Source organism: Amycolatopsis thailandensis, assembly GCF_002234405.1.
Taxonomy (GTDB): domain Bacteria; phylum Actinomycetota; class Actinomycetes; order Mycobacteriales; family Pseudonocardiaceae; genus Amycolatopsis; species Amycolatopsis thailandensis.
Window position 1 is genome coordinate 1 of the sequence record NZ_NMQT01000015.1, and the last position, 56,562, is coordinate 56,562.

The 56,562-nt window shown below is 68.2% G+C and carries 54 protein-coding genes (1 of these 54 only partly in view); 25 read left to right on the plus strand and 29 right to left on the minus strand.

Going from position 1 to position 56,562, the window contains the following annotated elements; translation table 11 throughout:
- Positions 1–536: DUF2334 domain-containing protein (locus CFP71_RS03745; protein ID WP_208635876.1), on the minus strand; the 536-nt coding region annotated here is incomplete at its 3' end.
- Positions 537–599: 63 nt separating this feature from the next.
- Entirely contained in the window at positions 600–1,481 is an 882-nt protein-coding gene (locus CFP71_RS03750) for a phosphoribosylaminoimidazolesuccinocarboxamide synthase (protein WP_093932422.1), read from the minus strand.
- Between the two features lie 35 nt (positions 1,482–1,516).
- Here CFP71_RS03750 and CFP71_RS03755 point away from each other — a divergent pair, with 35 nt between their 5' ends.
- On the plus strand, positions 1,517–2,323 hold the full coding sequence (locus CFP71_RS03755) for an SAM hydrolase/SAM-dependent halogenase family protein (protein WP_093932423.1): 807 nt from the start codon (positions 1,517–1,519) through the stop codon (positions 2,321–2,323).
- Here the strand turns inward: CFP71_RS03755 and CFP71_RS03760 are convergent.
- The 10 genes from CFP71_RS03760 to CFP71_RS03805 form a co-directional block, all read right to left on the minus strand.
- Positions 2,206–3,093: an MOSC domain-containing protein gene (locus CFP71_RS03760; protein ID WP_208635877.1), complete on the minus strand. Its 888-nt coding sequence runs from the start codon at positions 3,091–3,093 to the stop codon at positions 2,206–2,208. The two genes, CFP71_RS03755 and CFP71_RS03760, sit on opposite strands and share 118 nt — an antisense overlap.
- Before the next feature lie 363 nt (positions 3,094–3,456).
- Complete coding sequence (locus CFP71_RS03765; protein WP_093932424.1) at positions 3,457–4,197, minus strand: amino acid ABC transporter ATP-binding protein; 741 nt, start codon at positions 4,195–4,197, stop codon at positions 3,457–3,459.
- Positions 4,194–4,952 (minus strand): amino acid ABC transporter permease, encoded by a 759-nt coding sequence (locus CFP71_RS03770; protein WP_093932425.1) that lies wholly within the window; start codon positions 4,950–4,952, stop codon positions 4,194–4,196. The genes CFP71_RS03765 and CFP71_RS03770 overlap by 4 nt, the downstream gene beginning before the upstream one ends.
- Complete coding sequence (locus CFP71_RS03775; protein ID WP_093932426.1) at positions 4,953–5,735, minus strand: ABC transporter substrate-binding protein; 783 nt, start codon at positions 5,733–5,735, stop codon at positions 4,953–4,955.
- Positions 5,736–5,743: 8 nt separating this feature from the next.
- Positions 5,744–6,517: an ABC transporter substrate-binding protein gene (locus tag CFP71_RS03780; RefSeq protein WP_093932427.1), complete on the minus strand. Its 774-nt coding sequence runs from the start codon at positions 6,515–6,517 to the stop codon at positions 5,744–5,746.
- Positions 6,518–6,522: 5 nt separating this feature from the next.
- Positions 6,523–7,350 carry a substrate-binding periplasmic protein gene (locus tag CFP71_RS03785; RefSeq protein WP_093932428.1) on the minus strand — a complete coding sequence of 276 codons (828 nt, stop codon included), beginning with the start codon at positions 7,348–7,350 and terminating at the stop codon, positions 6,523–6,525.
- Positions 7,351–7,512: 162 nt separating this feature from the next.
- Positions 7,513–8,943 (minus strand): adenylosuccinate lyase, encoded by a 1,431-nt coding sequence (gene purB / locus CFP71_RS03790; protein ID WP_093932429.1) that lies wholly within the window; start codon positions 8,941–8,943, stop codon positions 7,513–7,515.
- Positions 8,944–9,086: 143 nt separating this feature from the next.
- A complete protein-coding gene (locus CFP71_RS03795; RefSeq protein WP_093932430.1) occupies positions 9,087–9,680 on the minus strand; it encodes a TetR/AcrR family transcriptional regulator in 594 nt (197 codons plus the stop codon).
- A gap of 24 nt (positions 9,681–9,704) precedes the next feature.
- Positions 9,705–10,406, minus strand: coding sequence for a hypothetical protein (locus CFP71_RS03800; RefSeq protein WP_093932431.1), 702 nt, complete (start codon positions 10,404–10,406; stop codon positions 9,705–9,707).
- The gene (locus CFP71_RS03805) at positions 10,393–10,911 is read right to left on the minus strand and encodes a SigE family RNA polymerase sigma factor (RefSeq protein ID WP_093932432.1); all 519 of its coding nucleotides are present in this window, start codon (positions 10,909–10,911) and stop codon (positions 10,393–10,395) included. The genes CFP71_RS03800 and CFP71_RS03805 overlap by 14 nt, the downstream gene beginning before the upstream one ends.
- Before the next feature lie 135 nt (positions 10,912–11,046).
- Between CFP71_RS03805 and CFP71_RS03810 the strand changes: the two genes are divergently transcribed.
- The 3 genes from CFP71_RS03810 to CFP71_RS03820 all read left to right on the plus strand — a co-directional run bounded on the left by CFP71_RS03810 (position 11,047) and on the right by CFP71_RS03820 (position 13,579).
- Positions 11,047–12,075, plus strand: coding sequence for a threonine aldolase family protein (locus CFP71_RS03810; protein ID WP_093932433.1), 1,029 nt, complete (start codon positions 11,047–11,049; stop codon positions 12,073–12,075).
- Between the two features lie 3 nt (positions 12,076–12,078).
- Complete coding sequence (locus CFP71_RS03815) at positions 12,079–12,669, plus strand: HAD family hydrolase (protein WP_093932434.1); 591 nt, start codon at positions 12,079–12,081, stop codon at positions 12,667–12,669.
- 88 nt (positions 12,670–12,757) lie between these two features.
- Entirely contained in the window at positions 12,758–13,579 is an 822-nt protein-coding gene (locus CFP71_RS03820) for an SAM-dependent methyltransferase (protein ID WP_093932435.1), read from the plus strand.
- On the opposite strand, the gene CFP71_RS03825 is transcribed toward CFP71_RS03820, so the two are convergent.
- From CFP71_RS03825 to CFP71_RS03840, 4 genes are all read right to left on the minus strand, one after another.
- Entirely contained in the window at positions 13,576–13,761 is a 186-nt protein-coding gene (locus tag CFP71_RS03825; protein WP_007032516.1) for a hypothetical protein, read from the minus strand. The genes CFP71_RS03820 and CFP71_RS03825 overlap by 4 nt on opposite strands.
- A 92-nt stretch (positions 13,762–13,853) precedes the next feature.
- The gene (locus tag CFP71_RS03830; RefSeq protein ID WP_093932436.1) at positions 13,854–15,035 is read right to left on the minus strand and encodes a pyridoxal phosphate-dependent aminotransferase; all 1,182 of its coding nucleotides are present in this window, start codon (positions 15,033–15,035) and stop codon (positions 13,854–13,856) included.
- Between the two features lie 454 nt (positions 15,036–15,489).
- Positions 15,490–16,605: a transglycosylase SLT domain-containing protein gene (locus CFP71_RS03835; RefSeq protein ID WP_093932437.1), complete on the minus strand. Its 1,116-nt coding sequence runs from the start codon at positions 16,603–16,605 to the stop codon at positions 15,490–15,492.
- Between the two features lie 45 nt (positions 16,606–16,650).
- Positions 16,651–16,968, minus strand: coding sequence for a hypothetical protein (locus CFP71_RS03840; protein ID WP_167405989.1), 318 nt, complete (start codon positions 16,966–16,968; stop codon positions 16,651–16,653).
- A 200-nt stretch (positions 16,969–17,168) separates the two neighbouring features.
- Here CFP71_RS03840 and CFP71_RS03845 point away from each other — a divergent pair, with 200 nt between their 5' ends.
- The gene (locus CFP71_RS03845; RefSeq protein WP_093932439.1) at positions 17,169–19,058 is read left to right on the plus strand and encodes a serine/threonine-protein kinase; all 1,890 of its coding nucleotides are present in this window, start codon (positions 17,169–17,171) and stop codon (positions 19,056–19,058) included.
- 1 nt (position 19,059) lies between these two features.
- Here the strand turns inward: CFP71_RS03845 and CFP71_RS03850 are convergent, their stop codons facing one another.
- The 5 genes from CFP71_RS03850 to purD form a co-directional block, all read right to left on the minus strand.
- A complete protein-coding gene (locus tag CFP71_RS03850; protein ID WP_093932440.1) occupies positions 19,060–19,830 on the minus strand; it encodes an ESX secretion-associated protein EspG in 771 nt (256 codons plus the stop codon).
- 4 nt (positions 19,831–19,834) lie between these two features.
- Complete coding sequence (locus CFP71_RS03855) at positions 19,835–21,505, minus strand: PPE domain-containing protein (RefSeq protein ID WP_093932441.1); 1,671 nt, start codon at positions 21,503–21,505, stop codon at positions 19,835–19,837.
- 10 nt (positions 21,506–21,515) lie between these two features.
- Positions 21,516–22,157, minus strand: a complete 642-nt coding sequence (locus CFP71_RS03860; protein ID WP_244199546.1) for a DUF3558 domain-containing protein — start codon at positions 22,155–22,157, stop codon at positions 21,516–21,518.
- Positions 22,108–22,494, minus strand: a complete 387-nt coding sequence (locus CFP71_RS03865; protein ID WP_020632344.1) for a type VII secretion target — start codon at positions 22,492–22,494, stop codon at positions 22,108–22,110. Before CFP71_RS03865 ends, CFP71_RS03860 begins: the two co-directional genes overlap by 50 nt.
- A 125-nt stretch (positions 22,495–22,619) precedes the next feature.
- The gene (gene purD, locus CFP71_RS03870; protein WP_093932443.1) at positions 22,620–23,882 is read right to left on the minus strand and encodes a phosphoribosylamine--glycine ligase; all 1,263 of its coding nucleotides are present in this window, start codon (positions 23,880–23,882) and stop codon (positions 22,620–22,622) included.
- A gap of 176 nt (positions 23,883–24,058) precedes the next feature.
- Here purD and CFP71_RS03875 point away from each other — a divergent pair, with 176 nt between their 5' ends.
- Both CFP71_RS03875 and CFP71_RS03880 read left to right on the plus strand, forming a co-directional pair.
- Complete coding sequence (locus CFP71_RS03875; protein ID WP_093932444.1) at positions 24,059–25,177, plus strand: glycerophosphodiester phosphodiesterase; 1,119 nt, start codon at positions 24,059–24,061, stop codon at positions 25,175–25,177.
- A 370-nt stretch (positions 25,178–25,547) separates the two neighbouring features.
- Entirely contained in the window at positions 25,548–27,083 is a 1,536-nt protein-coding gene (locus tag CFP71_RS03880) for an amino acid permease (protein WP_093932445.1), read from the plus strand.
- Here CFP71_RS03880 and CFP71_RS03885 read toward each other — a convergent pair.
- The 3 genes from CFP71_RS03885 to CFP71_RS03895 all read right to left on the minus strand — a co-directional run bounded on the left by CFP71_RS03885 (position 27,067) and on the right by CFP71_RS03895 (position 30,791).
- Positions 27,067–28,284, minus strand: coding sequence for an MFS transporter (locus CFP71_RS03885; protein ID WP_093932446.1), 1,218 nt, complete (start codon positions 28,282–28,284; stop codon positions 27,067–27,069). The two genes, CFP71_RS03880 and CFP71_RS03885, sit on opposite strands and share 17 nt — an antisense overlap.
- Before the next feature lie 142 nt (positions 28,285–28,426).
- Complete coding sequence (locus tag CFP71_RS03890) at positions 28,427–29,362, minus strand: LLM class F420-dependent oxidoreductase (protein WP_093932447.1); 936 nt, start codon at positions 29,360–29,362, stop codon at positions 28,427–28,429.
- Positions 29,363–29,504: 142 nt separating this feature from the next.
- On the minus strand, positions 29,505–30,791 hold the full coding sequence (locus tag CFP71_RS03895) for an adenylosuccinate synthase (RefSeq protein WP_093932448.1): 1,287 nt from the start codon (positions 30,789–30,791) through the stop codon (positions 29,505–29,507).
- Positions 30,792–30,885: 94 nt separating this feature from the next.
- Here CFP71_RS03895 and CFP71_RS03900 point away from each other — a divergent pair, with 94 nt between their 5' ends.
- The 7 genes from CFP71_RS03900 (at position 30,886) to CFP71_RS03930 (ending at position 38,538) form a co-directional block, all read left to right on the plus strand.
- Entirely contained in the window at positions 30,886–31,527 is a 642-nt protein-coding gene (locus CFP71_RS03900) for a hypothetical protein (RefSeq protein ID WP_425266596.1), read from the plus strand.
- Between the two features lie 191 nt (positions 31,528–31,718).
- Positions 31,719–32,357, plus strand: a complete 639-nt coding sequence (locus CFP71_RS03905) for an HNH endonuclease family protein (protein WP_093932449.1) — start codon at positions 31,719–31,721, stop codon at positions 32,355–32,357.
- Positions 32,358–32,564: 207 nt separating this feature from the next.
- Complete coding sequence (locus CFP71_RS03910; protein ID WP_093932450.1) at positions 32,565–34,172, plus strand: ABC transporter substrate-binding protein; 1,608 nt, start codon at positions 32,565–32,567, stop codon at positions 34,170–34,172.
- Positions 34,169–35,119, plus strand: coding sequence for an ABC transporter permease (locus CFP71_RS03915; RefSeq protein WP_093932451.1), 951 nt, complete (start codon positions 34,169–34,171; stop codon positions 35,117–35,119). Before CFP71_RS03910 ends, CFP71_RS03915 begins: the two co-directional genes overlap by 4 nt.
- Positions 35,112–35,927 carry an ABC transporter permease gene (locus CFP71_RS03920; RefSeq protein ID WP_093932452.1) on the plus strand — a complete coding sequence of 272 codons (816 nt, stop codon included), beginning with the start codon at positions 35,112–35,114 and terminating at the stop codon, positions 35,925–35,927. The genes CFP71_RS03915 and CFP71_RS03920 overlap by 8 nt, the downstream gene beginning before the upstream one ends.
- Positions 35,924–37,501: a dipeptide ABC transporter ATP-binding protein gene (locus tag CFP71_RS03925; RefSeq protein ID WP_093932453.1), complete on the plus strand. Its 1,578-nt coding sequence runs from the start codon at positions 35,924–35,926 to the stop codon at positions 37,499–37,501. Before CFP71_RS03920 ends, CFP71_RS03925 begins: the two co-directional genes overlap by 4 nt.
- On the plus strand, positions 37,498–38,538 hold the full coding sequence (locus CFP71_RS03930) for an LLM class flavin-dependent oxidoreductase (protein WP_093932454.1): 1,041 nt from the start codon (positions 37,498–37,500) through the stop codon (positions 38,536–38,538). The genes CFP71_RS03925 and CFP71_RS03930 overlap by 4 nt, the downstream gene beginning before the upstream one ends.
- A 290-nt stretch (positions 38,539–38,828) precedes the next feature.
- Here the strand turns inward: CFP71_RS03930 and CFP71_RS03935 are convergent, their stop codons facing one another.
- Positions 38,829–40,724, minus strand: a complete 1,896-nt coding sequence (locus CFP71_RS03935; protein WP_167405990.1) for an FAD/NAD(P)-binding protein — start codon at positions 40,722–40,724, stop codon at positions 38,829–38,831.
- Between the two features lie 248 nt (positions 40,725–40,972).
- On the opposite strand from CFP71_RS03935, the gene CFP71_RS03940 reads away from it, so the two are divergent.
- The 3 genes from CFP71_RS03940 (at position 40,973) to CFP71_RS03950 (ending at position 45,338) form a co-directional block, all read left to right on the plus strand.
- Positions 40,973–42,103: an LLM class flavin-dependent oxidoreductase gene (locus tag CFP71_RS03940; protein WP_093932456.1), complete on the plus strand. Its 1,131-nt coding sequence runs from the start codon at positions 40,973–40,975 to the stop codon at positions 42,101–42,103.
- Positions 42,104–42,562: 459 nt separating this feature from the next.
- Complete coding sequence (locus CFP71_RS03945; RefSeq protein WP_093932457.1) at positions 42,563–43,816, plus strand: MFS transporter; 1,254 nt, start codon at positions 42,563–42,565, stop codon at positions 43,814–43,816.
- Positions 43,817–44,018: 202 nt separating this feature from the next.
- The gene (locus CFP71_RS03950) at positions 44,019–45,338 is read left to right on the plus strand and encodes a sensor domain-containing diguanylate cyclase (RefSeq protein WP_093932458.1); all 1,320 of its coding nucleotides are present in this window, start codon (positions 44,019–44,021) and stop codon (positions 45,336–45,338) included.
- Here CFP71_RS03950 and CFP71_RS03955 read toward each other — a convergent pair.
- Positions 45,335–45,916, minus strand: a complete 582-nt coding sequence (locus CFP71_RS03955) for a TetR/AcrR family transcriptional regulator (RefSeq protein ID WP_208635879.1) — start codon at positions 45,914–45,916, stop codon at positions 45,335–45,337. The genes CFP71_RS03950 and CFP71_RS03955 overlap by 4 nt on opposite strands.
- 134 nt (positions 45,917–46,050) lie before the next feature.
- On the opposite strand from CFP71_RS03955, the gene CFP71_RS03960 reads away from it, so the two are divergent.
- On the plus strand, positions 46,051–47,277 hold the full coding sequence (locus tag CFP71_RS03960) for a lipase family protein (protein ID WP_093932460.1): 1,227 nt from the start codon (positions 46,051–46,053) through the stop codon (positions 47,275–47,277).
- 68 nt (positions 47,278–47,345) lie between these two features.
- Here the strand turns inward: CFP71_RS03960 and CFP71_RS03965 are convergent, their stop codons facing one another.
- Complete coding sequence (locus CFP71_RS03965) at positions 47,346–47,753, minus strand: DUF3151 domain-containing protein (RefSeq protein ID WP_093932461.1); 408 nt, start codon at positions 47,751–47,753, stop codon at positions 47,346–47,348.
- Positions 47,754–47,985: 232 nt separating this feature from the next.
- Here CFP71_RS03965 and CFP71_RS03970 point away from each other — a divergent pair, with 232 nt between their 5' ends.
- Positions 47,986–49,203, plus strand: a complete 1,218-nt coding sequence (locus tag CFP71_RS03970; protein WP_093932462.1) for a hypothetical protein — start codon at positions 47,986–47,988, stop codon at positions 49,201–49,203.
- A gap of 100 nt (positions 49,204–49,303) precedes the next feature.
- On the opposite strand, the gene fbaA is transcribed toward CFP71_RS03970, so the two are convergent.
- Positions 49,304–50,335, minus strand: a complete 1,032-nt coding sequence (gene fbaA / locus CFP71_RS03975) for a class II fructose-bisphosphate aldolase (protein WP_093932463.1) — start codon at positions 50,333–50,335, stop codon at positions 49,304–49,306.
- An 83-nt stretch (positions 50,336–50,418) separates the two neighbouring features.
- A complete protein-coding gene (locus tag CFP71_RS03980) occupies positions 50,419–51,240 on the minus strand; it encodes an LLM class F420-dependent oxidoreductase (RefSeq protein ID WP_093932464.1) in 822 nt (273 codons plus the stop codon).
- A gap of 50 nt (positions 51,241–51,290) precedes the next feature.
- Here CFP71_RS03980 and CFP71_RS03985 point away from each other — a divergent pair, with 50 nt between their 5' ends.
- The 6 genes from CFP71_RS03985 to CFP71_RS04010 form a co-directional block, all read left to right on the plus strand.
- Positions 51,291–52,205, plus strand: coding sequence for an aldo/keto reductase (locus tag CFP71_RS03985; RefSeq protein WP_093932465.1), 915 nt, complete (start codon positions 51,291–51,293; stop codon positions 52,203–52,205).
- 149 nt (positions 52,206–52,354) lie between these two features.
- Entirely contained in the window at positions 52,355–53,245 is an 891-nt protein-coding gene (locus CFP71_RS03990) for an SDR family oxidoreductase (protein WP_093932466.1), read from the plus strand.
- Between the two features lie 3 nt (positions 53,246–53,248).
- Positions 53,249–53,722, plus strand: coding sequence for a pyridoxamine 5'-phosphate oxidase family protein (locus CFP71_RS03995; RefSeq protein ID WP_093932467.1), 474 nt, complete (start codon positions 53,249–53,251; stop codon positions 53,720–53,722).
- 79 nt (positions 53,723–53,801) lie between these two features.
- A complete protein-coding gene (locus tag CFP71_RS04000) occupies positions 53,802–55,268 on the plus strand; it encodes a flavin-containing monooxygenase (RefSeq protein ID WP_093932468.1) in 1,467 nt (488 codons plus the stop codon).
- Positions 55,268–56,134 carry a metal-dependent hydrolase gene (locus CFP71_RS04005; protein ID WP_093932469.1) on the plus strand — a complete coding sequence of 289 codons (867 nt, stop codon included), beginning with the start codon at positions 55,268–55,270 and terminating at the stop codon, positions 56,132–56,134. Before CFP71_RS04000 ends, CFP71_RS04005 begins: the two co-directional genes overlap by 1 nt.
- Positions 56,131–56,562, plus strand: the start of a protein-coding gene (locus CFP71_RS04010; RefSeq protein ID WP_093932470.1) for a PDR/VanB family oxidoreductase. 573 nt of this gene lie beyond the right edge of the window; the window shows 432 of its 1,005 coding nt (coding positions 1–432); its start codon is at positions 56,131–56,133; its stop codon lies beyond the right edge, outside the window. Before CFP71_RS04005 ends, CFP71_RS04010 begins: the two co-directional genes overlap by 4 nt.

Here is a 56,562-nt window from a genome sequence, read left to right on the forward strand (position 1 = left end):
AGCACCAGCGCGAAACACCGGACGGTCTCCGTCCGGTGCGACGGGCCGCCGAACTCCTGCACCCTGGCGCGCCGCACCTCGCCGGACACCAGGTCCCGCACCGAGACCAGGTCCGCGCACAGCCTGAACCCGTGCTCGCGCAGGGCCTGCACGGTGCCCTCCGACGCGATCCAGCGCGGCGGCGCGAACCCGTCGACGGCCATGCCGTTGGCGTCGAGCGCCGCCTTCGCCGCGATCAGCCGCAGCCGCGCCTCGTGCGCGGGCAGGGCCGCGAACTCCGCGCGTTTGCCCAGCTGGACCGCGCGGTGGGTGGGGGTGATCCGGTGGTCGTAACCGTGCAGGAGGACGGAGTCGCCGTGAGCGCGGCGCGTCCGGACCCACTCGGTCACCGGCCCCTCACCGGTCCGGGCGGCGTAGAGGACGGACAACGGGACCTTGCGGCGGTCGAGCTCGGCCGCGAGGTCGGCACAGCGGTGCAACGTCCGGGTGGTCACGCCGGACAGGGAAACCAGCAAACGTGCGTCCACGTTCCCCATTGGGACAGACCGGCCTTGCGCCGGACTGACGACGGAGTGAACGCCGCAGGTCAGCCGGGCGAATCAGGCGGGCCAGTCGTCGAGCGAACAGCCGGTGATGCGCTCGTAGGCGTCGATGTACCTGGCCCTCGTCGCTTCGACGATCTCGTCGGGCAGTGGTGGCGGCTCCGGTCTCTCCAGCCGGTGCCAGCCCGACGCGGGTCCGGTCAGCCAGTCGCGCAGCGGCTGCTTGTCGAACGACGGGAGCGGGCTGTCCGGGGTGCGCCCGGCCGCCGGCCAGTAACGCGAGGAATCCGGGGTCAGCACCTCGTCGGCGAGCACCAGGTTCCCCTCGGGGTCGATGCCGAATTCGAGTTTCGTGTCCGCGAGCAGGATGCCGCGTTCGGCGGCGAACTCCGCGCCGCGGCGGTACACCGCCAGCGTCGCCTCGCGGACCTCCTCGGCCCGCTCGCGGCCGAGCTGCCCGACCACGTCGTCGAACGCGATGTTCTCGTCGTGCGAACCGCGATCGGCCTTGGTCGCGGGGGTGAAGATCGGTTCGGGGAGCCGGGAGGATTCGGTCAGGCCGGGCGGGAGTTCGACGCCGCAAACCGTGCCGGTGGCGCGATAGTCGGCCAATCCGGTGCCGGTGAGATAGCCGCGGGCGACGGCTTCGAGCGGCAACATCGCCAGGCGCCGCACCAGCAGCGCGCGGCCGCGGACCTCGGTGGGGATGCGTTCGTCGTCGTAGGAGACCAGGTGGTTGGGGAGGACATCGGAGAGGAGGGAGAACCAGAACACGCTCATCGCGGTGAGCACCCGCCCCTTGTCCGGGATGGGGGTGTTGAAGATGACGTCGTAGGCGGAGATCCTGTCCGAAGTGACGAGCAGCAGATGCTCGTCATCGACGGCGTAGAGCTCGCGGACCTTGCCGGCGGCGATCTTCGGGTATTCGAGCGTCGTCACGGCTGCACCCTAGCGATCAAGGATGATGGCTGATCATGCCGATCCACTGCGTTTCGTTCACGACCGATTACGGGCTGAGCGACGGTTTCGTGGCCGCTTGCCACGGGGTGATCGCGCGGATCGCGCCGTCCGTCCGGGTGCTCGACGTGACCCACGAGATCCCTCCGCAGCAGGTCAGGACCGGCGCCGAGGTGCTCGCCCAGACCGTGCCGTATCTGCCGGAGGGCATCCATCTCGCCGTCGTCGACCCCGGCGTCGGCACGTCGCGGCGCGGTGTCGTGGTGGTGACCGAACGCGGAATCCTCGTCGGCCCGGACAACGGCATCCTCATTCCCGCCGCCGAAACACTCACCGGGGTGATAGCGGCGTACGAACTCGAGGCCCCGGAGTACCGCCTTCCGGTGACGTCTTCGACGTTCCACGGACGCGACATCTTCGCCCCCGCCGCGGCGCATCTCGCGCGTGGCGTCGATCCCGCGGAATTCGGGCCGCGTGTCGACGACCTCGTGCGCCTGCCGGATCCGTTCGTCGCGGTGTTCCCCGGAAAGCTGGTCGCCGAAGTGCTCACCGTCGACCACTTCGGCAACGTCCAGCTGGCCGCGAGCCCCGCCGACCTCGACCTGGCCGGGCTGTCCGGCACGGTCTCGGTCAGCAGCGAACACGTCCTGGTGAAAGCGCTGGTCGGCGACACCTTCGGCACCGTGCCGCCGGGCTGGAACGTGCTCTACACCGATTCCGCGGGGCGGCTCGCGGTCGCCGTGAACGGCGGTTCGGCCGCCGACGTACTCGGGCTGGGACCCGCCCAGGAGTGCACGATCACCTCGTCGCCGACGGCCAGCTGACCCGGCCCGGTGACCGCCATCTTGATCCCGAACGAGACGCCGCCCTCGGGTTCGCGCCGGTAGTCGGCGAGCGACCGGATCGGCTCGGGACCGGCCTTCTCGCCGGTCTCCTGATCGACCATCGGCACCGTGCAGCGAATGCAGACCTTGGCGTACCCCAAGTCCAGGCCGCCGACGGTGAGCGCGCGGACGTCGTCCTCGCGATGCGGTTCCGGCCAGCCCGCGACGACGATGTTGGGCCGGAAACGATCCATCGGCACGGCCTCGGCGCCACGCGACGCGATGCGCTCGTTCAGACCGTCCAAAGAGGACTCGGAGGTGAGCAGGATCGCGTGCGCGTCGGCGAAGGCCGCGGTGCCGGGGATCTCGCCGTTGGTGACGCGCTCGTGCTCCGGCGCGAGCCCGACGAACACCGACGGCAGGCCCAAGACGTCGGAGAACCACTCGGCGGCCTCGTCGCCCTGGTGGACGCCCTTGCCCTGCCAGGTGAACGTCGCCGCGGGATGCCGCGGCCCGTCCGGCACTGTCTCGACCAGCAGGTCTTCGACGCCGGGCGCGGTGAGCCGCAGGCGGGCGCCGTCGTCGGTCACCTCGGCCCCGATCGCGGCCATCACCGGATGCTTCCGCTGACTGCGGAACTCGCCCTCAGGGGACACGACCATCCAAGCCCGGTCGAACCGCAGGCCCGCCGGGGTGACGTCGGCCGTTTCGACCGGCGTCCCCGCGCAGCCCTTGACCGGGTAATAGACCAGCTTCGCCACTCTCGCCATGGCCGCAGATTACGCGTGTCGGACGTCGTGAGCGGTACCACCCGAAGTACATGAAGGCCCCCTTCCTTGCGCCTGGCGCAAGGAAGGGGGCCTTCATGTACTTCGAGAGGAAAGCGCGGCGGCGGGGCGAGGCAGGCCACCGGTGAGACGCGGGGCCGCTCATGACCTATCCGGCGCTGGTGTTGCGAAAGCCACTTTCGCAACCATCAACGTTGCGAAAGTGGCTTTCACAACAGGCTTCGACCTCGGGGGGGGGTCGCCACAGGACCAGCAGCGACGTAGCGAAGGCCTCCTTCCCTACCCTGAAGGTAGGGAAGGAGGCCTTCACGGACATCACGCCCGACTGAGCGCGGCAGTCCGGCGTCAGAGCACCTGGGACAGGAAGCGTTGCAGCCGCTCGCTCTTCGGAGCGTCGAAGATCGCCTCCGGAGCGTCATGCTCGACGATCTTCCCGTCGTCCATGAACGCGACCTCGTCGGCGACGCCGCGCGCGAAGCCCATCTCGTGGGTGACCACGAGCAGCGTCAGCCCGCGCTCGGCCAGCCCCGCCATGAGGTTGAGGACACCCTTGACCAGCTCCGGGTCCAGCGCGCTGGTCGCCTCGTCGAACAGCATGACCTCGGGCTCCATCGCGAGCGCCCGGGCGATCGCGACCCGCTGCTGCTGCCCGCCCGAGAGCGCGCTCGGCCGGTACGGCGCCTTGTCGGCGAGGCCGACCTCGGCGAGGCGCGCGTGCGCGATCTCCGCCGCCTCCTCCTTGCCGAGCTTCCGCACGCTGCGCAGCGGCAGCGTGATGTTGTCCAGCACGCTGCGGTGCCCGAACAGGTTGAAGTGCTGGAACACCATCCCGACCCGCTGGCGAAGCACGTCCGGGTCGGCGGAGATGACGCTCTCGCCGCCGAGCAGCAGGTCGCCCGAGTCGGGCTCCTGGAGGCGGTTCACGCAGCGCAGCAGCGTCGACTTGCCGGAGCCGGACGGGCCGATGATGCAGGTCGTGCGGCCCTTCTCGACCTTGAGGTTCACGCCCTTGAGCACTTCGAGGGTGCCGAAGGAGACGTGGACGTCGCGAAGTTCGACGCTGGAAGAACGGACAGCGGCGGTCATGACATCGGCACCTTTCCGGCGTTCAGCAGTTCCAGATCGCCACCGTCGTCCTCGGCCCGGACCTTCTTGCCGGTGCGCAGCTTCTTGTCGATGTAGTTGACCAGATGCGTCAGCGGCACGGTGATCACCAGGTACACCACACCCGCCGCGACCAGCGGCGACAGGTTCCCGGTGTTCGCCGCGAGATCCTGCCCGATGCGGAACAGGTCGCGCTGCTCGGCGAGAAAACCGAGGAAGTACACCAGGCTGGAGTCCTTGACCAGCGCGATGAATTGGTTCACCAGCGCGGGCAGCACCCGCCGCACGCCCTGCGGGATGACGACGAGCGTCATCGCCTTGGTGTAGGTCATGCCCAGCGCGCGGCTGGCCTCCATCTGTCCTTTTTCGACACTCTGGATACCGGCGCGGAAGATCTCGCCGATGTACGCGGCGGCGATGAGGCTCAGCGAGAGGATGCCCAGCGGATACGGGTTCCGCGACAACGACGGGATGAGGATCCCGCCGCCCTGCCCGATCACCAGGATGGTCAGGATCGCGGGCAGGCCGCGGAAGATGTCGGTGTACACCCTGGCGGGCCAGCGCAGCCAAGCCTTGCTGGACAGGCCCATCGTGGCCAGCAGCATGCCGAGCACGGTGCCGATCAGCGCCGAGAACACCGACAGGATCAGCGTGTTCAGCAGGCCGGTCCCGAGCAGGTCCGGGAAGACCTGCCAGATGTACTCCCAGTTCAGGAAGGTGTTGAGGAAGTCGTTCACTTACTTCTGCCCGGCCTTGAACTCCACGGGCACCGGCGCGTTCGGCTCGAACCGCTGGTGCACCTTTTCCCATGTCCCGTCGGCGATGACCGCCTTGAGCCCGGCGTTGATCTTGCCCGCCAGCTCGGTGTTGCCCTTCTTGACCGCGAAACCGTGCGGGATCGTCGTGGTGATCGCCTTGACCACCTTGAGTTTCGCGTCCGGGTTCTTCGCCGCGTAGTCCTCGGCGGTCGCCTGGTCGAAGATCGCGCCGTCGATCGCGCCGGACTTCAGCGCGGAGAGGGTCGCGGCGTCCTGCGGGAACCGCACGGCCTGCGCGGTGGGGGCGTTGGCCGCCAGCCAGCTGTCGGAGACAGTGCCCTGGACGACCCCGATCCGCTTGCCCGCCAAGGAGTTCTCGTCGGTGATGGCGACGCCTTCACGGGTTTCGATGCCGAGCGACTGGTAGTTGTACGGCGCCGAGAAGTCGACGGTCTTGCGGCGTTCGTCGGTCTGCGAGATCCCCGAGCTGCCGATGTCGAACCGGCCGTTGGCGACCTGGCTCAGCAGCGTCGCGAACTCGGTGGAGACGAACTCGAGTTTCAGGTTCTGGTTCGCGGCGATGGCCTTCAGCAGCTCGTTGTCGAACCCGGTGAACACGCCGTTTTCCTGATAGGCGTTGGGTTTCGAGTCGCTGAGGGTGCCGACGCGCAAGGTGCCCGCGCCGGCGTCTTCACCGCCGCCGCACGCCGCCAGCACCGCCAAAAGGGCGGCACTGGCGACGGCGGCGAGTGACTTCTTCATCGTGGTCCTCACGCCTTGAACTGGTCGGGCACCGGAGCCGTCGGCAGGAACTTGTCGTGCAGCTTGACCCAGGTGCCGTCGGCGATGACCTGCTTCAGGCCCTCGTTGATCTTCGTCTGGAGTTCGGTGTTGCCCTTCTTCACCGCGAAGCCGTGGGGCACGTCGGTGGTGAAGGACTTGACGACCTTGAGCTTGGCGTCGGCGCTTTCCTTGACGTTGGACTCGGCGATCGCCTGGTCGAGGATGTAGGCGTCGACGGCGCCGCTCTTCAGCGCGGCCAGCGCCGGGGCGTACCCCGGGAAGCGCACGGCCTGCGCGTCGGGCACGGTCGAGGTGAGCCACTTGTCGCCGACGGTCGCCTGGATGACCGCGACCCGCTTGCCGGACAGCGCCTTCTCCTCGGTGATCGGCGAGCCGTCCTTGGTCTGGATGCTCATCACTTCGAAGTTGTACGGGCTGGAGAAGTCGACGTTCTTCTTGCGCTCGTCGGTCTGCGCGATGGCCGAGCTGCCGATGTCGAACTGGTTGTTCGCGACCTGGCCCAGCAGCGACGAGAAGTCCGTCGAAACGAACTCCAGCTTCAGGTTCTGCTTGGCGGCGATGGCCCGCAGCAGCTCGTTGTCGAAGCCGGTGAAGTTGCCGTTCTCGACGTAGATGTTCGGCGGCGCGTCGCTCAGGGTCCCGACGCGCAGGGTCTTCTCGGTGGCGGATTCGCCGCCACCGCAAGCGGCGAGCACGGCGACGAGACCCGCGGCCAGCGTGGCGATGAGTGTCTTCTTCATGGTTTTCAGACCCCCGCGTTCTGCACGGGCAGGCCGGGGCCGCCCTGTTCGAGTTCCTTGGGCAGCGGCTCGGTCTTGAAGAACTGAGCGTGCAGGCGGGCGACGGTGCCGTCCGCCACGGCCTTCGCGAGGCCGTCGTTGAGCTTCTTCAGCAGGTCCTTGTTGTCCTTGCGGACGGCGAACGCGGACGGCGTGTCCTTGGTCTCGACCGTGTAGCCGAACTCCAGCGCCAGATCCGGGTTCTGATCGATGTACTTCTGCCCGATGTCCTTCGGCACGACCCAGCCGTCGAGGCTGCCTGCCTTCAGCTGCGCGAAACCGGCGTTGTAGTCGGGGAACCGGACGACGTTGGCGCCGGGCACCTTGCCGCTCGCGAAGTCGTCCTGCACCGACGCCTGCACGACGCCGAGCCGCTTGCCGTTGAAGGCGCCGACGTCCTTGAGGCCCGCGTCCTTCTTGGTGATGATCGAGGTGAACCCGGTGCTGTAGCCGTTGCTGAACGCGACGGTCTTCTTGCGGGCCTCGGTGGTGGAGATCGTGGAGCTGCCGATGTCGAACTTGTTGGTGGCGACGGCGGCCAGCAGCCCGGCGAACTCGGTGCCGACGAACTCGACCTCGAAGCCCTCGCGCTTCGCGATGTCGCGCAGCAGTTCGTTGTCGTAGCCGGTGAAGGTGCCGTTCTCCAGGTAGATGGACGGCGGCGCGTCGGTCAGGGTGCCGACCCGCAGCTTCTGGCCGGTCGTGCTCGCGTCACCGGAGCCACAGGCGGCGAGGGCGAGGGTGGCCGCTCCGGCCGTGACGACGGCGACGATTTTCGACAGCGTGGATCTCATCGCTTCTTCCGTGGGTTTCGGCGCCAAGGCGCGATACAAGCACGCCAGGCCGCCTCATGGGCGGCCTGGCGCTCCGGGTTCAGCGATCGAGATTAGGCATTTCGCCCGATCGAGTAACTTCGTCTCACTCTGTGAACGCCCCGTGGTGGGGCTGCTCACACGTCAGAGAATCGGTGCCGGCGAGTAACCGGCGGCCTCCGGGAAACGCTCCAGGATCTCCGAGACGCGCGACGCGATCGCGGCCACCTGACGCGGCGCGACACCGGTGAACGAGATCCGGTCGGCGAGGAGTTTGTCCAGCTCACCGCGGTCGAGCGGGATGCGCTCGTCGGCGGCGAGGCGGTCGAGGAGGTCGTTCTCCGCCAGTCCCTGCTCCCGCATCGCGAGGGCGACGCCGACGGCGTTCTCCTTGATGGCCTCGTGAGCGGTTTCACGCCCGACACCCGCGCGGACCGAGGCCATGAGCACCTTGGTGGTCGCGAGGAACGGCAGATAGCGATCGAGCTCACGTCCGATGACCGCGGGGAAGGCGCCGAACTCGGCCAGCACCGTGAGGAAGGTCTCCAGCAGGCCGTCGAGCGCGAAGAACGCGTCGGGCAGCGCGACCCGGCGGACGACGGAGTCGGACACGTCGCCTTCGTTCCACTGGTCGCCGGAGAGTTCGCCGACCATCGACAGGTAGCCACGCAGGACGACGGCGAGCCCGTTGACCCGCTCGCACGAACGGGTGTTCATCTTGTGCGGCATGGCCGACGAGCCGACCTGACCCGGCTTGAAGCCCTCGGTGACCAGTTCGTGGCCGGCCATCAGGCGGATCGTCTTCGCCAGGCTCGACGGCGCGGCCGCGAGCTGGACCACGGTGGACAGCACGTCGAAGTCGAGCGAGCGCGGGTACACCTGGCCGACGCTGGTGAACACGTTCTCGAATCCGAGGTGGGCCGCGACCCGCGACTCCAGCTCGTCCAAAGTGGACTCGTCGCCGAGCAGGTCGAGCATGTCCTGCGCGGTGCCGACCGGGCCCTTGATGCCGCGCAGCGGGTACCGGCCGATCAGGTTTTCGAGCCGGTCGAAGGCGACCAGCAGTTCGTCGGCGGCGGTGGCGAACCGCTTGCCCAGGGTCGTCGCCTGCGCGGCGACGTTGTGCGAACGGCCGGCCATCACCGTGTCGGCGTGCTCCACCGCGATCGAGGCGAGCCGCGCGAGGACGGCGCCGACGCGGCTGCGCATCAGCTCAAGCGAGCGGAGCACCTGAAGCTGCTCGACGTTCTCGGTGAGGTCACGCGACGTCATGCCCTTGTGGACGTGCTCGTGCCCGGCGAGCGCGTTGAACTCCTCGATCCGGGCCTTCACGTCGTGCCGGGTGACCCGCTCGCGCGCGGCGATCGACTCGAGGTCGACCTGCTCCAGCACGCGCTCGTAGTCGGCGACGACGCCTTCTCCCACCTCGACGCCGAGGTCGGCCTGTGCCCGGAGCACGGCCAGCCAGAGCTCGCGCTCCAGCACGACCTTGCGTTCCGGGGACCAGAGTTCGACCAGCTCAGGCGAGGCGTAGCGGCCGGCGAGCACGTTGGGGATGCGGGGCTTGTCCGTCACGCGGCCAGACTAACCCGCCGCATTTCGTCCTCTAAGTGCGCCTGGACTCGCCCATCCCCGTCGCGTTTCGTCCTCTGAATGCGGTAGTTGGCGATACGAACTACCGCATTCAGAGGACGAAACGCGTGTGGAAGAGGGTGGAGCTAGGCCAGGGCGGCCTGCAGCATCCGCGCGGCGGCGGCCCGCGGTTCCGGGTCGACCTCGATCAGCGCGTTGACCACGGCTCCGTCGACCAACGCGACCAGCCGCTCGAGCTCGGCGGCGTCCACCGGGGTGCCGGAGCGCGCGAAGATCTCGTGGAGCAGTTCGTACAGCTGCGCGGACAGCGTCCGCATCAACGGGCGAAGGTACGGACGGCGACCAGTGCCGACGAGCCGTTCGTAGCGCAGGAGGACCGCTTCGGCGTCGGCCTCGCGATCCGGACGGAGCGGCCCGAGGAGCATGTCCAGCACCAGGTCGACGGTGGCCTCGACACCACGGTTGCGGGTCGCCAGCTCTTCGAGGCGGTGCCGTCCGGTCTCCAGTTCCTGGTTCGCGTGGTGCTCGACGGCGGCGGTGACGAGTTCTTCGAGCGAATCGAAGTAGTACGTCGTCGAAGCCAGCGGCAGTCCGGCTCGTTCGGCGACCGCACGGTGCCGCACGGCGTCGAAACCGCCCTCGGCCAGCAGCGACGCGGCGGCCTCGATGAGCTCGGCACGGCGTCGCTCACCCTTCGGCGTGGTCGCGGCGGCGGTCATGACGGGCCATTTTGCCAGGTGCTGTCAGTAGCGGGTCGCGAGCACGCCGACGAAGCCATCGACGTCGGTCTGGGAGAAAGCGGTCTTGCCTGAGCCGTCACCGAGGCTGACCACGATCACCAGGGATCCCTTGGCGGTGGTCCGCCGCGCCTCGGCCGCCTCCGTGGGCATCACCGGGACGGACGAGCCCGCCGGGTAGACGGCGACGGAAACGGCGCCGCCCGGGACCTGGAACCCCGCGGACCTGGCTCCCGTCGAACAGATGTCGCCGGGCGTCGACTTGGCGACATCCACGGGGACCGGGAGCTCGCCAGCGAGGGCGGTGGCGAGCTCCCGGTCCACCTGGTCGCACCCGTAGGTGCCTTCGGCCGACAGCCGGCCGGTCTTCTCTGGCCCGTCGCCCCCCTGCTGAGGCGGCGGGTTCGAGAAGTTCGAGGACTCCCCGTCTTGAGGACGTACCGAGGCGGCTCCGGGTTGCTCCGGTGCCGCGGCTTCGTTGTCGGATTTGGCGGCGGACCCCATCTGGAGCCCGGTTCCGCCGAGCACGCCGAACATGCCCACTCCGGCGAAGACCAAAACCAGCGCACTACAGGCCACCGCGATACCGTTTCGGCGTCGAGCGGTGGCGCGTTTGGAAGCACGGACGACGTCGGCCGTGTCGAAGGACGGCGACGGCGCGTCGCCGGGGGCGTCACGGAACAACGCCTTCAGGTCATTCTCGTCCATCCCGTGCCACCTCCTCCTTCTCCATGACCTGCCTGAGGTTCGCCAGCCCGCGCGCGGTCTGGCTCTTCACGTTTCCTTCGCTGCAGCCGAGCACCTTCGCCGCCGCGCCGACGTCCAGTCCTTCGAAGAACCGGAGCACCAGCACGGCCCGCTGCTTCGGGGGTACTTCGCGCAGCGCGGCCAGCAGGTCTTCCCTGGTGACGACCTGTTCGCCCAGGTCGAAGCCGTCCTGCGGCGGTTCGGGCAGCTCTTCGGTCTGCCACTCCCGTCGCCACGGCCGCCTCGACTCGTCGATGACCGCCCTGACCAGCGTCTTCCGCACGTAGGCGTCGGTCGCCGCCCGTTCTCTGATCTTCTTCCACCTCCGGTGCAGCGCGACGAACGCCGTCTGCGCGAGGTCGTCCGCGCGATGCCAGTCACCGCAGAGCATGTACGCGGTCCTGCGCACGGAGTCCCGCTTCGCGGCGAAGTACTCCGCGAACTCTTGTTCGTCGCGCTGGTTCACGCGGGTTTTGTCTCCGCTCTTGCCTCGTCGGTGGGTAGGACGGAACCGGGGGCGTCCACGGTTGCATGAGCGGGCGTGGCGGACCAGCCGGGGAGGAGATTCATGGCGGGGCCGTCGATGTGATGTGATCGTACCGTGACCTCGCGCCCTCTCCCGTTGATCGATTTCCGCTCCGACACCGTGACCCGACCGGACGACGTCATGCGCCAGGCCATGGCGAACGCCGAGGTCGGCGACAACGTCCTCGACGGCGACCCGACCATCGGCGCCCTCGAACAGCGCGCCGCGGAGCTCCTCGGCATGCCCGCGGCGCTCTGGACGCCGACCGGCACCATGGCGAACCTGATCGCGCTGTGCCTGCACCTCCAGCGCGGCGACAAGTTCCTCGCGCCGCGCGGCTCGCACGTGCTCACCGACGAACTCGGCTCCGCCGCCTGGCTCGCGGGCGGGATGCCCGAGCCGCTGGAGCACGACGCCGGTCCCGGACGGCCGACGCCGGAAACGCTTTCCGCCGCGATCGGCAACCCGCGCGGGCCGTACTACGCGCTGCGCACCCCGCTGCTGTGCCTGGAGAACACGCACAACTCGGCGGGCGGCGCGATCACCCCGCCGGACGAGCACGCCCAGCTGGTCGCGGTGGCGAAGGAGGCCGGGCTGACCGTGCACCTCGACGGCGCCCGACTCTGGCACGCGGCGGTCGCGCTGGGGCTCCCGCCCGCGGCGCTCACGGTCGGCGTCGACACCGTTTCCGCCTGCTTCTCCAAGGGGCTCGGCGCGCCCGTCGGCTCGGTGGTCGCGGGCAGCCGCGAGTTCGTCGAGAAGGCGCGGCGGATGCGCCAGATGCTCGGCGGCGGCGTCCGCCAGGGCGGCGTGCTGGCCGCGGCCGGCCTGATCGCGCTGGACCGCATCGGCGACCTGGCCGAGGCCCACGAGAACGCGACCCGGCTCGCGGCGGGATTCGCCGAGCACGGCTGGGAGGTCAACCGGCCCGAGACCAACATCGTGCAGGTCACCGCGCCCGACCTCGAAGGCAGGCTGGCCTGGCTGACCGGTCTCGGGATCCAGACGCTGCCCAGTTCGGGCAAGATCAGGTTCGTGGCGCACCGGGACCTCTCCGCGGCGGACATCGAGGAAACCCTTCAACGCATCAAGACCGGGGGCTGACACGTGAACTGGATCGTCTTCGACTACGGCGACGTCATCAGCAAGCACACCGACGCGCTGCCGACCTTGGCCGAGGCCTTCGGCGCCGAACTCGCCGATTTCGAGCCGCATTACTGGGCCGAACGGGACCGGTACGACTCCGGCGGCTCGGACCTCGAGTACTGGCAGAGCGTCGGCCGCGCGCTGGATGTCCCGGTCGACAAGGCCTTCGCCGACGAACTGACCCGCATCGACGTCACCGGCTGGACACACCTCGAACCGGACGTGCTCGAACTGCTCGAAGGACTGCACGAGGCGGGCGCGGCGCTCGCGCTGCTCTCCAACGCGTCGTCGACCTTCGGTCGCTGGGTGCGCGAGCAGGAATGGTCGAACCTCTTCCGCGTGAAACTCTTTTCGGGCGACTTGGGCTGCATGAAGCCCGACGAGAAGATCTACCGGATCCTGCTCGCCGAACTCGGCGCCGAACCGGGCGACTGCCTGTTCTTCGACGACCGACAGTCCAATGTGGACGGAGCGCGGGCGGTCGGGATCAAGGCGGAACGCTGGGTCGGCGTGACAACAGCGCAATCCGCCTTCGGCTCTTCGGAGGAATAATTCACCCTTACCGTTCGTCCGCTTACGCGCGGTTAAGCGGATGACCTACGCTGGACTTCGTCCGAACCGATTCATCCGGTAGGTGCCCATGTCAGCGGATCGACGCCCGTTCGTACCGGTCGATTTCGACCGGCCGAGCATCGCGCGGGTCTTCGACGCGCTCATGGGCGGCCAGGACAACTACGAGGCCGACAGGGTGGTGCTGCGCCAGATCCTGGAACTGGCGCCGGAATCACAGGTGATGGCCAAGGAGGTCCGGCACTGGCTGGTCCGGACCGTGCGGTATCTGACCGACCGGGAAGGCATCGACCAGTTCCTCGACCTCGGCTCCGGCTTCCCGACCGTGGACAACACCCACCAGGTCGCGCAGCGGTACAACCCCGAGGCGCAGGTCGTCTACGTCGACAACGATCCGGTGGTCCAGGCGCACGGCCGCGCGATCCTCGCGGCGAACGACTTCGCGCACATGCTGGGCACCGACCTCGCCCAGCCGGCCGAGGTCATCGAGGAGCTCACCCACACCCACCGGCTCGACTTCGACCGGCCCGCCGCGCTGATCCTGTGCGCGATCGTGCACCACATCCAGGACCTCGACGAGGCGCGGAAGGTCGTCCGCGCCTACGTCGACGCGCTCGCGCCGGGCTCGTTCGTCGTACTGCTTCACCAGCACAACCCCGCCGACGGCTCCGAAGCGGCCGACGTCGCGACGTCGCTGGAAAAGCGCTTCAACGGCACGGGGCTGGACACGCTGTACCGCACGCGTGAGGAGATCGAGTCCCTGTTCGAGGGACTCGAACTCATGGAACCCGGGCTGACGTACCCGCATCTGTGGTGGCCGGACGGCCCGCGCTTCACCCCGCTTTCGCCCGTGAACTTCACGTCGCTCGGCGGGGTGGCGCGCAAGCCTTAACGGCGGAGCTGCTTCGGGGTGCCCTTGCCCTTGATGGCGCCATAGGCGGCCGTGCCGAGGAAGACCGCGCCGCCGATGACGGCGATCCAAAAGACGGCCTTCACGAGGAAACCGAGCACGGACCCGAGCACCATGAAGGCCACCCAAGCCAGAATCAGCCCGCCGACGATCTTCCAGAACATGGCATCCTCCGATTGCCTCACCGTGCCCGTGCGGGCCCGGTGAGTCCAGATTGTCAGGCCGAACCCGCGAGCGCCTTCATTCTGCCCAACGTTCAGGGTGAATTCGGGGTTCCCCCTGACGAGGTGAGCCAGTCGCCGAGCCTGCGGACCCCCTCATCGATGTCTTCGCGCGAGCCCGCGAAGGAGAACCGGACGAACCTGCCGCCGTCGACGGGGTCGAAGTCGATGCCGGGCGCGATCGCGACGCCGGTCTCGGCGAGGAGGCGCTGACACCAGCTGAGGCTGTCGCTCGTGTACGCCGAGACGTCGGCGTAGGCGTAGAAGGCGCCTTCGGCCGGCGCGAGCTTGTCGATGCCTATGCCCTTGAGACCGTCGAAGAGCACGTCGCGGTTCTCGCGGTAGCGCTCGACGTGCCCGTCGGCCTCCGCGTACGACTCCTCGGTGAACGCGGCGGTCGCGGCGTGCTGGGAGACCGCGGGCGGGCAGATGGTGAAGTTGCCGGTCAGGACGTCGATCGCGCGGTGCAGCCGCTGGGGCGCGAGCATCCAGCCGAGCCGCCAGCCGGTCATCGCGAAGTACTTGGAGAACGAGCCGAGGACGAGCGCCTCGTCGCCGTACTGCCAGGCGCAGTCGAGCTCGCTGCCGTAGGAGATGCCGTGGTAGATCTCGTCGCTGATCAGCTGCACACCGTGTGACGCGCACCAGCCGCTGATCGCGGCGAGTTCACCCGGCGGCAGGACGGTGCCGGTGGGATTGCTCGGGCTGGCCACGATGAGTCCCTTGATCGGCCCCAGTTCGTCGAGCAGCGCGACGGTCGGCTGGAAGTTCGTTTCGGGACCGGTGGCGAACTCGACGACCTCGCAGCCGAGCACCTTCAGCAGGTTGCGATAGGCCGGGTAGCCGGGGCGTGCCATCGCGACCCGGTCGCCCGCCTCGAAGGCGCTGAGGAACGAGAGCAGGAAGCCGCCGGACGAACCGGTCGTCACGATGACGTCCTGCGGGCTCACCTCGACCGGGTACGTGCGGTTGTAGTGCGCGGCGACGGCTTCGCGCAGTTCGGGGATGCCGAGTTGCTCGGTGTAGCCGAGGTTGTGGTCCTTCAGCGCCCGCTGGGCGGCTTCGAGCACCGGCCGCGGCGCCGGCGCGGACGGCTGCCCCGCGAGCAGGGGGACCAGATCGCCATGGCTGCGCTGCCGCGCCTGTGCCGCCGAAAGGACGTCCATGACGTGGAACGGCGGGACGTCGGAGCGCGCGGCGGGACCGGGGAAAGACATGGGGTGAGGCTAACTCGACTTCGCCAGCAGAACCGAGAATCCGTCGAGGAGTCGTTGGAGGCCGAACTCGAAGAGCGTGTCGAGGTCGTAGTCGAACGGGGCACGCGAGACGACACCGGCGGTGGAAGCAGATCCAGTCGATGCGGGTGTCGCCGTATCTGCCGTTCCGGGACCGGATGATGAAGGCGGCCATGCGCCCGCTGACCGAGGCGGTGAACGCGTTGGCGCTGAAGGACTACTGAGTGCGGTGTCGCGACACCGCACTCGGGGATCAGAGCCGTCACTCACGTGACTGAAGGCGGAACTCACGTGATCAGATGCCGCACACGAGAGTGCGGCATCCAGTCACGCGAGTTCCGTGGCTGATCACAGGTGACGTCTGTGCGCGATCACCATCAGGAAGTGCGCACACCCGTGATCAGGCGGACGACACCCGTCGAAGAGGCATGAGGCGTCAGTACCCCTGGTACCCGCCGCCCCCGGCCATGGACTTCAGACCCGGGTGCCCCTCGAATCCGCCGTACCGCGAGAACGTGTACCGAACGCCCGCGATGATGTTGTCGACCGGGTTGTAGATGTCGTCGTGCCCGGGCAGCTTGTGCGCGTTGAAGGTGGGGTCGATGCACTGCATCAGGCCCTTGGACGGCGTCCCCTTGGCCGCGTTGGAGTCCCAGTTGTTGATGGCGTTGGGGTTACCGCCGGACTCCTTCTCGATGATCGTCCAGATCTTCTGGATATCCGCGTCCGTCACCGGGATACCGGCGGCCTGAAGGATCTTGATGGCCTCTTGGATCCACTGCTGGACGTTGCCCGGCGGCGTCGTCGACGGCGGGCCGCCGCTCGGCCCGAGGCCGCCGCCCCCACCGCCACCGCCGCCGCCCCCTCCACCGCCGCCTCCGGCGTGGAGACCGCCGGTGCGCTTGGGGACGGTGCCGTCCTTGCCGGGCATCGGGACCTTGGAGTAGCCGCCGCCCTCGATGTCCTTCTTCATCAGCTCTTGCGACTTGCTGATGAGACCGTCGGCCTGAGTCAGCAACCCGGTCATGGTTTCAGTGGCCGAGCTGGCGGTCTTCTGGTTCGCGGTGTTCGCCGCGGTGATGATCTGTTCCGCGGTCGGATTCGGCGGCTGGATCTTTTTGTCCGGATCCGCCGCGTCGGCCGCTTGCTTACGAGCGGCCGCGACCTTTGGCGTCTCCGTGTCGATACACGTCTGAATGGTGGTCTGCGCCGTCTTGGCGGCGTCATCGATCTTGCCCTTGATATCGCTCAGCTGAACCTGGAGTTCACCCAGATCCTTGCTGATCTCCTCCAGGTGTCCCTTGACGCGGTCACCCGCGGAGGTGATCTGCTTGACGTAATCGAAGAAGGCGTCGGCGGCGGGGCCTTTCCAGACACCGCCGTTCAACGCGTCGGTCGACGACTTCAGCGAGGCACTGTGGTCGCCGGCCTGCGACGCGGCGGCATGGAACTGATCCGCGGCCTTCTGGATGACTTCGGGCTTGATGCCCTCGACCTGTTTGGCCTTTTCCGTGACCTGCGACCAGTTCGGTGGGAAGTCAATATCGCCCACAACGCCCCCTAGAAATCAGGCCCACCGGGGCCGGCTTTCGCGTGCTCACTGCTTGCCGTGCTCGTGCAGCTTCAGATTGTCGACATGCACGGCTTCGGTCTCCTGGATCAGGCCCGCGGCCTTCCGCAACACGAAGGCCGTGGCCTCCATCAACTTTCCGGCGGAATCGAACTCGGTGTGGACACCGTCCTTGAACGAACCCACCGCGCCGTGGACGTCACCCGAGCCGCCCATCGTTCCGAACGGGCTTTCCTTCTCGTCATCGACGCCGGTGACCTGCTTCTTGGACTTCTCGAACTCGTCCTTGAGCCTCTCCACCTGACCGGCGGCGATCCCCATCGACTCCGGGTCGTACACAGGCACGGTTCGTCATCCCCTTCACCGCAACACGGAAAACCTTGCGTCCGCCCGATCAGACGCGCGGCCGATCAGGACGGTTCCCGCGCATACTGTAAGACCTCGACAGCGGGCCGTGTGCGCATCCACGCCAACTTCCACCCCGCCGACAATCATGCGACGCCCCGGACACGCTTTGTAGCATGCCACCGGGGAGGTAAGACTTCGTGAAACCGCTGAATCCGGGTGAACCCCGGCAAGTCGGGCGTTATCGCCTTGTCGCTTCGCTGGGCGAAGGCGGCATGGGCCGAGTCCTGCTGGGGGTGTCGCAAGACGGTCGTCTTGTCGCGCTGAAGCAGGTCCATCCGGGATTCGCCCACGACGAAGGTTTCCGTTCGCGATTCCGGCGTGAGGTCCAAACGTCGCGAATGGTTTCGGGTGCCTACACGGCGGCCGTGATGGACGCCGACGCGGACGCGGCGACACCCTGGCTGGCGTCTGTTTTCGTCGCCGGACCTTCGCTGAAGGAAGCCGTCGACGCCTCCGGTCCCTTGCCGCTGGACTCGCTGCGTTTCCTGGCTGTCGGCCTCGCCTCCGCCCTCATGGAGATCCATCGAGCCGGGCTGATCCACCGGGATCTGAAACCGAGCAACGTCATCCTCACCGACGACGGTCCACGGGTGATCGACTTCGGAATCGCCCGAGCGGCCGAGGGCGAAACGGACATCACGCACACCGGATCGATCATCGGCTCGCCCGGGTTCATGTCACCTGAGCAGGCAAACGGGTACCCGATCACCCCGGCGAGTGATGTCTTCTCGCTCGGCGCCCTACTGGTGATGGCCGCTACCGGACGAAGCCCGTTCGCCGGCGCTTCCACACCGCAGACCCTCTACAACGTCGTGCACAGCCATCCCGACCTGCGGATGGTGCATCCGGGCGTGCGACGGCTCGCCGAGCCCTGCTTGGCCAAGGATCCGGCGGCACGGCCGACACCCGCGCAGATCCTGGACTTCTTGGGGCCGGTCACGCCGAGCGCGACACCCTGGCCTCCAGCGGTACACGCCTCGATCGCGGGGCAGAAGGCAGAGGTCAACACGGCACTGTCCCTTCCGGCCGTCATGCCGCGGCCGCGGAAACGCCGGGCTCCGCTGCTGATCGCGGGAGCGGCGACAGCGGTCGTCGCAATCGCTGTGACGACCGCTGTCATCGTGACCGATCGGGATGACAGTGCGGCGAAAGCTCAACCGGCTCCGGAATCGGCCGAGCGGCCGAGCGCCCCGGCACCGTTCAGTCCCGAACAGATCGGGCGAGTCGATCCCTGCAAACTACTGAAGAGCAACTCGCTACCCAACAGCGGGCCGGTAAAGGAACCACAAGCCAAGAACAGGCTCTACCATTGCAGTCACTCGATCGGCGAAACGACGGACAAGTCCAGGAGCCACAGCATCGAAATAGACCTCGCCGTGAATCTTTTCATGTACAAAGACGATGAACGAGTGAAGCTGCTTGGAACCGAGGTCCTCAAGCGCCTCGACGGCAAGAGCTGCAAGCTCATCGCCGTGAACGAATCGATGCCGGGATTCGGAATCGCGACCACGGCTTCCCGGGACTCCGGCGACAGCTGCGAGACCCCGCTCGAAGCCCTTGGGGTGATCCTCGAACAGATCCGTTCCGGCTCGGCCCCGCTCCGCCCGGCGTCCCCGGATTCCGCTTCGACCGTCGACTTTTGCAAGACCGTGCCCGTTACGGGCGTAACGTCGATCGCTCAAGAACCTGTCGAGATTTTCGGCGACAACTTCCAGGAATGCGGCTGGATCGGCAAGAAGAACAGCTTCTATCTCAAACTGAACAGGGGCGTAGGAGAGGACTATCGCGCTAGTGGCCAGAAGCCGATCGAGATCGCGGGCAAGCCGGCCTATGAAGCCTCTCGCAACGGCCCCAAAGTAATGGACGACTGCACGATCACCTGGACCCATCGCAAGATCGACGAGTTCGCCACCGAAGAACTCGAAGCACGCGTTGTGCCGCAGGAGGAGGTCGCCGATCCCGGCCCGATGTGCCGCACAGCCGAGGAGTTCGCCGAACTCGTGGCCGCCAAGCTTCCCAAGCCGTGAATCAGAAGTCGGCGACTTCCCGGATCCGGTTCGCCAGCAGCTGGTTGTCCGCCGGGGTGATGGTCGCCCAGTCCCGGCCGTCCCGATTCCGCGCGACCTGGAACAGGTACCGCCCCGCGTCCGTGTCGTAAAAGGCGACGACGTTGTCCGCGCGGCGGGGGCGGCCGTCGCGGCCCGCGCGTTCGACGCCGAACTGGCCGCGGGCCTCCTGACCGAGCAGCATGCCCGCCACTTCCTGGGCCTGCCACAGCGGCACGTCCAGGTCTTCCAGGGCGGTGACCAGCGCTTTCGCGTCGCCGCGGGCGGCGGCGTCGGCCTGGACGAGGACGTCGTGCGGGAGGCTGATCGACTGGCCGACACCGGGGCCGAGGTCGCCCGCGACCGAGACGGCGGCTTCGGCGAGGGAGCCTTCGCGGGCCGGGATCAGCCACACCTGGCCGTCGTCGATCACGCCGAGCAGCGCCTGGTTGCCGACGCTGACCGCGTGACCCTTGATCTCGCGGTCGGTCCACACCCAGACGTCGATCGCGAACCGCGGGTGCGCGAACAGGTTCAGCATGTCGACCAGTTCGCCCGACGCCTGGTGCCCCCGCGCGAGACCTCGCGCGCGCAGGGATTCCCAGGCCTCTTCGATCAGCGCCGCCCGCTGGGTGTGGGTCGTTCCGGGGCTCGGCACGTCGAGTGCGACATGGCGCCGGGGCAGCCGTTCGGCTTCCCAGAGCATTTCGAACTCGAGTGCGGACAGCACCAAGCTGCCGTTGTCGTTCGGCACAGGTTCAGCGCGCTTCCCGGTTGCCGTGGTCACCGATGACGTCGGGCGAAACCATGCGCTCGTCGGTGAACAGGTCCTTGTCGTCGACGCCGTAGCGCCTGATGTGCTCCGCGTCCTCTTCGACGTCCTGAGTGGCCGCGCGCTCCATGAACTTCGACTCGGCCTTCGGCTGCTTCGCACCGATCTTCTCCGAGCGCCGCATGGCCTCTTCCTCGGGAAGCTCGCCGATCGGCAGCTGACGCGTCGGCTTGACGACGCCGCCTTCCTGGCGGGGACGGCGGTCGCGTTCCTTGTCGCCGCTCAGCGCGCCACCCGCGACACCGGCGCCGAGCGCGGCGGCACCGGCACCCAAGTCGCCCGCGGCCGGGCCGGTGACCTTCGGGACGGCGGGGAAGCCGCGGCCTGATTCGTTGCCCGGGACCATCGGCGCCTGCGGTCCGGAGCCGACCGAGCGGCCCTTGCCGAGCGCCTGGTCGCCGCCACCGGTTCCACCGCCGACGCCGCCGCCGAAGACGCCGGGGCCCGAGGTGGAGCCGAGGCCCTTGCCCAGCGCGCTTTCCGCACCGGGGCCGGGGCCGAACGACTTGCCCAGCGGCTGCGCCGACGTGGTGCTGTTGCCCGGCGGCAGGCCTCCGGTGGACTGACCCGGCGGCACGTTCGGGGAGTTCGGCGCGCCCGGCGGGACGAACGGCGGGGAGACGGGCGAACCCGTGACCGGGTACGACGGCCTGCCCGGCTCGGGCTGCGGGGCGGGCCGGTTCGGCGTCACCCAGCCGCTTCCCGGCGCTGGTACGGGCCGCGACGTGCCGGACGGCGTGGTCGGCGCGGCGGCCGCGGGAACCGTGGCGCCACCGTGAGACGGCGCCGCGGCGCCGGTCTTCCTGGCCACTCCACCGCCCATGGCGACACCGTAGGCCGGGGTCGGCGCGTCGTAGGACGGCGCCTTCGGGTTGCTGACGGTCTGCACGGGCGGCGGCACGTACTTCGACTCCACGGCGGCCGACGCGGGCCGCACACTGCCGTCCGGGGTCAGGTCGGTGGCCGTGCCCGCGAGACTCAGCGGACCGGGGCCACCGCCCGCTCCGGCGGCGGTCGTGGTCTGGGTCAGGTTCATCGCCTGCGGATCGGCCAAGGTGTCGGTCGTCAGCAGGTTCTCGCCGCTCGTCTTGGCGTAGTCGTTCAACGCCTCCTGCGCCTGTGCCCGCGCGTTGTTCGCGGCGCCGACGCTCTTGGCGTGGTCGGTCTCGAAGCCGATGAGGCTCAGCACGACGTCGCCGAGGGTCAGCCCGCCCGCGCCCTTCCGGACCACTTCGGGATCCGGGAGCTTGTGCAGCGTCCGGTTGAAGGCCTCACCCTGGGCGAAGATCATCTCCGCGGAGTGCGAGACCTTCGAGTTCGCGTCCTGGGAGAAGCCCGCCTGCTCGGTGAACACCTGACCGGCGGCGCCGCCTGCCTCGCTCTGCCATTCCACGCCGAGCTTGCCCAGCTCGTCACGCAGCGTCTTGTCGGTGTCGGCGAGCGCGCCCGCGACGGACTTCAGCGCCTCGACGGCGACGCCGATGCTGCCGGTGCCGTCGCCGCTGCGGAAACGCTCGATCTCGGTCGCGATCCCGGTGTCGGTGTAGCCGTCGAACCGAAGATCGCGGAGCCTGCCCGCGAGGTCGGAAACGTTCACGGCGCCCTCCCTAGTTGCGTGCTTTCAAGGTCTGCAAAGCCGAATCGGCCGCCTGCGCGGACATCTCGCACAGCTGCGGCATGGTGAACGCGCCGGCGGTGACGGTGACCGCCCGCACCGCCAGCGTCTGCCCTTTCGCGACACCGACGAGCGTTTCGCAGTCGCTCGGTTTCCCGGCGTCGCGATAGTTCGTGATGGCGGGGAACCCGCCGACCGCCTTCGGTTCCGTCTTCATGCTGTTCTTGCGGCGCTTGCCGGTGAACCACTCTTCGACGTCCGCGGTGACCGTGCGGACGTAGTAGGTGTGGAACGGCTCCGCGGCGTCCGCGTCGAAGACGCAGGTCGGGCCGTCGATCGGTTCAGCGGCCGTGCGCGGCTTACTGTTGATCTCGAGCTGATCGAGCTGCGGCCCGGTGAGCAAGGCGCACGGATCGGCCCCTTGCAGGTTCAGTTCCGCTGGCCTGGCCGGCAGCGCGGACGCTTTCGCGCCCTGCGTGACCGAAGCCAGCGCCGGTTCGTCGGGGAAAGCCTGCCCGCCCGTGTCCGTGGCGCATCCGGCCAGCACGAGGGTGAGCACGCCGCCGGAGACCAGCACACGAGGACTACGCCCGGTGTACACCACGGTCCCCGAACGCGGCGGCCTTGTCCGCATCACTGGTCTTGTACTCCTTGGCCGCCGTGCGGAGCTGGTTGACCAGCCCCCGCAGACCGGCGACGTAAGCCTTGACCTGCGCGGCGTACGACTGGTCGCCGTCGGCCACGAGCTCGTTCCAGACGCTGGTCGAGTGCACGCTCACGGTGTCGTTGGCCGGAGTGTCGATGCGCAGCTGGTCGAGCCTCGTCAACAGCTTGTCCTGAAGCGCGTCGACCTGCTCTTCGACGATCTTCGCCACTTCGAGCAGCTTCGACGGATCCACTCTGATGTCCGCCACCGACGGCGGCGTCGGGACCGCCGACGTGAGGTCCTGGATCTTGCCCGATGCTGCCATTCCCCACCCCTTGGAAAGCTCGAACCGCCCCGTCGAGGCTACCAACGCCGATGTAGCGAGCGCCTAAGCTTCGCAGGAAATACCGGGTTAGACGTACCCAGGACCGGGACGGTTCCGTCCGGAATTCACGAGACCGGGGTGGCGATCTCTCCCTTGGCGGCGAGCAGGGCGATGTCGGTGCGGTGGTGCGATCCGGCCAGGTGGACCTTCTCGACCGTCGCGTAGGCGTCCTTGCGGGCGGCCTTCAGGTTCTTGCCGGTGCCGACGACCGAGAGCACCCGGCCGCCGGAGGAGACCACGGCGCCGTCGTCACGGCGGCGGGTGCCCGCGTGGAGCACGCCTTCGAGCTCGCCACCGGTGATGACGTCGCCGGTCCTCGGCTTGCCGGGGTAGCCGTCCGCGGCCAGCACGACGGTGACCGCCGCGCCGGAATCCCAGTCCAGCGGCGGCAAGTCGGCGAGCTTGCCGGTGGCCGTCGCGTGCAGGACCTTGCCCAGCGGGCTGCGCAGCAGCGCCAGGACGACCTGGGTCTCCGGGTCGCCGAAGCGGCAGTTGAACTCGATGACCTGCGGGCCCTCGGAAGTCAGCGCGAGACCGGCGTAGAGCAGGCCGGAGAAGGTGGCGCCGCGGTTGTCGAGCTCGTCGACCACGGGCTGGACGATCCGCTCGACGACGTCGTCGACCAGGTCCTTCGGTGCCCACGGCAGCGGCGCGTACGCCCCCATGCCGCCGGTGTTCGGACCCGCGTCGCCGTCGCCGACGCGCTTGAAGTCCTGCGCGGGCAGCAGCGGGACGACCGTGCGGCCGTCGACGAAGCAGAAGAGAGAGGCCTCGGGGCCGTCGAGGAAGGACTCCAGGAGCACCGGGTGACCGCCGTCGAGCAGCATCAGGGCGTGCTTGCGCGCGACGTCGACGTCCGTGGTGACCACGACGCCCTTGCCCGCGGCGAGGCCGTCGTCCTTGACCACCCAGGTGGGGCCGAAGCGGCCGAGCGCGGCGTCGAGGCGCGCCGGGTTGTCGACGACCTCACAGTGCGCTGTCGGCACCTTCGCGGCTGCCATGACGTCCTTCGCGAACGCCTTCGAGCCCTCGATCCGGGCCGCGGACGCGGACGGGCCGAAGCAGGCGATGCCCGCCTTCCGGACCGCGTCGGCGACGCCTGCCACCAGCGGGACCTCGGGACCGACCACGACCAGGTCCGCCTGCCACTGCTTGGCGAGGGCGGAGACCGATTCGGGGTCGGCCGCGTCCACGCCGAGCTGCTCGGCCACCGAAGAGGTGCCGGCGTTGCCCGGGGCACAGGCCAGTGCGGTGACGGAAGGGTCTTCCGCGACCGCGAGGACGAGTGCATGCTCACGGGCGCCGGACCCGATTACCAGTACGCGCACGACGCACAGGGTAACCGGGCCGGTGAGCCACGAAGACGTCGCCGTCCTCGAGCGGGTGGTTCCATCCGGCGTTCACCCGGCGGTCAGCGCTCCGCCGGTCCGACTTCGCCGTCCGGACTCCTCCTGCGTCAAGGGTGGCGCGGTACCCCGAGTTCAAGCGAAAGAGGTTACCCACCATGCGAAAGCGCCTGGGCGTGCTCGCCCTGTCCGGACTCGCCGTACTCAGCGTCACGGGGCTGGCCGGCGCCACCGAGCCGGGCGCCCGAGATGTGTCGGCGCTGGCGAAGGGTCACGATGGGCCGGTGATCGTCGGACACCGCGGCGCCCCCGGCTACCGCCCGGAGCACACGCTCGCCTCGTATGAGCTCGCCTACCGCCAGGGCGTCGACTGGGTCGACGTCGACCTCGTGCCCACCAAGGACGGCCAGCTGGTCGCCCGGCACGAGAACGAGATCGGCGGGACCACCGACGTCGCGAAGCACCCCGAGTTCGCGAACCGGAAGACGACGAAGGTCATCGACGGCACGTCGTTCACCGGTTGGTTCACCGAAGACTTCACGCTCGCCGAGCTGAAGACCCTGCGCGCGACCGAGCGGATCCCGCAGCTGCGGCCGAACAACAAGGTCTACGACGGCCGCTATCAGATCGCGACCTACCAGGAGGTGCTCGACCTGACGCGCCGGCTGGGCCGCGAACTGCGCCGTGAGCTGGGGACCTACCCGGAGGTCAAGCACTCGACGTACTTCTCCTCGATCAAGAACCCGACCGAGCCGAAGCTGGTCGAGCTGCTCAAGCGCAACGGGCTCAACCATCCGAAGGCGCCAGTGATCATCCAGTCGTTCGAGGTGTCGAACCTGATCGCGCTCTCGCGCCAGGTGCGGGTGCCGCTGCTCCAGCTGACCTCGGCGACCGGCGCTCCGGCCGACTTCGTCGCGAAGGGCGACCCGCGGACGTACGCCGACCTCGTCACGCCCGTGGGCCTGAAGGAGATCTCGAAGTACGCGGACTACCTCGGCCCAGAGAAGGCGCAGGTCATCCCGGTGGTGAACGGCGCGCTGGGCAAGCCGACCGCGCTCGTGGCCGACGCGCACAAGGCCGGGCTGAAGGTCGGGCCGTACACGTTCCGCAACGAGAACAACTTCCTCCCGCAGAACCTGCGCTCGTCGGCGAACCTCGCCGAGTACGGCGACGCGTTCGCCGAGCAGGAGGCGTTCCTCAAGGCGGGTGTCGACGGGTACTTCTCGGACCAGCCGGACACCGCGCTGGAGGCCGTGAAGGCGTTCCGGGGGCGCTGAGCTCCGTCTCAAGCGCAATGAAAGGCCCCTTCATCGCAAATTTTGCGATGAAGGGGCCTTTCATTGCGTTCCTGCGCCTGACCGGCACGAAGGTGGCAACTCAGCGGACGCCGGGGCGACCGGTGGGGGGAACTCTGAGGGCCCCGAAGTCCCTCAAGGGGTCCTTCACGGACTTCCCGCCTGCCGGAGCAGGTCTCGGCAGTGCCGTGTGCCATGAACGGTCCGTTCCTTGCGAAATCTGCGAGGAACGGACCGTTCATGGCGTCCGGCGGGATGGGTTTCTTGACGAGACCTTGACATCCGCAGGTGGGCGGGCCTAATTTCGGCGGATCTCAATGGTCTGTCCGCATACCTTTTAAGTGGGTGCCCGATGGATGTCTCAGACAAGCAGGCCGAACCCGCCGACGAAGACAGTGCCCGGCTCCACCAGCTCGGCTACGCGCAGGAACTCCGGCGCACGATGTCGACCTTCTCCAACTTCGCCGTCTCCTTCACGATCATCTCGATCCTCTCCGGCTGCCTGACCCTCTACGGGTTCGGCATGAAGACCGGCGGGCCCGCGGCGATGATCTGGGGCTGGCCGCTGGTCGGCCTGTTCGTCATCCTGGTCGGGCTGGGCATGGCCGAGGTCTGCTCCAGCTACCCGACGGCGGGCGGCCTCTACTACTGGGCCGCGAAGCTCGCGCCGCGCAACGGCGCGGCGTGGTCGTGGTTCACCGGCTGGTTCAACCTCATCGGGCAGATCGCCGTCACCGCGGGCATCGACTTCGGCGCGGCGCTGTTCCTCAACGCCTTCCTCGACTTGCAGTTCGGCTTCGAGGCGACGCCGGGCCACACGATCCTGCTGCTGGGGATCATCCTGGTGATCCACGGGCTGCTGAACACCTTCGGCGTGAAGATCGTGGCACTGCTGAACAGCATCAGCGTGTGGTGGCATCTGGTGGGCGTGCTGGTCATCGTCGGGGTGCTGATCGTCGTGCCCGCCAAGCATCAGGACGCGTCCTTCGTCTTCGGCGAGTTCGTGAACAAGACGGGCTGGGCTTCACCGGTCTACGTCTTCCTGCTGGGACTCCTCGTCGCGCAGTACACGCTGACCGGCTACGACGCCTCCGCGCATATGACCGAGGAGACCAAGAACGCGGCGAAGGCAGGGCCGCGCGGCATCATCAACTCGATCCTCGTCTCCCTGGTCGCCGGATGGATCCTGCTGATCGGCCTCACTTTCGCCATCCAGGACTACGACGGCGCGGTGGGCTCCGAGACCGGGGTGCCGCCCGCGCAGATCTTCATCGACGCGACCAGCGAGACGACCGGCAAGTTCCTCTTGCTGATCTGCATCGGCGCGCAGTTGTTCTGCGGGATGGCGTCGGTGACCGCGAACTCGCGGATGATCTACGCCTTCGCCCGCGACGGCGCGATCCCCGGTTCGAAGTTCTGGCACCGCATCAACAAGCGCACCCAGACGCCGACCAACGCGGTGTGGCTGGCCGCGGGCGGCGCGCTCCTGCTCGCCCTGCCGTACTTGTGGAGCGCGACCGCCTACGCGGCGGTGACCTCGATCGCGGTCGTCGGCCTTTACGTGGCTTACGTGATCCCGGTGTTCCTGCGGGTGCGCAAGGGCGACGACTTCGAACCCGGACCGTGGAACCTCGGCCGCTGGGGCAAGCTCGTCGGGACCGTCGCGACCGTCTGGGTGTGCTTCATCTTCGTGCTGTTCATGCTCCCGCAGGGATCGCCGATCACCATCGACAGTTTCAACTACACGCCGATCGCCTTCCTCGTCGTACTCGGTGGTGCGGCGGTGTGGTGGTTCGCCTCGGCGCGCAAGTGGTTCACGGGTCCGAAGGTGCAGGGCTCCGAGGCGGAACTCGCCGCTGTGGAAAAGGAACTCAAGGAACTGGGGTAGCGCTCTCCCGGGCGCGGCCGACGCGGACTCCGGTCACCGCGGCCGCGCCCACCGCCCCGACCGCCGCGAACGCGTAGAAACCCCATGGGTACGCGATCCCGGCGCTCAGCAGCGCGCCGCCGAGGATCGGCCCGCAGATCGCGCCGACCCGGCCGACACCCGCCGCCCAGCCGATCCCGGTGGCGCGCATCGCGTCCGGATACGTCTTGCCGATGTACGCGTACACGAGGACCTGCGCGCTGAACACGAACCCGCCGGTGAGGAACACGGCCACGTACAGCCCCACCGCGGGCAGCTTCACGCTCAGCAGGGCCAGGAACACCGCCGCCCCGAGGAACCAGAAGATCACCGCCGGCCGCACGCCGGCCTTGTCCGCCACCCGGCCCGCGACGAGCAGGCCGACGACGCCGCCGAGGTTCAGCGTGAGCAGCAGCCCGAGCGCCGCGCCGAGCGGGTACCCGGCCTGGCGCATGATCTCCGGCAGCCAGGTGTTGAGCCCGTAGACCAGCAGCAGGCCCATGAACGACGTCACCCAGAACGCGATGGTGGCGCGCAGGAGCCCGCCGCGGAACAGCCCGCCGACGACGTCCGTCGCCGACTTCGCCTGCGTTTCCCGCGCCCGCTCGAAGGACTCGGACTCGGGCAGGTACTTGATCATCAGCGGCACCAGGACGAGCGCGGGCAGCGCGCCGGCGACGAACATCGCGCGCCAGCCGAGCGGCTGGATCAGCCAGATGCCGAGCAGGGCGGTGAGCACCGCGCCGACGTGATAGCCGGTCATCACCGTGGTGGTCGCGCTGCCGCCCTTTCCCTTGCGGGCGTACTCGGTGACCAGCGCGATCGCCGTCGGGAGGCAGCCGCCGAGGCCCAGCCCGGCGAGGAAGCGCAGCAGGCCGAAGACGAACGCCGACGGCGAGAGCGCGCAGAGCGCGGTGAACGCCGAGAAGGCGGTGACCGCGATGATCAGCGCTTTCCGGCGGCCGATGAGGTCGGTGATCGTGCCGATCGCCAGTGCGCCGATCGTCATGCCGATCAGGCCGAACGTCGAGATCACCGACGCCGTGCCCGGCGTCAGGCCCCAGACGTGGTCACGGAGCAGCGCGGGCAGCACCGTGCCCAGGACGACCAGGTCGAATCCGTCGAGCAGCACCGCCGTCCAGGCGAGCGGCACCACCCACGAACGAGCCGTGGCAGGGGACATGGGGACCTCCAGCTGTGTTCGCTATGCGCACGAGTATGCACAATACGAACGCTGTGAGCAAGGCCACTGGGGTCCTGGATGTCATGAGGGGTCCCCTCAAGACACTTTTTGTCCTGAAGGGACCCCTTATGACACGTGACGGCTAGCGCTTCACGAGGTCGCCCAAGACGTGCCAGGTGCGGAGCCGCTCCTCACTGGTCCGGATGCCGCTCTGGGTCGCGACGACCTCGGTCGCCCCCGCGTCGAAGTACCGCCGGAGCTCGGCGGCGACGGTCTCCTCGTCCCCGGCGATCACCAGTTCACCGGCAGAATCCACGCCCTGGGCGTCGAAGACCGCACGATAGGACGGGATGTCGCGGAAGAACGCGTACTGCTTGTCGACCGTCGCGCGGATGGCGTCGGGATCGTCGGTCACGACGACCGGGACCATCGCGATGATCCGCGGCGCCGGACGGCCGGCGGCGGCCTTGGTGATCTCCGGGACGATCAGTTCGGAAAGGGCTTTCGGCCCGGCGAGGAACGGGATCGTGCCGTCGGCCAGTTCGCCGGTGACGCGCAGCGCCTGGCGTCCCATCGCGGCGACGATCAGCGGGATGTCCGAAGAGCCCGCGACAGTGAGTGAAGCCGCGAAACCCTTTGCGTGTGCTCTGACGGTCTCGCCGTGGAAGTCGACTTCGCCGCCGCCGAGCACCTCGCGGAGGATCGTGAGGTACTCGCGAAGGTGCTTGATCGGCGACGGGTACTCGATGCCGTACGCCGGTTCGAGCCAGTTCTTCGCGCCGGTTCCGAGGCCGAGGACGAACCGGCCGCCGGTGGCGGCTTGGGCCGTCTGGGCGAGGCCGGTGATCAGCAGCGGATGGCGGGGGTAGATCGGGACGACGCCGGTCCCGACCGTGATCCCCGGGACCGCGCGGCCGGCGAGGGCCGCGACGGTGATCGCGTCGTGCTCCATCTGCTGGGAGAACCAGACCGACGTCAGGCCCGCGTCGGCGGCCTGCCGGGTCTGCGTGATGAGTTCGTCGACGATGTTGACGGCGTTCGCGGTGTCGCCGGACGGGAGTGCCACTCCGATGGTCATGTTCAACGCTAACCGCGCTGTCGACGGGATATTTCGCCGTTCACCGGCTGGGATCCCGCTCGCCTGGGATGTCATGAGGGGTCCCCATGGGACGAAAAACGTCCTATGGGGACCCCTCATGACACGCGTGAGACCAGAGGCGTCAGACGAACTCGTGCCGCACGATCGTCTGCTCCCGGCCCGGACCGACACCGATCGCCGAGATCCGCGCGCCGGAGAGCTCTTCGAGCCGCTCGACATACGCCCGCGCGTTCGCCGGCAGCTCTTCGAAGGTCCGGCAGCCCGAGATGTCCTCGAACCAGCCCGGCAGCTCTTCGTAGATCGGCAGCGCGTGGTGCACGTCGGTCTGCGTCATCGGCATCTCGTAGGTACGGACCCCGTCGACCTCGTAGCCGACGCACACCGGCACCTTCTCCAGCCCGGACAGCACGTCCAGCTTAGTGAGGAAGTAGTCGGTGATGCCGTTGACGCGCACCGCGTAGCGCGCGATGACCGCGTCGAACCAGCCGGTGCGCCGCGAGCGGCCGGTGGTGACGCCGAACTCGCCGCCCTGCTTGCGCAGGTACTCGCCGGACTCGTCGTCCAGCTCGCTCGGGAACGGGCCGGAGCCGACGCGGGTGGTGTAGGCCTTGAGGATGCCCAGCACGGTGGTGATCTTGCCGGGGCCGATGCCCGAACCCGCGCTCGCGCCGCCGGACGTCGGGTTCGACGACGTCACGAACGGGTAGGTGCCGTGGTCGACGTCGAGCAGCGTGCCCTGCGAGCCTTCGAGTAGCACGGTCTCGCCGCGTTCGAGGGCCTGGTTGAGCTGAAGGCGCGTGTCGGCGATGCGGTGCGCGAACTTCTCGCCCGCGGCCAGCACCTCGTCGGCGACCTGGTCGGCGTCGAGGGCCTTGCGGTTGTAGACCTTGACCAGCACCTGGTTCTTGAACTCCAGGGCCGATTCGACCTTCTGCCGGAAGATCTTCTCGTCGAGCAGGTCCTGCACGCGGACGCCGACGCGGGCGATCTTGTCCTGGTAGCAGGGGCCGATGCCGCGGCCGGTGGTGCCGATCTTGCGGCTGCCGAGGTAACGCTCGGTGACCTTATCGATCGCCACGTGGTACGGCATGATCAGATGCGCGTCGGCGGAGATCAGCAGCTTGCTGGTGTCGACGTCGCGTTCTTCCAGCCCGGCGAGTTCGTCGAGCAGCACGCCCGGGTCGATGACGACGCCGTTGCCGATGACGTTGGTGACGCCCGGCGTGAGGATCCCGGACGGGATGAGGTGGAGGGCGAAGTTCTGTCCGTCGGGAAGGACTACGGTGTGGCCCGCGTTGTTACCGCCTTGGTAACGCACGATCCACTGGACGCGGTCGCCGAGCAGGTCGGTGGCCTTGCCCTTGCCCTCGTCCCCCCATTGGGCCCCGATCAGCACGATGGCCGGCATGTGACACTCCAGGTGTTCGGCGACTGATGGTTTTGGCGCTGGTAAATGCCGGTGCATGAGCGTAACGGAGGGCCTTCGGGTGCGCGGAATAGTGGTGGTCTGTCCAGAGGGCGAGCCCACACTCCCGGAGATCGACGACGTCGAGATGGTGCGCGTCCCGAGCCGTCCCGGCAAGGCGGATATCGACCCCTTGCTGGGGGAACACGACCGGCTGGTGGTCGCGGGCACCGACGCGGATCTCGCCGCCGTGGCGCTCCGGCTGTTACGAAAAGAACAGCTCCCCGGCGTGTCGCTCGGTTTCGTGCCGTCCTCGCCGGACTCCGACGTCGCCCGCATCTGGAGCCTGCCGACCCAGCCGCTGCGGGCCCTCGCGCTCGCCCTGCGCGGCGAGGTCGATCCGGTGCCGCTGATCCGCGACGACACCGGCGGCGTGCTCGTCGGCCGGGGCGTGATCGGCATGATCCGCGGGGTCGCCTACTGCGACGAGCACACCGTCCTGCGCGGGCCCGCGCGCTCGATCGAGGTCGAGCCGGACGCGAGCGGGCCGGGGCTGATGGTCCGCGTGACCAAGGGGACGCTCTTCAAACGGCCCACGACGCAGTACGCGCGGGCGTTCCAGCTCGGCTGCATCCCGACCCGCCCGAGCAGCGACGGCGTCGCCCATCCGCGCGCGATGAGCCGCTGGACCTGGTACCGGCACACCGAAGACCTCCGGCTGGTCCGCGGCCTGATCTAGGGCTAGGCCGTTCGGCCCAGAACCTTCAGCTGGACTTTCCGAAACTTTTTCGGTCGCGGACACCGCGTCCGACCTGCTCGTGACACCCTCCGTTCACGAATAGCCAGCAGAGTGTCATCCGATGGTGTTGCGTGGGTCATATCCGTGCCTCATGGTGACCAGGTCCCCAAACCTGACACGGAGGCAGCAATATGCCAACTGCGCTTGCTGTTCGTCGCTCCTTCACCGTTCTCGCCGTCTCGGCGATCGTCTCGGCAGGCGTGGTCGGCGTCGCCGAAGCGACACCCCCGGGCATCCCGTCGACCGCGACCGCCAAGTCCCAGCTCGCCGGGCTGACCGTCAAGCCGGACGGTTCGTCGAGCGGGTACAGCCGCGACAAGTTCCCGCACTGGGCCGACCAGGGCAACAGCTGCAACACCCGTGAGGTCGTGCTGAAGCGGGACGGCACGAACGTTCAGCAGGACAGCAGTTGCGCCGCCGTCTCCGGCAAATGGTTCAGCCCGTACGACGACGCCACCTGGACCGCCGCGTCCGATTTGGACATCGACCACGTCGTCCCGCTTGCGGCCGCGTGGCGCACCGGCGCCTCTTCGTGGACCACCGCGCAGCGACAGGCGTTCGCGAACGACCTCAGCGCGCCGCAGCTGATCGCCGTCACCGACAACGTCAACCAGGAGAAGGGCGACAAGTCGCCGGACGCCTGGAAGCCGCCGTCCACCGGCTACTGGTGCACCTACGCGAAGATGTGGACCACGGTGAAGGCCAAGTACAAGCTCACCATCAAGTCGGCGGAGAAGACCGCCCTGACGGACATGCTCAACCGCTGCTAGACCCCGTAAGTACATAAAGGCCCCCTTCATTGCGCCTAGGTACATGAAGGGGGCCTTCACGTACTTACGGGGCTGTCAAGCGGAATCATGGGATGTTTCGCGGGCTGGGAGCCGGGCTCAGCATGTGGGCGGGGCTCAAGGCCGTGATTAGCGTGATTCGGGTAGGCGCAAGAGAAAGCGCCCCCGTTCCCCGCTGGAGGCCACCCGGTGTCCCGTACCGCCGCCATTTCCTTACTCGCGCTCACGGCGTTGGCCGTCACCGCCTGCTCGTCCGCGGGCGGCGCGACCGGTGCCGACGCCGGGCCGCCCAAACCCGGGGGCACGCTGCGCCTCGGGATCTCGTCGAGCCCGGATTGCGTTGACCCGCAACAGGTCGGCACCAACGCCTCGCTCAACGTCGGCCGCCAGCTGGTCGACTCGCTGACCGACCAGGATCCCGCCACCGGTGAGATCAAGCCGTGGCTGGCCGAAAAGTGGGAGAGCGACGCGGATTCGACCTCGTTCACCTTCCACCTGCGCGGCGGCGCGACGTTCTCCGACGGCAGCCCTGTCGACGCCGCCGCGGTCAAGACGAGCTTCGACGCGATCAAGGCGCTCGGCCCGAAATCGCAGCTCGGCTCGGGCTATCTGGCCGTTTACCAGGGAACGACGGTCGTCGACCCGAAGACGGTGAAGATCGAGTTCTCCACTCCCAGCGCGCAGTTCCTCCAGGCCAGCTCGACGATGTCGCTCGGCGTCCTCGCGCCCGCCGCGTACAAGAAGACCGCGGATCAGCGCTGCCAGGGTGACGGACTGATCGGCTCGGGTCCGTTCGTCTTCGAGAGCCTGAAGCAGAACCAGGAGATCGTCCTCGCCAAACGCAAGGGCTACGACTGGGGCTCGTCGCTGTTCAAGCACCGGGGCGAGGCGTACCTCGACAAGATCGCCTACAAGATCGTGCCGGAACCCGGGGTGCGCACCGGGAGTCTCGCTTCCGCCCAGCTCGACGCCATCACCGACGTCCAGCCGGTCGACGAACCGCAGTTCACCGGCAACGGGTTCACCGAGCCCACCCGCCCGAACCCGGGTGTCGTGTTCAACCTCCACGCCAACGTCACCAGGGGCGTGCTCACCGACGAGAAGGTCCGCCAGGCGGTGGTCAAGGGCATCGACCGGCCCGAGGTCACGAACACCGTGCTGACCCCGAACTACAAGCCCGCCACCAGCATCCTCGGCTCGGCGACGCCGTTCCACACCGATCTTTCCTCCCTGCTGGCCTACGATCCGGAAGGGGCGAAGTCGCTCCTGGAAAGCGCCGGCTGGGCGCCCGGTCCCGACGGAATCCGCACGAAGAACGGCCAGCGGCTGACCGCGAAGGTCGTCTTCTCCCTGGTGTTCAACCAGAACAAGAGCGTGCTCGAACTCGTGCAGCAGCAGCTGCGCAAGATCGGGTTCGACCTGCGGATCGAGCAGCGCACCAACGCCGAGAGCGTGCAGATCTCGCAGAGCGGGGACTACGAGTACCTCTGGTACAACACCACCCGCGCCGATCCGGACATCCTGCGCAACCTGTTCTCCACCAAGGCGAACAATCGCAGCAGGCTCCCCGCGGACAACCCCGTCGACGCGCCGCTCGACGCACAATCGTCCACTGTGGACCCCGCGAAGCGCAAGCCGGCGGCCGAGGCTGCGCAGCGCGCGATCATCGAGCACGGCTACTCGGCGCCGGTGTTCGAGCTGACCCAGGTGCTGGCGCACGGACCGAACGCGCACGGCGTCGGCTTCGAAGCCTCGTCCCGGCTCCAGCTGTTCGACGCCTGGGTGTCCGGCTCGTGACCCGGTACCTGCTCCGCCGGATCCTGCAGGCGGTGTTCGTCCTGTGGGCCGCGTTCACCTTGTCCTTCGTGATCCTCTACCTCCTGCCGGGCGACGCTGTCAGCGCGAAGCTCGGAGGGGGCGAGGCAGGGCTTTCGGTGACGCCAGAGCAACTGGCCGCGGCGAAGGCGGAGTACGGACTCGACGACCCGTTGCCGTTGCAGTACGGGAAACGGCTGGTCGCCGCGCTGCAAGGCGACTTCGGCCGCTCGATCTCGACCGGCGACGACGCCACGGACATGGTGGTCTCGGCCCTGCCGCCGACGCTCGCCGTCACCGGGTTCGCGCTGGTGCTCGCGATCCTGTTCGGCGGCGGGGTCGCCATCGCCGGCACCGTCACCCGGCATCGCTGGCTCGGCAACGCGCTGCTCGCGTTGCCGCCACTGGGGATCTCGCTGCCGCCGTTCTGGGTGGGGCTCGTGCTCATCCAGTTCTTCTCCTTCCAGCTCAGGCTGGTGCCCGCGCTGGGGTCGAACGGCTTCGAGTCGCTGATCCTGCCCGCGATCACCCTCGCCATCCCGACCGGCGCGATCATCGGGCAGGTACTGGCGAAAAGCCTCCGCACGCAGCTCGCCGAGCCCTATTCCGAGATCGCGCTCGCGAAGGGGGCGAGCCGCTTGAGGGTCCACTTCGGACACTTGCTGCGCAACGCGGCGGTACCGACGCTGACCATCGCCGGGGTGGTCGCGGGAAACCTGATCGCCGGTTCGGTGATCACCGAGACGGTGTTCTCCCGCGACGGCCTCGGGCGGGTGACGTCGTCGGCGGTGACCGCGCAGGACATCCCGGTGGTGCAGGCGGTGATCGTGCTCGCCGCGCTGGTGTTCGTCGTCATCAACCTGCTGGTGGACCTGATCTGCCCCCTGCTGGACCCGCGGATCCGACACCGGGAGACGGCCGATGCCTGACGTTCTCGTGCGCACCCGGCGGCGGCCGGGCCTCATCCTCGCGGTCGCGGTCCTCGCCTTCGCCCTGCTCTCCGCTGTCGTGCCGGAGCTGTTCACCGGTCAGGATCCGCTCGCCGGTGTCCCCGCCGAGAAGATGCGGGGCCCTTCGCTCGCGCATCTCTTCGGCACCGACGAAACCGGGCGGGACATCTTCGCGCGGGTGGTCCACGGCGCCGCGCTCTCGTTGCAGGCGACCGTGATCGCCGTCCTCGTCGCGCTCGTGGCCGGTTCCGCGCTCGGCCTGCTCGCCGGGTTCCGGGGCGGCGCCCTCGATTCGGCGATCATGCGCTGCGTCGACGTCCTGCTGGCGATCCCGTCCATCCTGCTTTCGCTCGCGCTGGTCACGGCGCTCGGTTTCGGGACGACCAACGTCGCGATCGCCGTCGGCGTCGCCAATCTCGCGCAGTTCGCCCGGCTGATGCGCGCCGAGGTCCTGCGCGTCCGCAGCGGCGTGTTCGTCGAGGCCGCTCGCGCGGGCGGCGTGCGCTGGACCGGGGTGCTCGGGCGGCACGTGCTGCCCAACGCGCTCGGCCCGGTGCTCGCGCTCGCCACGCTCACCTTCGGCACGGCGGTCCTGGAGGTGTCCGCGCTCAGTTTCCTCGGCTACGGCGCGACCCCGCCGACCCCGGAGTGGGGCTCGCTCGTGGCGGGCGGGCGCGGATTCCTGGCCACCGCCTGGTGGATGACCACCTTCCCCGGACTCACCGTCGCGGCCGTGGTGCTGTCCGCGAACCGGCTGTCCCGAGCGATCGAAGGAGACGTGCGGTGAGCGCCCTGCTGACCATCCGCGACCTCGCGGTTTCCTACAAGAACGTCCCCGCCGTGGACGGCGTCGACCTGTCCGTCCACAAGGGACAGATCGTCGCCGTGGTCGGCGAGTCCGGATCCGGCAAGAGCACGACGGCGCACGCGGCGATCGGGCTGCTGCCGCGCGGCGGGCGGATCGATCGCGGCGAGATCACCTTCGACGGCCGTGACCTGGCGAAACTCTCCGACCGCGGTTGGCGTTCGGTGCGCGGCCGCGAGATCGCGCTGGTCCCCCAGGATCCGACCGTGTCGCTCAACCCCGTGCACCGGATCGGTGACCAGGTCGCCGAGGTGCTGTTGATCCACGGCCTCGCGGACAAGCGCACGGCCGGCGCGGAGGCGGTGAAACTGCTGCGCAAGGCCGGAATCGCCGATCCGGAGGCACGGGCGCGGCAATATCCGCACGAGCTCTCTGGCGGGCTCCGTCAACGCGCGCTGATCGCCGCGGCGCTGGCCGGACGGCCGAAACTCATCATCGCCGACGAGCCGACCAGCGCGCTCGACGTCACCGTGCAGCGGCGGATCCTCGACCACCTCGAAGAACTCGCCGCCGAAGCGGGCACGGCCGTCCTGCTGATCACCCACGACCTCGGCGTCGCCTCCGATCGGGCGTCGCGGATCGTGGTGCTGTCCCAGGGCACCGTGGTCGAGGAGGGCACCACCGGCGAGATCCTCGCGGCTCCCACGCGGAAGTACACGCGAGACCTGCTCGCCGCCGCGCCCAGTCTTTCCGACAGGCCGCTGAGGGAGCCGAAACCGCCGTCGAGCGACGTCCTGGTTGCGGTCCGCGGCCTCGGCAAGACCTTCGGCGCGATCCGGGCCGTCGACGGCGTTTCGTTCGACATCGCCCGCGGGCGGACGCTCGCGCTGGTCGGCGAATCCGGTTCGGGCAAGTCGACCACCGCGCGGATGATCCTGCGGCTGGAGACGCCGACCGAAGGCGTCGTCGAGTTCGACGGTCAGGACATCACGTCGGTGCGCGGTGAGGAACTGCGGCGGCTGCGGCGCCGGTTCCAGCTGGTGTACCAGAACCCGTACGCGTCGCTGAACCCGAAGTTCAGCATCGAGGACGTCGTTTCCGAGCCGCTGCGCGCTTTCGGCGTCGGCACGAAGGCGGAACGCCGGGCGCGGGCGGCGGAACTCGTCGACCAGGTGGCCCTGCCTTCTTCGGTGCTGAAGCGCAAACCCGCCGAACTGTCCGGCGGGCAACGGCAACGGGCGGCCATCGCGCGGGCGCTCGCCCTGCGCCCGGAATTGATCGTCGCCGACGAACCCGTGTCCGCGCTGGACGTCTCGGTGCAGGCGCAGATCCTGCGGCTGCTCGCGGATCTCCAGGACGAACTCGGCCTGACGTATCTGTTCATCTCGCACGACCTCGCCGTCGTCCGGCAGATCGCGGACACCGTCGGCGTGCTGCGCGGCGGCGAACTCGTCGAACTCGGTCCGGCGCGGGACGTGCTGGACCGACCGAGCGCGGACTACACCCGGGAGCTGCTCGCCGCGATCCCGGGCCGGAAACCGTTGGAGGCACGATGAAGTTCGGGCTCTTCTCCCTCGTCGCCAATCACCCCGACCCGGTGACCGGGGCGACACCGACCCAGCACGAGCGCCTGCGCCGGGTCGTCGACGAAGCGATCTTCGCCGAAGAACTGGGATTCGACGCGTACGGCGTCGGTGAACGGCACGGTGAACCGTTCCTCTCCTCCGCTCCGCCCGTCATCCTGGCGGCGGTCGCGGAACGCACGGAACGCGTCCGGCTGCTGACCACGCTGACGGTGATCAGCGTGCTCGACCCGGTCCGGGTCGCCGAGGACTACGCGACGCTGGACCAGCTTTCCGGCGGGCGGCTGGAACTCATGATCGGGAAGGGCAACGATCCCCGGCATTTCCCGCTGTTCGGCCTCGAAGAGGAACGGCAGTGGGAGTACCAGGCGGAGAAGTTCGCGTTGCTGCGCCGACTGTTCCTGGAGGAAGGCGTGACGTGGGACGGCGAATTCCGCGCGCCGCTGACCGACGTCACGACGCAGCCGCGTCCGTTCCACGCGCGGCCGAGGATCTGGCACGGGAGCGCGTCGAGCACGGAGTCGACCGAGCTGGCGGCGAAGTTCGGTGACCCGCTGTTCACCGCGAACGGCTTCCACCCCAAGAAGAAGTACGCCGACCTGATCGACCACTACCGGCGGCGATGGGCCGAGTACGGCCATGATCCGGCGGACGCGCTCGTCGGTTCGGGTGCGGGTGGGCTGTACGTCGCCAAGACCTCGCAGGAGGCTCTCGACGGGTATCGGCCGTATTTCGAGGCGCTGATGAAAACGCCCGCGTATCAGCACAACAAGTCGGAGTTCACCACACTGGAGGACAAGATCGCGGGCGGTTCCGCGCTGGTCGGAAGCCCGGAACAGGTGATCGACAAGATCGGCGACTATCACGCGTCGTTCGGGCACGAGGTGCAGGCGGTCTCCGTCGACGGGCTGACTTCCGGGGAGGCGCGGGACGTTCTGGAGCTTTTCGCCTCCGACGTCATCCCCGTCGTACGGAAAGAGCTGCCCTCCAGGGTGTGGGAAGACGCGTAGCTTCGGAGAGGTGCGCATCCTCTTCACGTGATGGCGTGTCGCGAGCCGGAGGAACACTGATCGCGATCTTACTGTCCACAAAGGATGACAAGTTCTTCTTCGCGCCCGATTTGAGCGGTTTTCGCAGGGGTCGTGAGTGGCAATGCGTGCTCTAACCTGCTTTGCCACTCACGACCCCCTCGGCCTGGCTCGGTCTGATGGGCGGGCGGTGCCGCGAAAGCCACTTTCGCAACGTTGAAGGTTGCGAAAGTGGCTTTCACAACATCCGAAGCCGGTCGCGCCACGCTTCCCTACGCACCGGTCAACTTCAGGATCTCCCTGGCGACGACGTCGTTCTGGCGAAAAGAGATCGCGTTGGTCCGCGGCCGCGTGAACGCGCCGGCGGATCGCGCCGAAGTGTGCGGGCCGAGGGCGAACCGGCGCGGATGCGGGCTGCCCTCGCCGTCGAGCATCCGGCCGTCGGAGACCCGGGTGTGGATACGACCGGCGAGCAGCCTGTCACCGGTGACGGCGTCGAGCACGGCCTCCTCACCGAGCGCGCCGCTGTCGCGCAACTGTCGCAAAAGGACGTCGGACGCCCGGGTGATGCTCGGCTCGGGCAACCGTGCTTCGACGAGCGTCCGTGCTTCGGTCTCGCCGGGGAAGCTAGCACCGGAAGCGACGAACGTCCGGCGTTCCTCGTCGGCCGAGATGCGTGTTTCGGCGCCCAGGAAGGAAACGAGTCCGGCTTCCTGGAGCGCGAGCAGTTCTTCGAGCCGACGCGGCGGCGGCCCGCTGGCGAAGTACGAGAAGAAGCCGAGGAACCAGCCGTCCAAATCGGACAGTTGAGAGGCCGCGTCGAGTCGTCCGGTCTGCACCAGCGCCGGAAGCCGGCCCATCACCGACAACAGTGCCGTGAACGCGCCCAGATCCGCGCTGTACTCGGCGTCCGCCCGGCGGCTCAAGTCCGCTTCCACGTACTCGCGCAGTTCCTTGCCGTATTCCTCGGCGGTACCGAATTCGACGCCCGCCATCGGCCGGTCGAGCCTGCTCAGGTCGAGCCGGTCGTCCGGCGCCGGGACCGCTCGCGCGACCAGCGCGTCGAGTTCGCCGGGTGCCGCGTCCGCGAAAGCGTCGGCGAAGGCGGCGAAGTCCATCCGGACTCGTTCGGGGTGGGCGGTGAACAGTTCGTTGTAGTAGGCCCAGGCGATCTCCTTCGAGATCAGCGGCCAGACGTCGCGGCGGAATTCGATGGGCCCGGGGATGGCGCAGAGCTTCTCGATGGCGTACGCGTCGAAGAACCGGGGCAATCGCGACGGTTTCCCGCGTAACCGGTAGCCGATCTTCGCGTGGTAGGGCACTCCTCGCCGCGAACCGACGTGCAGCACGGGCTCGGCGCCGCTGGGGTGATACTTCAGGCCGCCGCAAGCTCGCTCTTCGAAACGACCGCCGCGGCCTTCGCTCAGCAGCAACATCAGATCGACGAACGCGAGACCGAACCCGCGCACCAGCACGGTTTCGCCTGGCGCGATCGCGGAATAGTCGACGTCGGCGGTGTAGCCTGCCGGGTAGTAGGCGAGATCATGACGGACGGCGAAGTCGGCGAGTTCGGCCTCCCGTTCGTCCGGTTCGGCGTCGAGATGCCCGACGGTGAACAGGACCGCGTCCACTTCGAGGGGTTCCGCGCGGCCCTCCAGCCAAAGCGACTGCGGCTCGCCGTCGTCGAGCCGCACCGCGCGCGTCCGATGCTCGACGACCTCGATTCCGGGCGGGAGCTCGGCGAGCACCTTGCGGTGGAACCAAGTGAGATACGCGCTCTGCAACCGTCGCGTCGGGAAGTGATCGCTTTGCAGCGCCCCGAGTTCGGCGCGCAGACTCTCGTCGATCTCGGCGTCGAGCCTGCCCTCGCGGACCAGCCGCGCCCACTCGATCAGCGAAGGCCCGGGCCGGATCGGGCCGTCGATCTCGACGGTGTCGTCGGTGAAGACAGTGACGTCCTCGGGCATGGAGTTCATCCGCAGCAGCGGCGACTGCTCGTATCGCCAGACCCGCCCGGGGCCCGCCGGGAACGGATCGACCAGATGCACGACCAGCCGCCGCCCGCCGAGCAGCTCCGCGGCGTTCGCGCCGAGCCGCTCCAGCACGCCCACCCCACGTGGACCGGCGCCGACCACCGCCAGCACGTAGGGAAGGTCTGCGGTACTCACGAGGCCGAAGCTACGCCGGGATTCCGGGGCCTGTGCGGGTTCTCAAGGAGCGGAACTCGCCGGGAAACGACTGGACAGCATCCCTAGCGCGCTCTTCTGTCCATTATGGACTTCACTGGCGCTCCGGAGTGGTCGTGTCCGGGCTTCTCGCGTTTATTCCCGCCGTTCCACGTTCCGGAACTCGTTGCCACGCCGAGGAACCGGCGCGTACTCGTCGTGCAGGGGGACACTGACGAGAGGGACGGACGATGCCGGTCGAATTCCTGGGTATCGGAGGCACCAACGACGGGTCGGAGACACATCCGCGCTCCGGCGGCGTCTTCGACAAGGACTACACGCTCCGCCTCGCGCGGGCGCACGAAGACTTCGGCTGGGACAGGGTCCTGTTCGCGTACGGCTCCAGCGGACCGGATCCGGCGCAGGCGGCCGCGTACGTCGCGGCGAAGCTCGACAAGCTCCAGATCTTGCTCGCGCACCGGCCGAACGTCTCGTACCCGACGTTCGCGGCGAAGACGTTCGCGACGCTGGACCAGCTCTCGGACGGGAAGCTCACGGTCCACTTCATCACCGGGGGCAGCGACCACGAGCAACAGCGCGAAGGCGACTACCTCACGAAGGACGAGCGCTACTCACGCACGCGCGAGTACATCCAGATCGTGAAGAAGGCGTGGACGTCCGAAGAGCCCTTCGACCACGAAGGCGAGCACTACCGTTTCGCCGACTTCGTCCTCGACGTCCGCCCGGTACAGCAGCCACGCCCGGGCGTCTCGTTCGGCGGCTCGTCTCCGGCGGCGTACGCGGCGGGCGGGGCCGAAGCGGACATCTTCTGCCTTTGGGGTGAGCCACTCGCCCAGACGGCCGAGCAGATCGAGTCCGTCAAGGCCGCGGCGAAGGCCGCCGGCCGGACCGACGTCCCGCGCATCCAGGTCGCGTTCCGCCCGATCATCGCGCCGACCGAGGAACTCGCCTGGGAGAAGGCGCACCGTACGGTCGACGCCATCAAGACCCGCACGACCGGCGGCAAGCAGCTGACCCGGCGGCATTCGCTCACGAACCCGGAGAACACCGGCTCGCAGCGGCTTCTCGCGGTCGCCGCCGAGGGCGAGCGGTTCGACCGGGCCCTGTGGACCCCGACAGCGGCCGCGACCGGCGGCGCCGGGAACTCCAACGCGCTGGTCGGCACGCCCGAAACCGTCGCGCAGGCCCTGCTCGACTACTACGACCTCGGCGTCGACATCCTCTCGGCGCGCGGGTACGACATGCTCGGCGACACGATCGACTTCGGCCGTCACGTCATCCCGATCGTGCGCGAAGAGGTCGCCAAACGCGACGCCGCGAAGGCTGCGTCGGCCAGGGAAGTACTCGCTGTCGACGGCTGAGCCGTTCACTCCACCGGATGGCGGGCCCGTCATCCATTCGGCCCATCATCCGGCTTCTCCCGGTAGCGCGTTCAGGCGCGGACAATGCTCGCGCAGCGGAGTCGTAGCGGGTTTCGGACACCCTCCGCACACGCGTGGCGGAGGCTTCCGCACCTCGTCTCAGCTGTGCCTTCTCACCCGGGCCGACGATGAGTCCATGTCCGATTTTTCCCGCTCCATGGCCTGAAACGACCGAAAGCCGCAGGTCTGGTCCACATTTCCGGTGATCGGGACATTTTCGCGGATGACCGTCCATCCACGAAAAAGATCTCCGACTCCAGAAACCCGGCGAAAGAACCTAGCCAATCACCAACAGTCAGGAGACACTTACGTGAACGAATGACGCTTCGTGACGAGCTCGTGACCGCGTTACTCTCGGTCACGAGTTTGTCGCGTAATAAGGACCCTATTGGGGGCAACATGGCTTCGGCCGGACGGGTCACTTACCGAGAGGTGTTCGGTGTAGCCGAGTTCCGTTCGCTCTGGTTCGCCGAGCTGTTCTCGATCTTCGGCGACCAACTCGCCAGGGTCGCCCTCTCGGTCCTCGTCTTCACCGAAACCCGCTCCGCGACCCTGACCGGTCTCACCTACGCGCTGACCTACGCCCCGTCGCTGCTCGGCGGCATCTTCCTCACCGGTTTCGCGGACCGCTTCCCCCGCCGGACCGTGATGGTGGTCGTCGACCTCTTACGGGCCCTGCTGATCGCGCTGGTCGCGGTCCCGGTGCTGCCGTTCTGGGTCCTGTGCGTCCTCGTCGGCGTCGTCTCGCTGCTGAACCCGCCGTTCAAGGCCGCCCAGCTGGCCCTGCTGCCGCAGATCCTCGAAGGCGATCGGTTCGTCGTCGGTATGGCGATCCGCAGCATGACCGTCCAATCGGCGCAGCTGGCCGGATTCGCCGGCGGCGGCCTCCTGCTGACCGCGCTCGAACCCCATATCGCCCTCGCGCTGGACGCGGTCACCTTCGTGATCTCGGCGCTGTTCGTCCGGTTCGGGCTGGCCACGCGCCCGGCCGCGGCGTCCGGCGAGAAGCGCAAGTCGTTCTTCGCGTCGATCGGCGCGGGCGGGAAGATCGTCTTCGCCAGCGCCGGACTGCGCTCATTGCTGCTGTTCACCTGGCTGATGGGCCTGCTGCCGGTGTACGAGGGCATCGCGGCGCCCTACGTCGCCTCGTCGGGCGGCGGATCCGAAATCCTCGGCCTGCTGCTGGCCGCCGACCCGATCGGCAGCGTGATCGGCGCGTTCATCTACTCGCGCTGGGTGCCCGCGCACGTCAGACCCAAGTTGATCGGGCCGCTTTCCGCGCTGACGGCGATCCCGCTGCTGTTGTGCTTCCTGCAGCCGGGTCCGTGGTCGTCGATCGTGTTGTTCGTGGTCTGCGGAGCCTTCGGCACGGTGGCGCTGATGCAGGCGACGGCGTCACTGACGCTGGCCGTACCGGACGAGAGCCGGGCGCAGGTCATGGGGCTGTCGAACACCGGGCTGACCACCACGATGGGCGTGAGTCCCCTGATCGGCGGAATCCTGGCGGATCAGATCGGCCCGCAGTCGACCGTCGGCGTCTTCGGGCTTGCGGGATTGCTGATGACCGTCCCGCTGGCGCTGAGCTGGTGGCGGACCCTCAGCGGCGACCCGGAACGGTGGCAGGAAAAAGACGCCGCACGCGCAGAACATTGAGGTGTTCCACGCGTCGGCCCGCTCGCGCGGCCTTCCGGCGCGCGCTCCAGCTCACTGATCCCTACCGGCCATCGCTGGCACCTTTCCCTCGACCTCTCAGAGAAAAGTACACACCTAGGGAGCTTGTCGACAGCCCGCAAGTCGGTAGAAGCTGTCCGTAAGTAGGGGGTTTCGGAGAATGACGCAAGAGTCAGGGGGAAAGATGATCACATCGGAGGAACGCGCTGGACATCGTTCGGCTCTCACGGTAACGACGTGGGAGCTGTGGAAGAGGCCTAAGAACTGGATCGCCTACACCGGGCTTTCCGTGGCGACGATGCTGGCACTGACGGGGGTCTTCGCAGCATCCATCGCCATCACGTCTTCGCAGGTCCTGCTCTGTTTTCTGCTCGCGGGGCTCGCCATCGCGCACACCGAGGCGACCCGCCGGATCGAGCGGCAGCGCCGCAGCATGAGCGTCACCCCGCACATCAACATGACCTCGGTCTGGGTGCTGCCGGGCGCGATTCTGCTTCCGCCGCAGCTGACCGCGCTTCTCGTGACAGCGATCTACCTGCACCTCGGATACCGCAGCTGGGCCGGTCTTCGCACGGTCAATCCCCATCGGACTGTGGCGAACGCCACATCGATGACGCTGACCGCGTTCGCCGCGTGGGCGGCCGTGCAGGCCGTCGGAGCCGATGCGGCGTCGGTGACGTCCATCTGCGCCGCGAGCCTCGCCTTCTTCCTGATGAACGCCGTCTTCACCGGCACCGGCCTGTACTTCGCGGCGCCCAAGCAGGCGACCGCCCAGACGCTCCTCGGCTCTTGGGACGACAACATCCTCGAAGCCTCCACCGTCTGCATCGGCGCGCTCGTGCTCGCCGTGCTGCCGCATCAGCCGGTGCTCGTGCTGCTCGTCTTCCTGCCGCTCTACCTGCTACAGCGTTCGGTGCTGATCAAGCAGCTGGAAGAGCTCGCGACCACCGACCAGAAGACCCAGCTGCTCAACGCCACGACCTGGCAGCAGGGCGCCGTTCGCGAGATCGCCCGCGCCGAGCGCGAGAACGGCCAGTTCGGCACGCTGATGATCGACCTCGACCACTTCAAGAGCATCAACGACACCTACGGCCACCTGGCAGGCGACGACGTGCTCAAGGGCGTCGCGGCACTGGTCAAGACCGAAACGCGGGCGCAGGACCTCGCCGGCCGCTTCGGCGGCGAAGAGTTCGTCGTGCTCCTGACTTCGTCGACGAAGGAGGAGTCCGTCGCGGTCGCCGAGCGCATCCGGCAGCGGATCAGCGAAATGGTCATCAAGACCCAGGACAACGAGGGCAATCCCGTGGTCATCGAGCAGCGGACCGCGTCGATCGGCGTCGCGGCCTTCCCGTTCGACGGCCGGACGATCGACGAGGTGATGGCCTCGGCCGACGCCTCCGTCTACGCGGCCAAGCGCAACGGCCGCAACCGGGTGGTGTCCTCACCGGACCTGACGACGGTCGCCGAAGAAGCCGAGAAGTCCCTGGAAGCCGTCGCGGCCTAACGCAGCCTCTCCATGACGTCGGCGGCCGTGGTCCGAAGGCGGGCCACACCACCGACGGTGAATTCGGTGAGCAGGTCGATGAGCGCGTCCGCGTCGGGCGGCTCACCGTCCCAGCTCGCCTGGACGAGTGCCTCGGTCATCGCGAAGAACAGCGTGACCAGTGCCTTGTCCGCGCGGCCGGAATCGACGCCGTGGCGGGCCCAGCGTTGCCTGCTCGCCTCGGTGTAGACCCGCGCGAGCCGTTCCCGGAGCCGGGTGAGGGCCGGATCGCCCATGCGTTCCGCTTCGCGCAGCACGGGGAACGCGTCGGGATTCGCCGCGACGAAGGCGAACATGTTGGCGTAGTTGGCGCGCGCCCAGAACCTGAGCTCGGGCTGCGAAAGATCGAGGGCGGGCGCGCCGATCGCTTCGAAAGCGCGTTCCTCGATATCCACCACGACCTGGGCGAACAGCGACGTGCGGTCGCCGAACTGCTCGTAGACGGCCTGGCGGGACACTCCCGCGCGCCGGGCGATCTGCTCGATCGTCGCGGCCTGCGCGCCGTGGACCGCGAAGACACCCTCCGCCGAACTCAGCACCCGCGCGCGCTGCTCGCCGATCGGGAGTTTGCGGGGTCTCCCTCTCGGCGCCGGACTTGACATCGTGCGCCACCTCACTGACTCTCTTTTTCGACACATCTGTCGAAAATGTTTGTGCTCAACGAGGAGCAAACATGCGTCCAGGATCCCGGCGCGGTGTTTCCGCCGCCGTCTCAGCGGCCACCGTCGCGGCCCTGCTGACCTTCGGGGCACAGCAGGCCATCGCCGAGCCGTCTTTCTACGACCCCCCGTCGCCACTGCCCGCGGGTGCTCCCGGCGACATCATCCGGCACGAACCGTCCACGTTCTACGTCGATCCGGTGAAACTCATCAAGGCCGACGCGGACGTCCAGCGGATCATGTACCGCAGCACCGACACCCACGGCAAAGCGAACGCCGTGACCGGCACCGTCCTCACCCCGAAGAAGGCTTGGACCGGCGCGGGCGAACGGCCGGTCATCGGCTACGCGGCCGGGACGCAGGGCGTCGGCGACCAGTGCGCGCCGTCGAAGGCTCTGTCGGCGGGCATGGAGTACGAAGGCCCCTTCATCGCCGGACTGCTGCTTCGCGGCTACGGCGTCGTCGTCACCGACTACGAAGGCCTCGGAACTCCCGGCGTCCACACGTACGTCAACCGCGTCGCGGAAGGCAACGCAGTCCTCGACTCGATCCGCGCGGCGCAACGCCTGCCCGAAGCGAACCTGCCGGACAGCGGTCCGGTCGCGACCGCCGGCTACTCGCAGGGTGGCGGCGCGTCCGCGTCGGCGGCCGAACTGCAACCGTCGTACGCGCCCGAACTCAGGCTGAAGGGCTCGTACGCGGGCGCCGTCCCGGCGGACCTGGCCGCGGTCGGCAAGAACATCGACGGGCACTACGCCTTCGGGTTCCTCGGGTTCACGCTGGTGAGCATGGACGCGGCATACCCGGAGCTGAACATCCCGGCGGTGCTAAACGCGAAGGGTGCCGAAGCGTTCGAGAAGGTCAAGCAAGAGTGCACAGTGGACGCGATCTTCGGGCACGCGTTCACGCAGTCGAAGAACCTCACGAAGGACGGCAGGCCGCTGACCGCGTACCTCGGCGAAGAGCCGTACAAGACGCGGGTCGGCCAGCAGCTCATCGGGGCGCGGAAGCCGGGCGCGCCGACACTGGTCGTCCACAGTGCACTCGACGACATCGTGCCCTACGAGCAAGGCCGGACCATGGCTCGCTCGTGGTGTGCGAAGGGCGCGAAGGTGCAGTTCTCGACTTCGCTGGTTCCTACGCACGTGGGCGGGGCGGTTCGGGCTTTCCCGGAGGCTTTCGCCTGGCTTGAGGGTCGTTTCGCGGGACTGCCTGCTGTGGGGAACTGCGGGCTGTTCTAGGGGTCACCGGATGCTATGAAAGGTCCCTTCCTTGCGAAATTTGCAAGGAAGGGACCTTTCATAGCGCGCTACTTGAGGCCGGTGGCTTCCGCGGCGGCGGGGTCCGAGTCGCTGAGGAAGGTGCGGCAGCGGTCGTACTCCTCCGTCTCGCCGATCTTGCCGGCGGCCTTGCCGAGGACGGCGAGCGAACGCAGGAAACCCTGGTTCGGACGGTGCGCCCACGGCACCGGGCCGTGTCCCTTCCAGCCCGCGCGGCGAAGCTGGTCCAGACCGCGGTGGTAACCGGTGCGGGCGTACGCGTAGGCGGCGACGGTCTCGCCGGCGTCGAGCGACTTCTCGGCGAGGGCGGCCCACGCCTCGCTGTAGTCGGGGTGCTCGGCGGCGACGGCGGCCGGGTCGCTCCCGGCGTCCAGCGCCGCCTGCGCGGCGGTGTGCTCGGGGAGGTGCGTCGGCTGGGGGCCGAGGAGGTTCGTCATACGGGCCATTGTGCCGACCGCGTGTGACTAGAAGAACAGGCTCCCGAGAATGCCCCCACCGGCCAGCACCAGAGCGGCGACGAGGACCGCCGCGACAAGTCGTTTCGGCATCATGGCGGCACACCTTGCCCTGCTTCGCACGCCGACCGCAAATCCGCCACCCCTACGGGTGAACCCCGATTTTCGACCCCAAATGCCCATCCCGTGACCTGGAGCAGGGAAGATGGCCCGCATGACAAAGGCGACAGAAGTGACCGGGGACCTTTCGCCGGGTGTCATCCCCCGCAGCCCGATCGCCAAGACGAGGCTGTTCTTCAAACTTCATTGGCACCGCGGCGCGCCGGGACAGGCGACACCGGACTGGGTGCTGAACTTCTGCTACTCGATGTGGCTGGCCGCGTTCGCCTTCAAACTGGTGGGCTCTTCCTGGGACATGTCGTGGCACTTCATGTGGCTGCGGGACGACCTCGCCCCGCCGCACCTGATCAACACCGTCGGCACGGTGATCATCATGGTGCTGGTGGCGATCCACAGCTACACCGGCATGGGCGCGGACAGGCGTTCGCTGCGGTTGATGCAGATCGGGCTCGTGGTGTTCCTCATCGCGGCGCCGCTGGACGTCATCAACCACCGCGTCAACGGTCTCGACCTGACCGCGTGGAGCCCGTCGCACATGATGCTCTACATCGGAACGGGCATCATGCAGGCCGGTGTGATCATGGGCTGGCTGAAGTACGCCAAGCCGGGCAGGCTGCGCACCGGTGTCCTGATCGGACTGTGGGCGTTCTTCCTGGAGAACACGTTCTTCCCGAACGGTCAGCAGGAGTACGGCATCCTCGGCCTGCGCGCCTGGGAGCGCGGCGCGCCCGAGGCCGAACCCGAGCTGCTGAACTTCGCCGCCAACCAGATCGGGCATCCGGTCGACCAGGTGGCCGTCGAGTACTTCACGATGCCGATCGACGACTGGGTCTACCCGCTGTGGGGCATCGGCGTGATGGCGCTGGTCTTCGCGCTGGCGCGGCACACGACCGGCTTCCGCTGGGCCGGGACGACGGTCGCCGCCGCCTACCTCGCGTACCGGCTGGTGATGTGGCCGCTGCTGCTCGGGATGGGGTTCCCGATCTCGGTCGTGCCGTTCTACCTGCTGGCCGTCGGTCTCGCGGTCGACTTGGCGTTCCGCATCGGACGGGGTCATCCGATGGTGACGGCGGGTGCCGGCGCGCTGCTGGTGACGGCGTTCGGCTACGGGATGCTGTGGGTGCAGTCGCAGTTCCGGCCGTGGATCCTCGGCGACGCGCATACGGAGTCGGCGCCGCCGGTGGCGTACTGGACGGCCGCGGTCTGCCTGGTCGGGGTCGGCGCGCTGTGGGCCGCCGCCGGGCCGGGGACTCGGGCGGTGGAGTCGCTGCTGGCGAAGCGTCGCGGGCGGACGGAACTGCCGGCCGCCTGAGGTCTCAAGTCGTACCTCGCGCATGTCATGAGGGGTCCCCATAGGACATTTTTCGTCCCATGGGGACCCCTCATGACACTCTCGGCGCGATGCGGTCTGGTCAGGAGAGCTTCTTGCCCGCCGAACCCAGCGACTGAGCGGCCTCGACGATGCGCGTGGCCATGCCCGCCTCGGCGGCCTTCAGGTAGCTACGCGGGTCGTAGACCTTCTTGTTGCCGACCTCGCCGTCGATCTTCAGGACGCCGTCGTAGTTCTTGAAGAAGTGCTCCGCGATCGGCCGGGTGAACGCGTACTGCGTGTCCGTGTCGACGTTCATCTTCACGACGCCGTAGGACACCGCCTCGCGGATCTCCTCCGGCAGCGAGCCGGAGCCGCCGTGGAAGACCAGCTCGAACGGCTTCGAACCGGCCGGGAGGCCGAGCTTCTTCGACGCCGCCTCCTGGCCGCCCTTGAGCACGTCCGGGCGCAGCTTCACGTTGCCGGGCTTGTAGACGCCGTGCACGTTGCCGAAGGTCGCGGCCAGCAGGTAGCGGCCGTTCTCGCCGGAGCCGAGCGCGTCGATCGTCTTCAGGAAGTCGCCCTCGGCGGTGTACAGCTTCTCGTTGATCTCGGCCTCGACGCCGTCTTCCTCGCCGCCGACGACGCCGATCTCGACCTCGAGGATGATGTTCGCGGCCGCGGCCTTGGCGAGCAGCTCCTGCGCGATCTCGAGGTTCTCGTCGAGGTCGATCGCGGAGCCGTCCCACATGTGGCTCTGGAACAGCGGCAGCTGACCGTTCTTGACCCGCTCCGCCGAGATCTCGATCAGCGGGCGGACGAAGCCGTCGAGCTTGTCCTTCGGGCAGTGGTCGGTGTGCAGCGCGACGTTGACGTCGTACTTGGCGGCGACGACCTGGGCGAACTCGGCGAGCGCGACCGAACCGGTCACCATGTCCTTGACCTTCTGGCCGGAGGCGAACTCCGCGCCGCCGGTGGAGAACTGGATGATCCCGTCGCTCTCCGCCTCGGCGAACCCGCGGATGGCGGCGTTCAGGGTCTCCGACGAGGTCACGTTGATGGCCGGGTAGGCGAATTCGTTCGCCTTCGCCCGGTCGAGCATCTCCGCGTAGACCTCGGGGGTGGCGATGGGCATCGTTTACTCCTCCTCGAAGCAGGCTGGTGCACCTCTCGGCCGCATCGTACGAGGTCGGCCGGGAGGTGCCTACAGCCGTCGCGTCAGAGCAGCACGGCGGCGAGCGCGCGGTAGACCGGCAAGGGGTCGGAGTTCAGTACCTGGATGTTCACGTGGTCCGCCCCGGCCTCGATATGCGCGGTGACCCCGCGGGCGACGGTCTCGGCGTCGCCGTGCACGGCCAGCGCGTCGATCAGTTTGTCACTGCCCTGACCGGCCAGGTCCTCGTCGGTGAAACCGAGTTTCCGCAGGGAGTTCGTGTAGTTGACGAGGCCGAGGTAGAAGCCGACGCCGCCCCGGCCGATCTCGCGGGCCTTCGCCGGATCGGCCTCGAGGACGACCTTCTGCTCGGGCGCGAGCAGCGGTCCTTCACCGAGGATCTCCCGCGCCTGGCGCGTGTGCTCGGGCGTCATCAGGTACGGGTGGGCTCCCGCTGTGCGGTCTCCTGCGAGTTTGATCACCTTCGGGCCGAGAGCGGCGAGCGCGCGGCCTTCGACGGGCACTCCGGCCTCGTCGAGGGCGTCGAGGTACTCCACCAGCGCGGTGTACGGCTTCTTGAACTCCGCGGTGTGCTCGCGGTGCCCGGCGCCGACGCCGAGCAGGAAGCGGCCCGGGTGCTTCGCCTCGATGCGCTTGTACGACTCGGCGACCGTCGCCGCGTCGTCCTTCCAGATGTTGACGATGCCGGTGGCGACCTTGATCGTCTTCGTCGCGTCGAGGAGTTCCTCCGCCTTCGCGAGGTCGCCGTCCGGTGAGCCGCCGAGCCAGATGGCGCCGTAGCCGAGCTCTTCCAGCTCACGCGCGAGTTCCGGGGTGAACACGCTTTCGTGCTGCCAGATGCCGATCCTGCCGAGTTCGATTCCCATGCTTCGAGCTAACACCACCCGCCGCCGATGTCTTCCCTTATGTTCGAAGCATGGCGAAACTCGGGAATTCCGACCTCGATGTCCGGGGGATCAACCTCGGCGGGAACGTCTTCGGCTGGACCGCGGACGAGCAACAGTCCTTCGCCGTCCTCGACGCCTACACGGCGGCGGGCGGCAACTTCATCGACAGCGCCGACCTCTACTCGGGCGGCGGCTCCGAAACGATCATCGGCAACTGGCTGACCAAGCGCGGGCGTCGCGACGACGTCGTCATCGCGACCAAGACCGGCATGTGGGAGGAGCGGAAGGGGCTGTCGGCGGCGAACATCGCGGCGGCGGCCGAGGATTCGCTGCGCCGGCTCCAGGTCGACCACATCGACCTCTACTACTCGCACATCGACGACCCGGACACCCCGATCGAGGAGACGTTGGGCGCCTTCGACGCGCTCGTGCGCGCGGGCAAGGTCCGCTACATCGGGGCATCGAACTACTCGGCGGAACGACTGGCCGAATCACTGTCCATTTCGGACCGCGAAGGTCTCGCGAAGTACGTCGCGCTGCAGCCGCACTACAACCTCGTCGAGCGGGATTACGAAACCGACCTGGCACCGACGGTCGAACGCGAAGGCCTGGGCGTCCTGCCGTATTTCGCGCTGGCCAAGGGTTTCCTGGCCGGAAAGTACCGGTCGAAGGAGGACCTCGGCGACAGCCCCCGCGCCGCCCGCGCTTCGTCCTATTTGGACGAACGTGGTGAGCGGGTCCTCGCGGCGCTCGACGGGATCGCGGCCGACCGCGGTGTCACGGTCGCGGCCGTCTCACTGGCGTGGCTGTTCGCGCAGCCGACCGTCACCGCGCCCATCGCGAGCGCCCGCTCGGTCGAGCAGCTGAACGACCTCCTGCCCGCGGCCGATCTCTCGCTCACTTCCGACGAGCTGGACGCCCTCGCCACCGCCTCCGGGAGCTGACAACCCCCGCGTTTCGTCCTCTGGATGCGGTAGTTCGCATCACCAACCAACGCGTCCAGAGGACGAAACGCGGACTTACTTGCGGGTAGCTTACTCCGGGTAGGTTGGGGTAACGTCCGAAAGCCTCAGGGCTCGGACGAGGAGGCAACGTGGCCAAGAACAGCGTGAACGGCAAGGTCGTCCTGATCACCGGCGCCGCGAGGGGCATCGGCGCGGGACTCGCCGAGCGCCTGGCCGCGCAGGGCGCGAAGGTCGCTTTGGTCGGCATCGAAGCGAAGGAACAGCAGGCGGTCGCCGACAAGATCGGCGCGAGCGCCCACGCCTGGGAAGCCGACGTCACCAGCTGGGACGACCTCGAACGCGCCACCGCCGGCGTCGTCGAGCACTTCGGCGGGATCGACATCGTCATCGCGAACGCCGGCATCGCGACCTCCGGTTTCGTCCGGTCGGTGGATCCGGCCGCCTTCGAGAAGGTCATCGAGGTCGACCTCCTCGGCGTCTGGCGCACCTTCCGCGTCACCCTGCCGCACGTCCTCGAACGCAAGGGCTACCTGCTCGCGATCTCCTCGCTGGCCGCGATCACCCACGCGCCCGGCATGGCCAACTACGCCGCGGCGAAGGCCGGTGTCGAGGCGTTCTGCAACAGCTTCCGCGCCGAAGTCGCCCACCTCGGCGTGAAGGTCGGCGTCGCGCACCCCACCTGGATCCGCACCGACCTGGTCGAAAGCGCCGACAAGCACCCGGTCTTCGGCAAGCTCCGCACCGGCATGCCCGGCCTGCTCGGCAAGACCTACCCGCTGTCCGTCGCGCTCGACCACCTCCAGGCCGGGGTCAACAAACGCGCCCGCACCGTGCACGTGCCGCGCTGGGTCGGCGGGCTCAAGCTGATCCGCGCGTTCCTGCCGCCCATCATCGAGATCGGCGCCAAGGGCCGGATCAAGAAGGCCGACGCCGCCGCCCTCGTGGACATCAAGGAGCGCGGCGCGTACGAATCTTCGATAACCGGTCAGGCAGGCCGGGCCGCCACTCGGAAGGACTGACGTATGTCCCGTCGCGACCAGATCCGCATGACACCTGACGAGCTCGCCGCGTACCTCGACGAGCAGAAGGTCATCAACGTCGCGACGATCGGGCCGAACGGCCGCCCGCATCTCGCGCCGCTCTGGTACTACCCGCACGATTCGGGCATCGCGACCTGGACCTACGGCACGTCCCAGAAGGCGAAGAACCTGGAGCGCGACCCGCGCGCCACGGTGCTCATCGAGGACGGCGAAAGCTACGAGAAGCTCCGCGGGGTCTCCCTCGAAGCCGACGTCGAGGTCATCACCGACACGACCGTCGTCACCCAGATGGGTATCACACTCATGCAGCGGTACGCGGGCGCGAAGCCGGGCGACCCGGTACCCGACGAGCTCGCCGCGTTCATCGGCAAGCAGGCCCCGAAGCGGATCGGGCTGATTTTCACGCCGACGAAGATCGTGAGCTGGGACCACACGAAACTCGGCGGAACATACTAGCCAGTAAGTCGTACTAGAAAGTAACTGTTACTTCAGGTAACGTCATCCGCGCAGTCAAGCCTCGACGCGGAGGGCGCAGATGACCGAGCGATTCAAGGTCGTGATCGTGGGCACCGGATTTTCCGGGCTCGGCCAGGCCATCCAACTGGAGAAGGCCGGGATCACCGACTACGTGATCCTGGAGAAGGCGGACGAAGTCGGCGGTACGTGGCGCGACAACTCGTACCCCGGCTGCGCCTGCGACGTGCAGTCCCACATGTACTCGTTCTCCTACGAGCAGAACCCGGACTGGTCGCGGTCGTTCTCGCCCGCCCCGGAGATCTTCCAGTACCTGAAGGACGTCACCGACAAGTACCGGCTGCGGCGCAAGATCCGGTTCGGCGTCGAGCTCACCGGCGCGACCTGGGACGACGACGCCCGCCGCTGGCACGTCCAGACCAAGTCGGGTGAGATCGAGGCGCAGTTCGTCGTCTCCGGCGTCGGCGGCCTGCACATCCCGCAGGTCCCCCAGCTGCCCGGGATCGAGAAGTTCAAGGGCCAAACCTGGCATTCCGCGCAGTGGAACCACGAGTACGACCTGCGCGGCAAGAAGGTCGCCGTGGTCGGCACCGGCGCCAGCGCGGTCCAGTTCGTCCCGAAGATCGCGCCCGAGGTCGCCGAGCTGACGCTGTTCCAGCGCACGCCGCCGTGGATCATGCCGAAACCCGACCACGCCATGCCGGGCTGGGCCAAGACCGCGTTCCGCCGGATCCCCGGCGTGCAACGGCTTTACCGCAACGCGCTGTACTGGTTCCTCGAAGTGCGCGCCGTCGGCTTCAACGGCCACCCCGCGATCATGAAGGCGGGCGAGGTGATCGCGAAGCGTCACATCGGCAAGGGCGTGAAGGATCCCAAGCTGCGCAAGAAGGTCACCCCGGACTACACCATGGGCTGCAAGCGGGTGCTGATCTCCAACGACTACTACCCGGCGATCGCCCGGTCCAATGTGGACGTCAACACCGACGGCGTGCGCGAGGTCAAGGCGCACAGCGTCGTCGACGGGAACGGCGTCGAGCACGAGGTCGACGCGATCGTCTACGGCACCGGCTTCAAGGTCACGGACGCCTTGGAATACCTGGACATCACCGGGATCGACGGCCGCGACCTCGCCAAGGAATGGGCGACCGAGGGGATGCGCACGCACAAGGGCATCACCGTCGCCGGCTTCCCCAACCTGTTCTTCCTTCTCGGCCCGAACACCGCGCTGGGCCACAACTCCGTGGTGTTCATGATCGAATCGCAGGCTCGCTACGTCGTCGACGCGATCAAGCTCACCGACTCGCGGGGCGCCGCCGCGATCGACGTCCGCACCGGCGTCCAGGAGAAGTTCCAGCGCGAGATCCAGGACAAGCTGGTCAAGGGCGTGTGGACCCAGGGCGGCTGCAAGAGCTGGTACCTCGACGCGAAGGGCGTCAACCGGACGATCTGGCCGGGCTTCACCTGGCGCTACTGGCTGGAGACCCGCAAGGTCGACCCGAGCGACTACGAACTGAGCGGGAGGTCGTGATGACCGACCACGAACAGATCGTCCTGCACGCGCGTGACGTCGAGTTCGACTGGGCGTCACTGCCGATGCACTGGATCCCCGGCGAACCGCAGGCGACACACACGATCAACGTGCTGCATCTGGCGCTGCCGGAGGGCGAACGCTGGTTCGTCGAAGTGTTCAAGCAGGCCGTGCCGCTGATCCGCGACGAGCGGCTCAAGGAGGACGTCCTCGGCTTCATCGGCCAGGAGGCCATGCACGCCGAGGCGCACGACGGCGCCGCCGAACACCTCGAAGCGGCGGGCGTGCGCGTGCGGCCGTACATCGCGCAGATGGAGTGGATGTTCCGCCGCCTGCTCGGCGATCGTGAGCTTTCCGCCAAACGGCGCGAAGAATGGCTGATCGAACGGCTCGCCGTCATCGCCGCCATCGAGCACTACACCGCCTTCCTCGGCCAGTGGATCCTCGACGCCGAAGCGCTCGACAAGGCCGGCGCGCACCCCACGATGCTGGATCTCCTGCGCTGGCACGGCGCGGAAGAGGTCGAGCACCGTTCGGTGGCTTTCGATCTCTTCATGCACCTCGACGGCCGCTATGGCCGCCGCGTGCGCAGCATGCTCGTCGTGACGCCGGTGCTCGCGTGGGTGTTCCTGCGCGGCACCAGGTTCCTCATGAAGAACGATCCGACGCGGCCCGGCAAGACGAGTTTCCGGACCTATCTGCGGGTGGCGAAGCTCGGCCTTCTGCCTTCGGGCAGGCAGCTGCGGCGCGAACTCCTGCCGTACTTCCGGAAGTCCTATCACCCCACCGAAACCGGCGACACCGATCAGGCCGTCGCGTACCTCGCGAGCTCCCCGGCCGCGCTGGCCGCCGACGAACCCCGGTGACGCCGCCGACGCGCCCGCTGCGGCTCGACGGCAGCGGGCGGACCGACCGCGCGATGGCGTCGCTGACCGGTGTCGTCGCGCTGTACCGCAGACTCAGCGGCGTGAGCGGACGCCGTCGTCCGCCGGTGGCCGCCGTCGATCGCGATCTCCCGCTGGTCGTCGACGATCTCCGCGCCGAGGCCGAGGGCGTCGTCAGCCTGAAGCTGGTGCACGAACGCGGCCAGCCGCTGCCCCGATGGCGACCCGGCGCGCACATCGACCTCTCGCCGCGGCCGGGGCTGGTCCGTCAGTACTCCCTGTGCGGAGACCCGGACGATCGCGCGGCCTACCGCGTCGGCGTCCGGTTGCTCGGTGAGGGATCGACGGCGGTGCACGCGTTGAAGAAGGGCGCGCGCATCACCGCGCGCGGCCCGCGCAACGCGTTCCCC

Bases quoted from the DNA above. Each gene is read 5' to 3' on its own strand.
- CFP71_RS03755 (WP_093932423.1), top strand. From the start codon at position 1,517: ATGCCGATCCACTGCGTTTCGTTCACGACCGATTACGGGCTGAGCGAC.
- CFP71_RS03760 (WP_208635877.1), bottom strand. From the start codon at position 3,093: ATGGCGAGAGTGGCGAAGCTGGTCTATTACCCGGTCAAGGGCTGCGCG.
- CFP71_RS03765 (WP_093932424.1), bottom strand. From the start codon at position 4,197: ATGACCGCCGCTGTCCGTTCTTCCAGCGTCGAACTTCGCGACGTCCAC.
- CFP71_RS03775 (WP_093932426.1), bottom strand. From the start codon at position 5,735: ATGAAGAAGTCACTCGCCGCCGTCGCCAGTGCCGCCCTTTTGGCGGTG.
- CFP71_RS03780 (WP_093932427.1), bottom strand. From the start codon at position 6,517: ATGAAGAAGACACTCATCGCCACGCTGGCCGCGGGTCTCGTCGCCGTG.
- CFP71_RS03785 (WP_093932428.1), bottom strand. From the start codon at position 7,350: ATGAGATCCACGCTGTCGAAAATCGTCGCCGTCGTCACGGCCGGAGCG.
- CFP71_RS03795 (WP_093932430.1), bottom strand. From the start codon at position 9,680: ATGACCGCCGCCGCGACCACGCCGAAGGGTGAGCGACGCCGTGCCGAG.
- CFP71_RS03800 (WP_093932431.1), bottom strand. From the start codon at position 10,406: ATGGACGAGAATGACCTGAAGGCGTTGTTCCGTGACGCCCCCGGCGAC.
- CFP71_RS03820 (WP_093932435.1), top strand. From the start codon at position 12,758: ATGTCAGCGGATCGACGCCCGTTCGTACCGGTCGATTTCGACCGGCCG.
- CFP71_RS03825 (WP_007032516.1), bottom strand. From the start codon at position 13,761: ATGTTCTGGAAGATCGTCGGCGGGCTGATTCTGGCTTGGGTGGCCTTC.
- CFP71_RS03830 (WP_093932436.1), bottom strand. From the start codon at position 15,035: ATGTCTTTCCCCGGTCCCGCCGCGCGCTCCGACGTCCCGCCGTTCCAC.
- CFP71_RS03860 (WP_244199546.1), bottom strand. From the start codon at position 22,157: ATGCGGACAAGGCCGCCGCGTTCGGGGACCGTGGTGTACACCGGGCGT.
- CFP71_RS03865 (WP_020632344.1), bottom strand. From the start codon at position 22,494: ATGGCAGCATCGGGCAAGATCCAGGACCTCACGTCGGCGGTCCCGACG.
- CFP71_RS03875 (WP_093932444.1), top strand. From the start codon at position 24,059: ATGCGAAAGCGCCTGGGCGTGCTCGCCCTGTCCGGACTCGCCGTACTC.
- CFP71_RS03880 (WP_093932445.1), top strand. From the start codon at position 25,548: ATGGATGTCTCAGACAAGCAGGCCGAACCCGCCGACGAAGACAGTGCC.
- CFP71_RS03885 (WP_093932446.1), bottom strand. From the start codon at position 28,284: ATGTCCCCTGCCACGGCTCGTTCGTGGGTGGTGCCGCTCGCCTGGACG.
- CFP71_RS03890 (WP_093932447.1), bottom strand. From the start codon at position 29,362: ATGACCATCGGAGTGGCACTCCCGTCCGGCGACACCGCGAACGCCGTC.
- CFP71_RS03895 (WP_093932448.1), bottom strand. From the start codon at position 30,791: ATGCCGGCCATCGTGCTGATCGGGGCCCAATGGGGGGACGAGGGCAAG.
- CFP71_RS03905 (WP_093932449.1), top strand. From the start codon at position 31,719: ATGCCAACTGCGCTTGCTGTTCGTCGCTCCTTCACCGTTCTCGCCGTC.
- CFP71_RS03920 (WP_093932452.1), top strand. From the start codon at position 35,112: ATGCCTGACGTTCTCGTGCGCACCCGGCGGCGGCCGGGCCTCATCCTC.
- CFP71_RS03930 (WP_093932454.1), top strand. From the start codon at position 37,498: ATGAAGTTCGGGCTCTTCTCCCTCGTCGCCAATCACCCCGACCCGGTG.
- CFP71_RS03940 (WP_093932456.1), top strand. From the start codon at position 40,973: ATGCCGGTCGAATTCCTGGGTATCGGAGGCACCAACGACGGGTCGGAG.
- CFP71_RS03945 (WP_093932457.1), top strand. From the start codon at position 42,563: ATGGCTTCGGCCGGACGGGTCACTTACCGAGAGGTGTTCGGTGTAGCC.
- CFP71_RS03950 (WP_093932458.1), top strand. From the start codon at position 44,019: ATGATCACATCGGAGGAACGCGCTGGACATCGTTCGGCTCTCACGGTA.
- CFP71_RS03960 (WP_093932460.1), top strand. From the start codon at position 46,051: ATGCGTCCAGGATCCCGGCGCGGTGTTTCCGCCGCCGTCTCAGCGGCC.
- CFP71_RS03965 (WP_093932461.1), bottom strand. From the start codon at position 47,753: ATGACGAACCTCCTCGGCCCCCAGCCGACGCACCTCCCCGAGCACACC.
- CFP71_RS03970 (WP_093932462.1), top strand. From the start codon at position 47,986: ATGACAAAGGCGACAGAAGTGACCGGGGACCTTTCGCCGGGTGTCATC.
- fbaA (WP_093932463.1), bottom strand. From the start codon at position 50,335: ATGCCCATCGCCACCCCCGAGGTCTACGCGGAGATGCTCGACCGGGCG.
- CFP71_RS03980 (WP_093932464.1), bottom strand. From the start codon at position 51,240: ATGGGAATCGAACTCGGCAGGATCGGCATCTGGCAGCACGAAAGCGTG.
- CFP71_RS03985 (WP_093932465.1), top strand. From the start codon at position 51,291: ATGGCGAAACTCGGGAATTCCGACCTCGATGTCCGGGGGATCAACCTC.
- CFP71_RS03995 (WP_093932467.1), top strand. From the start codon at position 53,249: ATGTCCCGTCGCGACCAGATCCGCATGACACCTGACGAGCTCGCCGCG.
- CFP71_RS04000 (WP_093932468.1), top strand. From the start codon at position 53,802: ATGACCGAGCGATTCAAGGTCGTGATCGTGGGCACCGGATTTTCCGGG.
- CFP71_RS04005 (WP_093932469.1), top strand. From the start codon at position 55,268: ATGACCGACCACGAACAGATCGTCCTGCACGCGCGTGACGTCGAGTTC.